Raw genomic sequence first — 57671 nt, forward strand, 5'->3', positions numbered from 1 at the left:
GCATGCCCAGCACCCCCAAGGCCATGGACGGGCTGGGCAGCCCCACCGGCACCGGCACCAGATTGCGCCCGTCGGAAATGCTGTGGCTCTGCCAACCGGTGGCGCCCACCACCAGGTCACCTTCCTGGAATTTCGGGTTGCGCGAGCGCTCGACCTGGCTGACAGCGCCGCCGGTCATGACTTCATTGATCTCGACGGGCGCAGCATAGGACGGTGCATCGCTCATGCGTCCACGCATGTAGGGGTCCAGCGACAGGTACAAGGTCTTCAGCAGTACCTGGCCGTCCGCCAGGTCCGGCAACGCCACGCGCTCCAGGCGAAAGTTTTCCGGCACAGGCGCTCCGTTCGGCCGGGAAACCAGAACCACGCGCTGGTTGAGGGTCAATGCTTGCGACATCAGAGGCGCTCCTTATCAAGGATTGAATGGGTCATACAGGTTGCAGACCGCGACATGCCGGGGGCGTTCGAAGTTTCTACCTGTTCATGCCAGGCATCGCCGGCGCCGGGCAGGTGCGCTGAAGCAAAAAAAAGCCAGGCTCGAAGCCTGGCTTTTTTGTACTACATCCGATGCGCTCGCGCGAATCAGAACGGCAGCTTCATGCCTGGAGGCAATTGCATGCCTGCAGTCATGCCGGACATTTTGTCCTGGCTGTTGGCTTCGATCTTGCGCACAGCGTCGTTGACCGCCGCAGCGAACAGGTCTTCCAGTACTTCGCGGTCATCCTCGCTGACACCTTCAAGCAGGGTTGGGTCGATGCTGACACGCTTGACGTCGTGACGACCGGTCATGACCACGGTGACCATATCGCCACCCGCCTTGCCGGTGACTTCGGCGTTGGCCAGCTCTTCCTGCATCTTGGCCATTTTTTCCTGCATCTGCTGCGCCTGCTTCATCAGGCCGGCCATGCCACCTTTCATCATGGGAATCACCTCAAAGTACTTGGATAAACATCGCGCCCGGCCAACAGGACCCGGCGCCCTTCAGTTATTAGCCCTGAGTGACCAGGGCTTCGACAGGTTCAATAGTATCGTGCCGAACCACCGCGCCGAACTGTTGCACCATCTGCTGGATGAACGGATCGCCGTGGATCGACTCCTCGGCCTCGCGCTGGCGATTGACCCGCCGCCGCGATGCGGCCTGGGCCGGGGTTTCCTGCTCGGGCTTGATCAGCTCGATGCTGATACTCAAGGTGCGCTGGAAATGCTGATTCAGTGCATCGTTGAGCCGGCGTTGCTGGGTCGCGTTGAACAGCGCGCTGTGCGCCGGGTCCAGGTGCAGCAACCAGTTGTCGCCGTCCACCGCCATCAGGGTGCAGTTGGCGGCAATGCTGCCGGTCATGCCGGAAATCGGCAGTTTCGGGAACAGCTCCAGCCACTCCAATGCCAGGCCGGTGGCCGGCATCGCCGCAGGCTCCGGTTCCGGCTCGGGGGCCGGTTCAGCGGCGTGCTCACTGGCCAGTTCGTCCAGGTAGCTGTAGGCCGAATCCATGTCCGGCTCAATATAGTCCTCGTCCAACGGCGGCTCGTCGTCCAGGTCGATACCTGGTGTCGCGGCGTCCACCTCGGCCACCGTCGGCTCCGGCACCGGCGCGCTGACCCACTCCGGCGCGTCCGGCACCACGCTGTCAGGCGTGGGGGTCGGCATCGGCGTCAGCTCTGGCTGCTCGGCGGCGGTTTCCAGCACCGGTTCGACAGCGGGCTGTTGCTCGATGCTCGGTTCAACCGGGTCATTCCACGGCAAGTCGACCACCGCTTCGGCAACCGGCGGTTCGGGCGTCGGCTCGGGGACGACTTCAAGCGCTGGGGCCACAACGGCCGCCACTACCGGCTCAGGCACGGCTGGTGGGGCAGCCTGTGGGACAACGGGGGCGACAGGCTCGACAGCAGCGACCGGCGCCACCACTGCCGCTACGGGTGCAGCAGGTACGGTGCGCGCCACGGATTGAGCGGAATCAACTGTGGCTTGGCTGATCCCCACTGGCTTTAGCGCCTGCCTCGGCGCGTCCGCAGTGTCTGCCGGACGGAAGGCCAGCATCCGCAGCAGCACCATCTCGAAGCCGCCTCGCGGGTCCGGAGCCAGCGGCAGGTCGCGCCGGCCGATCAGACCCATCTGGTAATAGAACTGCACATCCTCGGCCGGCAGGGCCTGGGCCAGGGCCAGCACCCGGTCGCGGTCGCCATGGCCGTTGTCGACACCCTCGGGCAATGCCTGGGCAATGGCGACGCGGTGCAGCACGTTGAGAATTTCCGAGAGCACGCCATTCCAGTCCGGGCCTTGCTCGGCCAGGTGGCGCACCGCCTCAAGCAATGCCTTGGCATCGCCTTCGATCAGTGAATGCAGGACATCGAATACCTGACCGTGGTCCAGGGTACCGAGCATCGCCCGCACGTCGGCAGCCATGACCTTGCCTTCACCAAAGGCGATGGCCTGGTCGGTCAGGCTCATGGCATCGCGCATCGAGCCATCGGCGGCACGCCCCAGCAGCCACAGGGCGTCGTCTTCGAACGGCACGTTCTCGACGCCCAGCACGTGGGTCAAATGCTCGACCACACGCTCCGGCGTCATGTTCTTCAGGGAGAACTGCAGGCAGCGCGACAGAATGGTTGCAGGAAGTTTCTGCGGATCGGTGGTGGCCAGGATGAATTTGACGTAGGGCGGCGGCTCTTCCAGGGTTTTCAACAGGGCGTTGAACGAGTGACTGGAAAGCATGTGCACTTCGTCGATCAGGTAGACCTTGAAGCGCCCGCGGCTCGGCGCGTACTGCACGTTATCCAGCAGTTCGCGGGTATCTTCGACCTTGGTCCGGCTCGCGGCGTCGATCTCGATCAGGTCGACGAAGCGCCCTTCGTCGATCTCGCGGCAGACCGAGCAGGTGCCACAGGGCGTGGAAGTGATACCTGTTTCACAGTTCAGGCATTTGGCAATGATCCGCGCGATGGTGGTCTTGCCCACCCCGCGGGTGCCGGTAAACAGATAGGCGTGGTGCAGCCGCTGGCTGTCCAAGGCATTGATCAGAGCCTTGAGCACATGGGTCTGGCCGACCATTTCGCGGAACGAGCGCGGACGCCATTTACGTGCAAGAACCTGATAACTCATCGAAAACCGTCGCAACTGGGAAGCGGAAGCCGGTAATGCTAGCGGAGCAAGGGCGAAATTGCATCCGGTGTGCTCGTCTAATCTGGCTAAGCTGCATTTTGCGGGGCTGCAAGCGGCCTAATCACGGACGGAGATCGTATGCGCTTAACCTGGGGCGCCCTGCTACTGATCAGTGCCAGTACCTCGGCCAGCGAGCCGGCGCTGCGTTTTGCGATCGCCGATAGCTGGGCCATGCCCCTGGTGCAGATTGAGGCGGGCAAACCGACCCAGGGCATCCTCCACGACATGATGGCCAGCCTCGCCACCCAGGTCGGTCGCCCCGCCGAATTTCATGTCCTGGCGCGGGCGCGGGTACAGGCCGCCATGGAACGCGGTGAAATCGACGTGCGCTGCTATGTCGCGCAGTCCTGGCTGCCCAATCAGTCGGGCGACTACATCTGGAGCATTCCGCTGTTCGTGCAGCGCGACCTGCTGGTCAGTACCGGGCAAGACCCACAGGCGATCACGGCCGCGAACCTGCCGCCACAAAACATCGGCACGGTGCTTAGCTACACCTACCCGTCCCTGCAGCCGCTGTTCGAACGCGGCCAACTGGTACGCGACGATGCGCGCAACCAGGAACAGGTGCTGGAGAAACTCGGCGCCGGCCGCTACCACTATGCGGTCAGCAATCAATGGACCCTGAACTGGTTCAACCAGCGGCTGATGCCCGACAAACAATTGCACAGCGTGGCGGTCCTGCAGGAACAGGCCATCGGCTGCTACGTGCGCAATGACCCGCAGGTGCCGGTGCAAACCATATTGCGCACCCTGCTGCGGATGAAAATGTCCGGCGAAATCGACGACATCATCCAGCTCTACACCGGCATCCGCGAGTCAGCGGAGGCCGTGCCGGTCGCCGATCAGCCCTGAGCCTCACAACGCGACTTCCCGGGCCTGCCATTCCAGAGGGGCGCTGAAACTCGCCACCCAACGCAGAATCTCCTGCGCCGGCATCGGCTGGGCAATGAAGTAGCCCTGGGCCACGTCACAGCCCAGGGCCATCAACACTTCCCCGTGCTCGCGGGTTTCCAGGCCCTCGGCCACCACCTTGCGCCCGAACGCACGGGCCAGGCCGATCAGCGCCTGGGCCAGGGCCAGATCGTTCTGGTCTTGCAGGATATCGGCGACAAATACCCGGTCGATCTTGATGGTCTGGGTGCACAGGCGCTTGAGGTAACTCAGGGAGGCATGACCGGTGCCGAAATCCCCCAGGGAAAACTGCACGCCCAGGGCCTGACAGGCCTGCAGGCAATCGCTGACGTGCTCGATATTCTCGATCGCCACCGATTCGACAATTTCCAGGTCCAGAAACTGCGGCGCCACCTGCGGATAACGCGCCAGCATCGCTTTGAGGCGCTCGACGAAATCAGCGCGCTGGAAGTGCCGCGCGGCAATATTGACGCTGATCGGCCAACCCTGACCGCTCACTTGCCATTGCTGCAACTGGGTCATGACCTGATTCATGACCCACTCGCCGATATCCACGATCAGGTCGGTTTCTTCCACCAGCGGCAGAAACTCATTGGGACCCACCAGCCCGCGTTGCGGGTGCTGCCAGCGCAGCAAGGCTTCAAAACCGACCACCGAGCCGGTGCGCATATTCACCTTGGGCTGGAAATACAGGCACAACTCCCCGGCGTTCAGGGCATGGCGCACCAGCTCGACCGTCTGGTGCGTAGCCTTGACCTCGCGGTCGCGGGACACATCGAACAGATGGAAGCGATTGCGCCCGCCCTGCTTGGCCACATACATCGCCTGGTCGGCATGGCGCAGCAAGGTATCGGCGTCGTCGTTGTCCGCCGGAAACAGGGTCACACCAATACTGGCGAAGACATTGATTTCCTTGCCCTGAATCGAATAGGGCGTGGAAATCGCACTCAACACCCGATGCAGGGCCGCCCGCAACTCCTGAACGTCGCGCACATAGCGCAGAATCAGCACGAACTCGTCACCGGCCAGCCGTGCCACCACATCCTCGCCACGCACAATGCTGCGCAAGCGGCTGGCCACTTCGACCAGCAGCAGGTCACCGCAGGCATGCCCATAACCATCATTGACCGCCTTGAAGCCGTCGAGATCGAGCATGCACACCGCCAGGGGGATGTCTTCCTGGCGGGAAAACGCCAGTGCCTGGTTCAACAGATCGGAAAGAAACGCCCGATTGGGCAAGCCCGTGAGCACGTCATGCCCCACCCGCCATTGCAATGAATGCAAGAGTTGGCGGTTTTCGCTGACATCGAAGCGGATCGACACATAGCGCATCACGCGCCCGGTAGAATCGTCGAGCAGCGGCACCATGGTGCTGTCGACCCAGTACAGAGTGCCGTCTTTGGCCCGGTTGCAGATTTCACCCTTCCATACCTGGCCCAGGGCAATGGTGCGCCACAGAGAGGTGAAGAATTCGGGCGGGTGCAGGCCGGAGCTGAGGATCTTGTGATCGGCGCCCACCAACTCTTCGCGGCTGTAACCCGAGACTTTACAGAACAGGTCGTTGACGTAAGTGATACGCCCGTCCAGATCGGTCTCGGAAAAAATGGCGGCTGCGTCTACGGCCCTGCGGTATTTCTCATCCATGAGTCAGGCTCACTGTCGCTAGCGGTTGAACCGCTCGACCAGGGCCTGGGGCCCGGAAGAGATTCGTTTTGGATCCGGACCACCGGGGCACCGGACATCGAGCCGCTGCTGCCCCGGAAAGATCCGTTCAACACAGGTAACCGGCAATTTGAGACGCACGTTAGAACTCCATGGAGAGCATTCCAAACCCATGCCGGGGTGGCCGGCTGCGGGCTGTTCGCAATGTACTTAGGGGCGGCAAGGCTCCACCGACACTGATGCCGGGGTTGCAGCCGTACAGCGGTTTGCGCGACGGTCGAGCTTCGGGTCGACGAAGATCAACTAGGATCAAACAGGGCACCGGGCACGGTGGCGAAGGAGTGTTGGCGCAGGTTAACGAGACGTCCAGCGCGCGCCATATCCTCGGGTCCGGGCGGACAGGGCAAATGCAATGAGTTCCTGTTTCGCAAACTCCGCCTTCTGAAACCAGATCACCAAATACCTGTCCGAAGCGTCGATTCTACGAAATACATCACATTTTGCAAAGCAAGGTGATGAATCATGGTGTTGTCTAATGCGAAGATTTATCGTTAAGTTCTTGATTCTAAATGGGAATTGAGCGATGCAAATTTCAAGTTTGGGTCCAGCCATAAGACGTTATCGCAAGGTAGCGGGGCTTACTCAGGCTGAACTAGGTGAAAAAACCGGTTTTGACCCTAAAACCATCAGCCGCTTCGAAACCGGCACCTACACCCCCAGCGTTGAAGCTCTGTTTCTGTTTGCCGATGTTCTGGGAGTGAAGCTGAAAGCCTTTTTTGCCGATATGGGCGAGGAAGACGAACAGCGAGCTTATTTGTTCGGTGTCATTCACAACGCCCCCCCGAAGGATCTGGGAAAGCTGATAGCAGCGGTTGACCAGGCCTTGTCCAAGCCTTAGAGCCCAGTCATGCACGAACAAGGCAGGCTATCGCCCGCGATAATCTGCCTGGTTTTTTTAACCACGACTCCTGACAGGAACTGACAGCTGCGCCACTTAAGCTGGTGGCCTCTGTTCAGCCACCCAGCACGGAAATCGGAGTCGCATGATGACCCACACCTACCTTCTGCTTTACGTCGACAGCCCGGCCACCAGCGCCCACTTCTACAGCCGCCTGCTGGACAAGCCGCCCGTGGAGCTGTCGCCGACCTTCGCCCTGTTCATCCTGGATTCGGGTCTCAAGCTCGGGCTGTGGTCCAGGCACACCGTAGAGCCTTCGCCCCAGGCACTCCCGGGGGCGGCCGAATTGGGCCTTGCGGTGGACAGCCTGGCCGAGGTCGACCGCCTGCATCAGCGCTGGAGCGAACTGGGCCAGCCCATCCTCCTCGCCCCCATCGCCCTGGATTTTGGCTACACCTTTGTCGCCGTCGATCCGGACGGGCACCGGCTCAGGGTCTTTGCGCTGACCCTCGACTGATCTGCCCCGCTGCTGGCGCGCCCCTGCCCTTGCGCCAACGCCCCTCCAACTGCATCGCCAGTACACTGCCCAACACTACGCAGGCCCCCAGCAGCACTTCGGGTCGCAACGGTTCGTGCAACACCAGCGACGCCAGCAGCATCGCCAGCGGTGGAATCAGGTACATCGCAATCGCCGCCCGACTGACTTCGGTGCGCGCCAGCACATAGGCCCACGCCAGGTAAGCCAATGCACTGGGAAACAGCCCCAGCACCAGTACCGCGAGGTTCACCCGCCAGGTTGCCTGCACCACGGCCTGGGCCAGGCCCGGTGCATACACAGTCAGCAACAGAGTGCCGGACCAGACCATGTAGCACACCGTGGTCAGCACCCCGTAATGCCCCGAGTAACGACGCTGCAAAACGAAATACACCCCCCAGGAAAACGCCGCCAGCAAAATCAGCAGTCCCCTGGGCTCAATCCCGGCCAACCCACGATCGGCGCCCATCACCAGCAGCGCCCCGAACAGCCCGAGCCCCACGCAAAACCAGCGCCAGCCGCTGACTGGCTCCTTCAACCAGAAAAACGCGATCAGCGTGCTGAAGATCGGCGCCGACTGCGCCAACACACTCGCCACACCGGCACTGACCCCTTGCTGGCCGTAATTGAGGCTGACGTGATGCAAGGCAATCGCGAAGAATCCCAACACCAGCAGCCACGGCAGATCGCGCCAGCGTGGCAGGGAGATCTTCATCACCAGGGCCACCCCGGCCATGAACACCGACGCGATGACAAAGCGCAGCAGCGCCAGGTGCCCCGGCCCATAGCCCTCGAGCCCGATGTGGATACCCACCGGGGAATAGGCCCAGCACAGAATGACGAAGGCGCCGGCCAGGACCGTTTTCAATATGGGGGAAATGTTCAAGGGATGAAGTCCGGGTAGCCGAGGAAAGAACCTCAGTCTCGCGCCCTGCACACCTCACCACAATTGATGGATACTGAGCCCAGACCTCACTGGAAGTGAACGATGGAACTGGCCCAACTAAACATGGTAAGAGCGGTAGCGCGCACCGGCAGCATCGCCCGTGCCGCCCTGCAATTGCATTGCGTGCCCTCCAACATCACCACCCGGATCAAGCAGCTGGAGAGCGAACTGGGCACCGCACTGTTCATCCGTGCCGGCCGCGGCTTGAAAATCAGCCCGGCCGGGGAAATATTCCTCGGCTACAGCGAACGCATCCTGGCGCTGGTGGACGAAGCCAAGCGCGCCGTCGACCACAACGCCAGCCCCCGTGGCAGCCTGCGCATCGGCGCAATCGAATCCTGCGCCGGAGGCCGCCTGCCGCCGCTGCTCGCCGAATACCATCGCCGTTATCCCCACGTCACTCTGGAGCTGGTGACCGGCACCTGGTCCCAGCTGTTTGACGAGCTGCAGCACCATCGGCTCGATGGCGCCCTGGTCGCCACCGACGCACTGCCCGCCAAATTGCAGCGCACCACGCTCTACAGCGAGCCATTGGTGCTGATCACCCATGCCTGCGCCGCACCGATCCTCAGTGCCCGCGATCTGCACGGCCAGACCCTGTTCATGTGGCCCAGCGGCTGCCCCTATCGCCGCGCCCTGGAAGACTGGCTGGGCGCCAACGGGGTCCAGGCGTCGATCACCGGCTACGCCAGCTGGGGCACCATCATCGGCTGCGTCAGTGCGGGTGCAGGCATGGCCCTGGTGCCCGAGGGCGTACTGGAGCGATACGCCCAGTCCGCAAGCTTGCAGATCTATCGCTTTGCCGAATTGCAGCCGGTGGAGAATCGCTTTGTCTGGCACCAGGAAGTCCAGCGCCACACGGCACGTGACGCCTTTGCGCACCTGCTGCAGGAGCAGCTTCAAGGCTGATTCAAAACCGCCGCAACGCCCTGCCGTACTGGCGCAAAACGGAAAAATCCGATTGAGCTGCCCCCAACGCTGCCGGTATCCTGCGCGTCTTTTTGTCACAAGATGTAAGGGAATACGATGAAATACCTGCGCCTCCTCCTGGCCGCACTGACCCTCTATGCCGTGCCATTCAGCGCCAACGCCGCCGCCCCTGCCGACAGCAGCGACGCCGACCAGGTGACCCCGGAGCAATTCCTGGCATCACTCTCGCCGCAGCACGGCAGCATCAAACTGCCTGGTGACATTGCCCGCCTCGACCTGAGTAAAGAGTTCTACTACCTCAACCCCACCGACACCGAAAAGCTCCTCACCGAAGGCTGGGGCAACCCGCCCGGCTTCAGCAACCTGGGCATGATCGTCCCGAGCAACGTCAGCCCCCTGGCAGCCGAAGGCTGGGGCGTGATCATCAGCTACAACGACGACGGGCATATCTCCGACGAAGACGCGGCAAAAATCGACTACAACGACCTGCTCAAGCAAATGCAGGCCGAAGACGAAGAAGACAACAAACAACGCAAGGAACAGGGCTACGGCGCTCTCTACCTGCTGGGTTGGGCCGAACAGCCGCGCTATGACGCGCAATCGCACAAGATGTACTGGGCCCGCGAACTCAAGGCCGAAGAAGCCAAGGACAGCACCCTGAACTACAGCATCCGCGTGCTGGGCCGCGAGGGCGTGCTGGAGCTCAACGCGGTGGCGGCCATGGCCGACTTGCCGACCATCAAGCGCGAGATGCCGAAGGTGCTGGCCTCCACCAACTTCACTGAAGGCAACCGCTACGCCGACTACAACCCGGGCACCGACAAACTGGCCTCCTACGGCCTGGCAGCCCTGGTCGCCGGCGGTATCGCGAGCAAGGCCGGGCTGTTCGCCAAACTCGGCGTACTGCTCCTGGCGGGCAAGAAATTCATTGTGCTTGGTCTGGTCGGCCTTGGCGTGCTGATCCGCAAACTGTTCAAGAAGAAATCCTGAGCCAAAAATCGCCCCCGTACTGCGGGGGCGATGCCTGCCCAATCCCTAGGCCCTAGCGGATAAACGCCTTACTGCTTCGGCGTCAACTTCGCGTATTGGTCCTGGCTGATCCAGCCGCTGAACGATCGGTCCTGATCGTTGATGAACTCAACCTGCGCCCACCCCTTGTTGAAGCCCAACACCCCGACCACATCGTCCTTGACGAGATAGGCGCGATGCCCGGCCTTGGCGTCAGGGGCCTTTTGCAGGTACGCCTTGTCGGCGGTCACGGTGACCAGGCCGACCCACTGCTTGCTGGCGGTCTGGGTCAACTCCAGGCCGGTGGCGATCTCCGGCGTCATCACACTGATGCAACCCGGGTGCTGCTGGCCTTTGCCGATGGTCAGGCTCACGCCCGTGGCGGTGGCTTCAAGGCTGCCGGGGTAGCTGACATCAAGCCAGGTGACCAGCGCTGCCTTGCGCCCCGCCTCAACCTTACCTTGCAGGTAAAAGGTGCAACTGCGGCTCACGCCCTCCCCCATCTGTTCGGAGTAGTAACCCTCGACCTGATGTTCCGGGGTTACCGCCAGCATCAAGGCTTCGTATTTGCCCGATTGCAGGGTTGATGTCGCCGCCAGCGCAGCATCCCCCAGGTACAGGTTGAAGACCGAAGCGGTCAGGACCAGCCAGGTAGAACGTCGAATCGCCACGTTATTTTTTCCCTTTGAGTGCCGTGTCGGCATTTTCAATGCGCCTGCTATAAGCCATGGCGACAACGTCCTTGTACTTCATGCCCGTCATCAGCACCGCATTGCGAATGCAGATTCCCCTGCGCCCAAGGCAGGCGAAATTAAACCGCAAGCACGATAAGCCTGAAGCATGGTATTCAAAAAAGGGGGAGTGATTCGAGAAAAGACTCGTTGAAGAACATCAACGAGTAAGCGTTATGGAGGCAACCCCACCAGCCACACCCCGGCACACAATGTTCCCGCTGTGGCTGCTGCCTTCCGGCTCTGACCAGGTTCACGGGTAATCGTTGCGGGGGGACCGATGGGGTCACCATAACGACGCTCACCTGACGGCGAGCCGCGCCATTGTACCTATCTGAGTCGAAGTTACAACCGCTGCATGCAGATTAAAAAATATGATGGGCTTCAAGTACTTGTCGCAGGAGCAGGCACGCTGCGGGCGGGCGTTGTGGCAAGGTGTTGCGCCGAATCCCGGGGACGGGTTGCTGATACGGCATGGGGCTGGTCGGGGAGCCTGGAAGGCTGGGCCGCCCCACCCGGTCTTCAGCAGCGGTGTTAGTCCAGGGCCAGGACGTCGTCGGCCTTGCCGCCTTCCTGCTGGATGACCAGGTGAATGAAGTGCAGCTTGGCAATCACCGCCGGCGGCAGGACGAAGGGGTAGAAGTCCGGCTGGCCCATGCTGCGCGACAACTCATTGAGCATGCCGGCCAACTCGATCCAGGCGTTGACGAACGAGAGGAAGGCCGGCCCGCCCGGGTGTTCGGGGTCATACAAGGTGCTCAAGGGAAACGGCTGGTAATCGAAATCCATCTCCCGCGCACTCATGCCAAAACCGAGGGCGGTGTCGACCGCGTCCATCATGTGCAGGTAATGGGCCCAGGTTTCCGCCCAATCCTCCCAAGGGTGCATGGTGGCGTAGGCACTGACGCAGTTCTGCTGCCAGTCCAGCGGCGCACCTTGTTGATAGTGACGCTCCAGCGCCTCGGCATAACTGGCCCGCTCGTCGCCAAACAGGCCGCGAAACGGCTCCAGCCAATGGCTGTTGGCGATCAGGCGGTCCCAGTAGTAATGCCCCACCTCGTGGCGAAAATGCCCGAGCAAGGTCCGGTACGGCTCGCGCATCTGCACCCGAACCTTCTCCCGGTGCGCATCGTCGGCCTCTTTGATGTCCAGGGTGATCAGGCCGTTGGCATGGCCGGTGGTGGGGGCCTTGCCTTCAAGGTCGACACCGACGAAATCGAACGCCAGGCCGCAGTCCTCATCCTGGGTTTTCGGGATGACCTGCAGACCCAGGCTGACCAACTGCGCGACCAGACGCCGCTTGGCGATCTCCACCTTGCGCCACCGCTCGGGGTTCTCGGCTACCGACAGGTCAGGAATGGTCCGATTGAGGCTGCAGGCAATGCACAGGGTGCCCGCGCCATAGGCCGGCAGCAGCCAGTTGCAGGCCGCCGGGGTATCAAGGTTGGCGCAACGACGAAACAACCCCGCCGGCGGGTCGGCATCGAGCGTCCAGGTATCGACCTCAAAACCTGGCTGCAAGGACGTCAGGCGGCTCTGCTCCGGCTGGTAACCCAGGGCGGCGGAACAGGCCAGGCACTGGCTGTTGCGAAAGAACAGCGATTGCCCGCAGCGGCACTGCCAGACTTTGCTGTTGCGACTCTGCCCGGCCATGAATGGCGCGGCGATGCGAGAACTGAGCTGCTCGAAAAAACGGTACATGACGATCCCTCCCTGAGGCTTGCCAAGACTAGATCATGGGCAAGCTTCAGGGGTTCCAAGATTCGTTCGATTAATCGGCAGGTGGTCGCGATTGCCCGCCGCCGATCAGACCGTGATGCCGTGCCCGGAAAGAAAGCTGACGAACGCTTCTTCGTCCAACACTTTCAGCCCCAGTTCATTGGCCTTGGCCAGTTTCGAACCGGCGCCGGGGCCCGCCACCACACAGTAGGTTTTCGCCGACACGGATCCGGCCACCTTGGCGCCCAGGCTTTCCAGCTTGTCCTTGGCCACGTCGCGGCTCATCAACTCCAGGGAGCCGGTGAGCACCCAGGTCTGGCCCGCCAGCGGCAAGCCTTCGACGACCCTTTTCTCGCTCTGCCAATGCATGCCGAACGCCTTTAACTGCGCCTCGATGGCCAGTGCCCGCTGAGCGTTGCTCTCGATATCGAAGAAGTCGCGCACCGCTTTGGCCTGCTTCTCCGGCAGGGCCTGGCGCATATCGAGCCAGTCAGCCGCCACCACCGCCTGCAAGGTGCCGAACTTGTCGGCCAGTTTCTGCGCCGCGCCCGGCCCCACCGAAGGGATATGCAGCTTGTCGAGCATGCCTTCCAGGGTGGTGCTGGCGGCAAAGTCGGCGCCCAGCTCGCCCTGATCCTGCAGCACCAGCCCGCACTGTTGCGGGTCCAGCAAGGCGCCGATCACCTCCTGGTTGTGACTGTCTTCAAAGAAGCTGTGAATCTCGTGAGCCACTTCCAGGCCAACGTCCGGCAGGTAGGTCAAGACTTCGGGCAAGGCCTGCTGGACCCGCTCCAAAGACGCCAGGGACCGCGCCAGGACCTTGGCCGTCTCCTCGCCCACGTCCGGGATCCCCAAGGCATAGATAAAACGCGCCAGGGTTGGGGTCTTGCTGTCTTCGATGGCCTTGAGCAGCTTGTTGCTGGACACCTCGGCAAAGCCTTCAAGGTCGATGATCTGGTCGTACTTGAGCTTGTACAGGTCAGCCGGCGAGCCAATGAGCTTCTCGTCCACCAGTTGCTCGATGGTCTTGTCCCCCAGGCCCTCGATGTCCATGGCCCGTCGCGAAACAAAGTGAATGATCGCCTGCTTCAACTGGGCACCACAGGCCAGGCGCCCGACACAGCGATACACCGCGCCTTCGCTGACGGTCTCGCGCCCCTTGCTGCGCTTGACCAACTGGGTGCGCTCGACATGGGAGCCGCACACCGGACAGTTCTCGGGAATCTGCACCGGCCGGGCGTTTTCCGGCCGACGCTCGGTGACCACTTGCACCACCTGCGGGATCACATCGCCTGCCCGACGAATGATCACGGTATCGCCGATCATCAGCCCCAGGCGTGCCACTTCGTCCATGTTGTGCAAGGTGGCGTTGGACACGGTGACTCCGGCGACCTTGACCGGCTTCAAACGCGCCACCGGCGTGACTGCCCCGGTACGGCCGACCTGGAATTCCACGTCGAGCAGTTCAGTGAGCTCTTCCATGGCCGGGAATTTATGGGCAATCGCCCAGCGCGGCTCGCGGGCTCGGAAACCCAACTCGCGCTGCGCGGCAATGCTGTTGACCTTGAACACCACGCCATCGATCTCATAGGGCAACGCGTTGCGGCGCTCACCGATATCGCGGTAGTAGTCCAGGCACTCGTCGATGCCCTTGGCCAGTTTCAGCTCGCGGCTGATCGGCATGCCCCACTGCTTCAGTTGCTGCAGGTTGCCGATATGGCTGTCGGCAATGTCGGCCGTGACCTGGCCGATACCGTAGCAGCAGAACTCCAGCGGGCGGCTGGCGGTGATTTTCGAGTCCAGCTGACGCAAGCTGCCTGCCGCCGCGTTACGCGGGTTGGCGAAGGTCTTGCCGCCGATTTCCAACTGCGTGGCATTCAGGCGCTCGAAGCCGGCCTTGGACATAAAGACCTCACCGCGCACCTCCAGGGTCGGCGGCCAGCCACTGCCCTGCAACTTGAGCGGGATATTGCGCACCGTACGCACATTGACGCTGATATCTTCGCCGGTGGTGCCATCGCCGCGTGTCGCGCCGCGCACCAGCACGCCATCCTGATACAGCAGGCTGACCGCCAGGCCATCGAGTTTGGGCTCACAGCTGTACTCAACCGCCGCCCCGGCGCCGAACAGATCGCCTACCGGCAGATCCAGGCCTTCGGTGACCCGACGATCGAACTCGCGCATGTCGACTTCTTCGAAGGCGTTGCCGAGGCTGAGCATGGGGATTTCATGGCGCACCTGGGTGAACGCCGAGAGCGCCGCGCTGCCGACACGCTGGGTCGGCGAATCGCTGGTCACCAGTTCAGGATGCTCGGCTTCCAGGGCCTTGAGCTCGTGGAACAACCGATCGTACTCGGCGTCCGGGATGCTCGGCTCGTCGAGTACGTGGTAGCGATAATTGTGCTGATCCAGCTCAGCGCGCAGCTCAAGAATGCGGGTTTCGGCGGCGGTCATGATGTTCTCTCACAAAGCAAAAGAGCAGCCTAGGCTGCTCGATCTGAAGATGGTTCCAGAAGCATCGCCGGGCAACCGGTGCCTGCGCGATCCTGATCGATCGGCGGCAACCGGCAGGCCGGCGAGCAAGCGCTTAGCGCTTTTGAGTCAGGGCGCGACGTTCGAATTCGACGATGCGTTGACGGTAGTGTTCGATCGTCTGGGCGGTCAGCACGCTGCGCTGGTCGTCCTTGAGTTCGCCATTGAGTTCCTGGGACAGCTTGCGCGCCGCCGCCACCATCACGTCGAAGGCTTGCTTCGGGTGACGCGGGCCTGGCAAACCGAGGAAGAAACTCACGGCCGGCGTACTGAAGTGGTCGATATCGTCGAGATCGAATACACCCGGCTTGACCGCGTTGGCCATGGAGAACAGTACTTCGCCGTTACCGGCCATGCTTTCGTGGCGGTGGAAAATATCCATCTCGCCAAAGCGCAGGCCACTTTCCAGAATGTTCTGCAACAGGGCCGGCCCCTTGAAGCCCACGGAGTCGCGGCAGATCACGCTGATCACCAGTACTTCTTCGGCCTGCGGCTGGTCCTTGTCGACGTGGCTGGAAACTTTGTTTTCGTCCGGGAAATCATCGTCACGGCTGCTGAAGCTCGGACCGCTGTCCAGGTCCAGGTTGAGGTCACCCTGATGGGGCTCGTTGCCACGCTTGCCGCGCTTGGAACCCGACTCGCGGGGCTCACGGGCAGGCATGCTCACCGACGGCAAGTCATGCTCGTCGAGTTGCGGTTCCTTATGGGTATCCAGCACCCGTGGCGGGCCCAACAGTTCGGCACTGGTGTCCTCGTCCGGCAGGTTGGACAGGCTTCGATCCAGACGGAACTTCAACTTTCCCTTGCCGCCGCGCATACGGCGCCAGCCATCGAAAAGAATACCGGCAATGACAATAATGCCGATGACGATCAGCCACTCGCGCAGACCGATTTCCATGTAATCCCGTGCCTCTATAAAAAATGCTGAAAAATAAGGGGCAAACCGCTTTAAAACGTGGCGCCAACTCTATGTTCTGAATGGCGTTTTGCCCACGCATACGAAAAATTGACATTAAACTAGCACGACCAAAGATAACTTTACACCGTCTGTCGCAATGGCTAGCGCCATTATGTTGATTGGCCAGCAGTATGAGTGGCTAAAACGCTGTTACTTGCCGCCCCAACTGCCCGGGTCAATCACGACTCAGGCGTCCACCATCGCCATCGCCTCCTCGACATCCACTGCTACCAGGCGCGAACAACCGGGCTCGTGCATCGTTACCCCCATTAATTGATCGGCCATTTCCATGGCGATCTTATTGTGGGTGATATAGATGAACTGCACCGTCTGCGACATCTCCTTGACCAAGCGTGCATAGCGTCCAACGTTAGCGTCATCCAGCGGCGCGTCAACTTCGTCGAGCATGCAGAACGGCGCCGGATTCAACTTGAAGATGGCAAATACGAGGGCCAATGCGGTCAACGCCTTTTCACCACCGGAGAGCAAATGAATGGTGCTGTTCTTCTTGCCCGGCGGACGCGCCATGATCGTTACCCCTGTATCGAGTAGATCTTCGCCCGTCAGTTCCAAATATGCGCTGCCACCGCCGAAAACTTTTGGAAAGAGTGCCTGTAAACCCGAGTTAATCTGATCAAAGGTATCTTTGAAGCGGTTACGGGTTTCTTTGTCGATCTTGCGAATCACGTTTTCCAGAGTGTCGAGCGCTTCCACCAGATCGGCGTTCTGGGCATCCAGATAACGTTTACGCTCGGACTGTTGCTGGTATTCATCAATGGCCGCGAGGTTGATGGCGCCCAGGCGCTGGATCCGCGCGGCAATGCGTTCAAGTTCTTCTTCGGCGTCTTTCTCGTTGGCCTCACCGGTGAGGGTGGCCAACACGCCTTGCAGGTCGTAGCCATCTTCCAGCAACTGATCCTGCAGTGTCTTGCGGCGCACGGTCAGGGCTTGCCATTCCATGCGCTGCTGTTCGAGCTGCCCGCGGATCAACTGGGATTGCTGTTCGGCCTGGGTGCGGCGCTTCTCGGCGTCACGCAGCTCGCGATCGGCGTCTTCCAGAGCGATCTGCGCGGTCTTGAGCTCGACGTCCACCGTCATGCGCTTTTCCAGCAACTCTTCGAGTTTCAGGCGCAGCTCTTCCAGTGGCGCTTCGCCCTCTTCCAGGTTGAGGCTCAGTTGCTCGCGCTTTTCGGTGAGGCGCTCGGATTGCAGCTCCAGGCGCTCCAACGCCTGGCGCGTGGAGTCGTGCTGGGCCTTGAGCGAGCCCAGGCGCACTGCCAGTTGATGGGCGTGATCCTTATGTTGACGGGCCTCCTGGCGCACCCGATCGAGGCGCTCGCGCAAGCTGTCACGCTGGGCCAGCAGCAGTTCACGCTGCTCGGTATCCAGGGCCATGCTGTCGAGGGCTTCCTGCAATTGCAGGCGGGCCTCGCCCACTTGTTCGTGCTCCAGGGCGCGCTGCTCGCCCAGCTCGCTCACTTCCTCGTCGAGGCGGGTGCGGCGCAGGGCCAACTGTTCGACCTTGGCCTTGCCGGCGGAGAGCTTGGCTTTCAACTCGCCCTGCTGGCGGGCTTCGTCCTGCAGCAAACGGCGCAGGTGCTCGCGGCCGTTTTCCTGCTGGCGTTGCTGGGCCCGCAAGTTCAATAACTGGCTTTCCAGGGCCTCGACCGCGGCTTCACGCTCATCGCGCTCAAGGCCCAACTGCTGGATTTCCTGGTTGCGCGCGAGCATCCCGCTTTCCGCTTCGCTGGCCCGGCGCACCCTTAAAAAGTGCCGCCCAACCCAGAAGCCATCGCGACTGATCAGGCTTTCTCCGGCTGCCAGCTGGCCACGCAAGGCCAGGGCCTGCTCCAGGCTTTCCACCGGCTTGACCTGCCCCAACCAGGGCGACAGATCGACCTGTGCCTCCACCTTGTCCAGCAGACTGCCGGCAATCCGCACACCATCGCCCGCCAGTTGCAGCAGGCGCAGATCGCCCTGATGAAAGCCCGCCAGATCGAAGCCGGCAAAGTCATCCACCAGCACCGCTTGCAGGTCAGCGCCCAGCACGGTTTCCACCGCCAGCTCCCAACCCGGGTCGACCTTCAGGCCCTCGGCCAGGCGCGGGCGCTCGGCCAGGTTTTGCTCGCGCAGCCATTGTGCGGTGCCGGTGCCCGGATCCAGGGCGGCCTGTTGCAGCGCCTCCAGGGAAGCCAGACGACCGTTGAGACGCTGCAATTCACCCTGGGCCTGCTGCTGGGCCTGGGTCGCTTGCTGCAACTCCTGGCGTAACTGCTCCAGGCGCTCGACCTGGGACTCTTCGCTGGCCTGCAGGTCTTCCAGGGTCGCCTCGCTGGCGGCGAGTTCTTCATTCAATTCGCGGATCGCAGCGTCTTCCGGGTCGGCGGCGAGCAATGCCCGCTCCTCGACCAGACGCCGCTGCCGTTCGGCCAGGCGCTCCATGCTGCCTTCGAGCTGCTGGATACGCGATTGCTGAACTTCGGCCTGGCGCTGCGGCTCGGCAGAGCTCAGGTTGAAGTTGTCCCACAGTTCTTGCCAGCCGTGCATGGTGGTTTCGGCGTCTTCCAGGGCTGCGGCGGCTTCTTCGGCGGCGGCGCTGGTGACTTCCTGCTCGGGCTCGAGCATGTCCAGCTCTTCGCCCAACGTCGCGAGCAAGGTGCGGTCATGGCCCAGGTGCGATTCGGTTTCCAGGCGCGCACGCTCGGCCTCGCGCAAATCATCCTGCAACTGGCGCAGCCGCTGCTGACCATGCTGGATGCTCTGCTCGACCCGGGCGATATCGCCGCCGACCGAATAGAAGCGCCCCTGCACCAGATTGAAGCGCTCGGACAGATCATGGTGCCCGTCGCGCAGGCGTTCGATGGCCGCATCGGCATTGCGCTGTTCCGCCACCAGGGCTTCGAAGCTGATTTCCTGGTTGCCGATGATCGACTCGCGCTGGGCCACCTGCTCATGCAAGGCCTGCCAGCGCAACGCCGAAAGCTGGGCCTTGAGCTGACGCTCCTCACCCTTGTATTCCTGGTACTTTTCCGCCGCCTGGGCCTGGCGATGCAAGCGTTCGAGCTGGCGTTCGAGCTCTTCGCGCAGGTCGGTCAGGCGCGCCAGGTTCTCGTGGGTGCGGCGGATGCGATTCTCGGTCTCGCGCCGGCGCTCCTTGTACTTGGAGATGCCGGCCGCTTCTTCGATAAAATTGCGCAGGTCCTCGGGCTTGGCTTCGATCAGCTTGGAGATCATGCCCTGCTCGATGATCGAGTAGCTGCGCGGCCCCAGGCCGGTGCCGAGGAAAATATCGGTGATGTCACGGCGCCGGCATTTGGTGCCGTTGAGGAAATAGCTGTTCTGGCTGTCGCGGGTCACTTTGCGACGAATGGAGATTTCCGCATAGGCCGCGTACTCGCCGACCAGGGTGCCGTCGGAGTTGTCGAACACCAGCTCGATACTCGCCTGGCTCACCGGTTTACGGCTGGTGGAGCCGTTGAAGATGACGTCGGTCATCGACTCGCCGCGCAAATTCTTGGCCGAGCTTTCGCCCATCACCCAGCGTACGGCGTCGATGATGTTCGACTTGCCGCAGCCATTGGGCCCGACTACCGCTGCCATGTTACTGGGGAAGTTGACGGTCGTCGGGTCGACGAAGGACTTGAACCCGGCCAGCTTGATGCACTTGAGCCGCACGTTTAGGCGACCGTCAACGCAGAAATCACCAGGTCGCAACTGCGCTGGGCGTAGGCCGTCAGCACCAGGCGGATTTGCGGCAGGTCACGGGCCATCACTGCCGCCAGCAGCTGCTCGAACAACGCCAGGAACTCGCTCATTTCCGCCTTGCGCTGCTCCAGCGCCAGGAAGTAGGCACGGCTCATGGCCGGCTGCAGGTTCTCGACGGTTTCCTGCAGGTACGGGTTGTTGGCAAAGGGATAGGCCGCGCGCATCACATTGAAGCTTTCTTCAACGAAGGTGCGGATGTCCTGGCGCTCGTAGGCGGCGATCAGGCGCTGCTGGATCTGCAGGAACGGCGCCATGTCAACCTGGACCGTCCAGCCGCTGGCCACCGAGTTGCCGAGCAGGATGTACAACTCGCTCATCAGGGTGCACAGGCTCTGCACCTTGTGCGCGGTGAGTTCGGTGACATGGGCCCCACGTCGCGGCAGGATCGCGATCAGGTGACGACGTTCGAGGATCAGCAAGGCTTCGCGGACCGAACCGCGACTGACATTGAGTGCCAGCGTGACCTTCTGCTCCTGAATGCGCTCCCCAGGCTTGAGATCGCCGCGAATGATACGTTCGGCGAGGTGGTGAGCAATTTGCTCGGCGAGGCTGTCCGGCGCCTTGAACGTCATGGTTTTCCTTCAAAAATCTTCGATCAGTACAGGCGGCGCAGTGTAGCGCAATTGACACGTCATGGCGGAGTGCCCAAACAGCACAATTGGCATGAAATAAGCACATTTACTCATTCAAGCCACCCCGATCGGGGCGATTGCCTGATGCCGCGAGCCACTGCGAAGGATTGATGGCAAGCGCACGCACAGCGCGCCTTTGAGCAGCGCTGACCGCTCTGCAAGGCGGCCTCGGGGATCTTGGCCATACTTGAATTGTTGATCGCTTAAAATTCCTGACCCATAGGTCAGAAATTCATTGACCGAAAAGTCAGATCTGACTAAATTCGGCCCACAGCGATTAACAACAATAATGAGTCTGCGAGGCCTTCCGTGATCCAGTTTTTACTTAACCAGGAGCTGTGCAGTGAGCACGTCCTGGACCCGAACCTGACCGTGCTCAATTACCTGCGCGAACACTTGGGTAAACCCGGCACCAAAGAAGGCTGCGCCAGTGGCGACTGCGGCGCCTGCACCGTGGTGGTCGGCGAATTGCAGACGGACGCCACAGGCGTCGAGCGAATCCGCTATCGCAGCCTCAACTCGTGCCTGACCTTTGTCTCGTCGCTGCATGGCAAACAATTGATCAGCGTTGAAGACCTCAAGCATCAAGGCCAGTTGCACAGCGTGCAGAAGGCCATGGTCGAGTGCCATGGCTCGCAGTGTGGCTTCTGTACCCCGGGCTTTGTCATGTCGCTGTTTGCCCTGCAAAAGAACAGCGACCAGCCAGACGCCCACAAGGCCCACGAAGCCCTGGCCGGCAACCTGTGCCGCTGCACCGGTTATCGGCCGATCCTGGCCGCTGCCGCGCAAGCCTGCTGCGGCGAGCAGCCGGACCAGTTCGACGCTCGCGAAAGCGAGACCATCGCCCGCCTCAAGGCCATTGCCCCCAGTGACACCGGCGAACTCAACAGTGGCGACAAACGCTGCCTGGTACCGCTGACCGTCGCCGACCTGGCCGACCTCTACGATGCCTACCCCCAGGCCCGGTTGCTGGCCGGAGGCACCGACCTGGCGCTGGAGGTCACCCAGTTCCACCGCACCTTGCCGGTGATGATCTACGTCGGCAACGTCGCAGAAATGAAGCGCATCGAACGTTTCGACGAGCGCCTGGAAATCGGCGCCGCCACCGCCCTCACCGACTGCTACGAGGCGCTGAACGCCGAGTACCCGGACTTCGGCGAACTGCTGCAGCGCTTCGCGTCCCTGCAAATCCGCAACCAGGGCACCCTGGGCGGCAACATCGGCAACGCCTCGCCCATTGGTGACTCGCCGCCGCTGCTGATCGCCCTCGGTGCGCAGATCGTGCTGTGCAAAGGCAACACCCGCCGCACCCTGGCCCTGGAAGACTATTTCATCGATTACCGGGTGACCGCGCGCCAGGAAAGCGAGTTCATCGAGAAGATCATCGTGCCCCGCGCCAGCGCCGAGCAGCTGTTTCGCGCATACAAGGTCTCCAAGCGCCTGGATGACGATATTTCCGCGGTCTGCGCGGCCTTCAACCTGCGCCTGGAAAACGGCACGGTGGTCGACGCCCGCGTGGCCTTCGGCGGCATGGCCGCCATCCCCAAACGCGCCAAGAACTGCGAAGCCGTGCTGCGCGGCGCCCCCTGGAACAATCACACCGTGGAGCGCGCCTGCGCGGCGCTGGCCGAAGACTTCACCCCACTCTCGGACTTTCGCGCCAGCAAGGAATACCGCCTGCTCAGCGCCCAGAACCTGCTGCGCAAATACTTTATCGAGCTGCAAACACCGCACATCGAGACTCGGGTGACCGCTTATGTCTAATCATCACAAGGTCGAGAAGACCCAAGCCGAACTCGCCGCCCTGTTCCAGCAGGACCTCACCACCGGCGTCGGGCGTAGCGTCAAGCACGACAGCGCCGACAAGCACGTGTCCGGCGAAGCGCAGTACATCGACGACCGGCTGGAGTTTCCCAACCAACTGCATGTGTACGCCCGGCTCTCGGACCACGCCCACGCGAAAATCCTCAGCATCGACACCACTCCCTGCTATGCCTTTGCCGGTGTACGTATTGTCATCACCCATCAGGACATTCCCGGGCTCAAGGACATCGGCCCGTTGCTCCCGGGCGATCCGCTGCTGGCCATCGATGATGTGCAGTTCGTCGGCCAGCCGGTGCTGGCCGTCGCCGCCAGGGACCTGGACACCGCACGCCAGGCCGCTATGGCCGCGATCATCGAATACCAGGACCTGGAACCGGTGCTGGACGTGGTCGAGGCCCTGCGCAAGCGCCACTTCGTGCTCGACAGCCACACCCACCAGCGCGGCGACTCGGCCAACGCGCTGGCAACCGCCGAACACCGGATCCAGGGTTCGCTGCACATCGGCGGCCAGGAGCATTTCTACCTCGAGACCCAGATTTCCTCGGTGATGCCCACCGAAGACGGCGGGATGATCGTCTACTGCTCCACGCAAAACCCCACCGAAGTGCAGAAGCTGGTGGCCGAAGTGCTGGACGTGTCGATGAACAAGATCGTGGTCGACATGCGGCGCATGGGCGGCGGTTTCGGCGGCAAGGAAACCCAGGCCGCCAGCCCGGCCTGCCTGTGCGCGGTGATTGCGCACCTCACCGGCCAGCCGACCAAGATGCGCCTGCCGCGGGTCGAGGACATGCTGATGACCGGCAAGCGCCACCCGTTCTACATCGAGTACGACGTCGGCTTCGACAGCAACGGCCGGCTGCACGGGATCCAGCTGGAACTGGCTGGCAACTGCGGCTGTTCGCCGGACCTCTCGGCGTCGATTGTCGACCGCGCCATGTTCCATGCCGACAACTCGTACTACCTGGGCGATGCCACCATCAACGGCCATCGCTGCAAGACCAACACCGCGTCCAACACCGCCTACCGGGGCTTCGGCGGCCCGCAAGGCATGGTCGCCATCGAAGAAGTCATGGATGCCATCGCTCGCCACCTGGCGCTGGACCCGCTGGCGGTGCGCAAGGCGAACTACTACGGCAAGACCGAGCGCAACGTCACCCACTACTACCAGACCGTCGAGCACAACATGCTCGAGGAAATGACCGCAGACCTGGAAGCCAGCAGCCAGTATGCCGAGCGCCGTGAAGCGATCCGCCGCTACAACGCCAACAGCCCGATCCTGAAAAAAGGCCTGGCGCTGACCCCGGTCAAATTCGGCATTTCCTTTACCGCCAGCTTCCTCAACCAGGCCGGCGCGCTGATCCACATCTACACCGACGGCAGCATTCACCTGAACCACGGCGGCACCGAAATGGGCCAAGGCCTGAACACCAAGGTCGCGCAGGTGGTGTCGGAAGTGTTCCAGGTGGAAATGGACCGGGTGCAGATCACCGCCACCAACACTGACAAGGTGCCCAACACCTCGCCGACCGCCGCCTCCAGCGGTGCCGACCTGAACGGCAAGGCGGCGCAGAACGCGGCCGAGATCATCAAGCAGCGCCTGGTGGAGTTTGCCGCGCGGCAGTACAAGGTCAGCGAAGAAGACGTGGAGTTCCACAATGGCCACGTGCGGGTGCGCGACCACATCCTGACCTTTGAAGCCCTGATCCAGCAGGCGTATTTCAATCAGGTCTCGTTGTCGAGCACGGGCTTCTACAAGACCCCGAAAATCTATTACGACCGCAGCCAGGCCCGCGGCCGGCCGTTCTATTACTTTGCCTTCGGCGCGGCCTGCGCCGAGGTGATCGTCGACACCCTGACCGGCGAATACAAAATGCTGCGCACTGACATCCTGCATGACGTCGGCGCCTCCCTGAACCCGGCCATCGATATCGGCCAGGTCGAGGGCGGGTTTATCCAGGGCATGGGCTGGCTGACCATGGAAGAGCTGGTGTGGAACGCCAAGGGCAAGCTGATGACCAATGGCCCTGCCAGCTACAAGATCCCGGCCGTGGCCGACATGCCCCTGGACCTGCGGGTCAAGCTGGTGGAAAACCGCAAGAACCCGGAAGACACGGTGTTCCATTCCAAGGCCGTGGGCGAGCCACCGTTCATGCTGGGCATCGCCGCCTGGTGTGCGATCAAGGATGCCGTGGCCAGCCTCGGCGACTACCGCCATCAGCCGAAGATTGACGCCCCGGCGACGCCGGAGCGGGTGTTGTGGGGCTGCGAGCAGATGCGCCAACTGAACGCTGCAAAAGCGCTGGTACCCGAAACCGAGCTGGCTTCGCTCTGAGGTGATTATGAACAACTGGATCAGCGCCCTCGCCGACCTGCAGAACCAGGGAGAACCCTGCGTGCTGGTGACCATCATCGAAGAGCTCGGCTCCACGCCGCGCAATGCCGGCTCGAAGATGGTCATCAGCGCGGCGCACAGCTTCGACACCATCGGCGGCGGCCACCTGGAATACAAAGCCATGCAGATCGCCCGGGACATGCTCCTGCGCGGCCAGCAGAACACTCACCTGGAGCGCTTCAGCCTCGGCGCCAGCCTTGGCCAGTGCTGTGGTGGGGTTACCGTGCTGCTGTTCGAACCCATGGGCCAGGTGCAGGCGCAGATCGCGGTGTTCGGCGCCGGCCACGTCGGCCGCGCCCTGGTGCCGCTGCTGGCGAGCCTGCCATGCCGGGTGCGCTGGATCGACTCAAGGGAGCAGGAGTTCCCGCAACAGATCCCCCACGGCGTGCGCAAAATCGTCAGCGAAGAGCCCGTCGACGAAATTTCCGAGTTACCGGTGGGCAGCTATTGCATCGTCATGACTCATAATCACCAGCTCGACCTGGAACTGACCGCCGCGATCCTCAAGCGCAACGACTTTGCCTACTTCGGCCTGATCGGTTCGAAGACCAAACGCGTCAAGTTCGAACACCGCCTGCGCGACCGCGGTTTCGACAGCGGCGTGCTGCAACGCATGCGCTGCCCGATGGGCCTGGGTGAGGTCAAAGGCAAGTTGCCGGTGGAGATTGCCATCTCCATCGCCGGCGAAATCATCGCCACCTATAACGCCAATTTCGGCCAGCACAGCGCCAGCGCCGAACCCATTGCCAAACTGCTGCCGGCTTCGCGCCGCAGCCAGGCTTCAAACTGAAAAACCACTGATTGAGAATCTCCATGCCTCTGACACGTAAAGCCTACCGGGCCGCCATCCTGCACAGCATTGCCGACCCCGCCGTGGTCGGTATCGAAGCCTCGTACGAGTACTTCGAAGACGGTCTGCTGGTGGTCGAAAACGGCCAGATCAGCGCCCTGGGCCACGCCAGCGAACTGCTCGCCAGCCTGCCTGCCGATATCGAAATCAACCACTATCAGGATGCCCTGATCACCCCGGGTTTTATCGACACCCATATCCACCTGCCGCAAACCGGCATGGTCGGTGCGTACGGCGAGCAACTGCTGGACTGGCTCAACACCTACACCTTCCCCTGCGAAAGCCAGTTCGCCGACCAGGCCCATGCCGATGAAGTGGCCGATATTTTCATCAAGGAACTGCTGCGCAACGGCACCACCACGGCCCTGGTGTTCGGCAGCGTGCACCCGCAGTCGGTGAATGCTTTCTTTGAGGCGGCGCACAAGCTCGACCTGCGGATGATCGGCGGCAAGGTGATGATGGACCGCAACGCCCCGGACTACCTGACCGACACCGCCGAATCCGGTTACCGGGAAAGCAAAACGCTGATCGAACGCTGGCACGGCAAGGGCCGCCTGCACTATGCGGTGACCCCACGCTTCGCCCCCACCAGCACCCCGGAACAACTGACCCTGGCCGGCCAGTTGCTGACCGAGTATCCCGACCTCTACATGCAGACCCACATCAGTGAAAACCTGCAGGAGATCGAGTGGGTCAAGGAGCTGTTTCCGGAGCGCAAGGGCTACCTGGACGTGTACGACCATTACCAGTTGCTCGGCGAGCGCTCGGTGTTCGCCCACGGCGTGCACCTGTGCGACGACGAATGCGCACGCCTGGCTGAAACCGGCTCGGCCGTGGCCTTTTGCCCGACCTCGAACTTCTTCCTCGGCAGCGGCCTGTTCAACCTGCCGATGGCTGAAAAACACAACCTCAACGTCGGCCTGGGCACCGACGTCGGTGGCGGCACCAGCTTCTCGCTTCTGCAAACCCTCAACGAAGCCTACAAGGTCATGCAACTGCAAGGCGCGCGCCTGAGCCCCTTCAAGTCGCTGTACCTGGCCACCCTCGGCGGCGCCCGGGCGTTGCGCCTGGAAGACCGGATCGGCACCTTGCAACCGGGCACCGATGCCGACTTCCTGGTGCTCGACTACCACGCCACACCGCTGCTCAGCTATCGCCTGAAGCAGGCCAGGAGCATCGCCGAAACCCTGTTCGTGCTGATGACCCTGGGCGATGACCGCACCGTGTCCCAGACCTACGCCGCCGGCCAGTTGGTCCACCAGCGCTAGGGGCAAACGCAAAATCCCCCGTCCGGGATCAACCGGGCGGGGGATTTTTCATGCCTGCTCAGATGCACAGGGCGACCTGTGCGGGCAGTGGATCAGAAGGTCACTTCCAGGTTCAGGGTCGGGGTCGAGGTGCGGGTCCCGCGTCCGCCGTCGACACCAAACTTGTTGTGCCAATACTCGTAGCCCACGCCCAGGTAGAGGTTGGGCTTGACGTTTTTACCCGGCAACACCGCCACCATCAGCGCCGTGCGCACCAGGGTTTCCGGCGCGGTGTCGCGGTAGTTGTAATCGTGACCCTTCTCCCCGGTGTAATTGATGAAACCCTGGAACTTGGCGCCATGGCTGCCCAGCTCGAACGGGCGCATCCAGGCCAGGTTCAGCAGGTAGGTGTCATCAAAGGTGTGATCCGGATCCTTGGCCCCGGGGATCCCGGAATGGTTGTTTTCCTTGTAGTACAACAGGCTCAGGTCAAGCACACCGACGGTGTTGAACTTCAGGGTCGGGCCGAACACCAGGGCGCGTTTTTTCGCCGAACCCAGGTTGTTGTTGCGGCTGGCGTCAAAACCCAGGGTCAGCGCGTAATCCTTGATCGCGCCAGTGCCCAATGGCGTATCGAAGACCCGTGAAGCGTAGAGCTGGTGCCGATAGACGCCGTAGACTTCGCTGCTGCCTTCGCGAGTGCCCTTGCGTGGGTCGTCATTGTCGGAAAGCAGCACGTCCAGGTGCAGGTAGTTGCTGCCGTACTGGTAGCCGCTGGCGTGGGTGAAGCTGTAGATGCGCTTGCTGATGTAGTGCGGGTTGTTGGGGTTGGTGAACTCTTTGCCGTAACGAAACCCGACGCTGTTGTTCATCCATTCCACAGCCACCGCTTCCCCGGCGCCAATGATGCTCATCAGCAGGGTTGCGCCTTGAAGTGCCTTTCTCATTTTTATTATGTCCTGTGCCTGATACAGGCCCGGCCGGCTGCCGGGCAGTGCATATCGAGCCCTGAACCACTAGGAAATAGAGGCGCGGCACCTTGGCCCCTGCCGCTACCGCCTGATTGGGACTCGACGCAAAAACTGTATACAAACAGTGACAAAATTGCACAAACAATTGATCACAACATTTCAAATAGTTTGCTGGCCGCGTTGAGATCCGTGGCTGACCGTAATTAAAACAAGGCGTTGAACGCAGCCGTCGCTGCGGCAAAAACGTGCACAGCGCTTTTCACCCGGCCAAAAAAATCCCCCGTCCCGGTGAACCCGGGCGGGGGATGTTCATTTCAGGTCAATCAGAGCTTGGCAGCAGCTCGACCCGGCTTTTTGGTTTGCAGCAGGTGCGAGAACACTGCGTGCAGGTCGTCCGAAGCGCTTTCTTCGTCGAGGTTGAGTTTGCTGTCGATGTGATCCATGTGATGCATCATCAGGTTCACCGCCAACTCGCCGTCACGGGCTTCGATGGCATCGATCAACTGGGTGTGCTCATCGTAGGAACAGTGGGAGCGGTTGCCACTTTCATACTGGGCGATGATCAGCGAAGTCTGGGACACCAGGCTACGTTGGAAGCTGATGAGCGGTGCATTTTTGGCCGCTTCCGCCAACTTCAAATGGAACTCGCCGGAAAGACGAATACCGGCGCCGCGATCACCGCGCGAGAAGCTGTCACGCTCGTCGTTGACCATCTGCCGCAACTCGGCCAACTGCTCGGCCGTGGCATGCTCCACCGCCAACTCGGTAATCGCTCGCTCCACCAGGCGCCGTGCAAGAAACACCTGCCGCGCTTCCTCGACACTGGGGCTCGCCACCACCGCGCCACGGTTGGGGCGCAGCAGTACCACGCCTTCATGGGCCAGGCGCGATAAGGCGCGACGAATGATGGTCCGACTGACTCCGAAAATTTCCCCCAGCGCTTCTTCGCTCAACTTGGTACCGGGCGCCAGGCGCTGTTCGAGGATGGCCTCGAAGATATGTGCGTAGACAATATCGTCCTGGGTTCCGCTGCGACCGGCCTTGCCGGCTCGCGGTTGTTTCTTGAGGGGTTGCAACTGTTCGTTCATGGGCACTCGGGTCGGAAGGACTGCGGCGATTTGACGGTGACTGTAATACGGCACAGTGGGTCGCTGGCAAGTATCGCGCTAAAACAATGGCACATTGTACACAACCCATGGGGATCATTCGCAATAAGAGTTAAAAGCCGACCGCCAGGGCCTGACTGTACGGCTGTTTACGGTCGCGGCTGTATTGCAATGTCCGGTTACTTTTAAGTTTAGGCTTGAACTCCGGGTACCGGAACAGTGTTGTTGGTACTTCCGACACCCTGGCTGCAACGGCCCGTTGTCTGCTTCTGCTCTTATCAAGAACAAGGAATTGCACCCCCATGTCCGACGCCTCCACCGCGCCCTTGCGCCCGCTGGCCGACACTTCGCCTTCGGCCATCGTCGCCGGCTTCATCGCCATGATGACCGGCTATACCAGCTCCCTGGTGCTGATGTTCCAGGCCGGCCAGGCCGCCGGCCTGAGCAGCGGGCAGATTTCCTCGTGGATCTGGGCCATCTCCATCGGCATGGCGGTGTGCAGCATTGGCCTGTCGTTGCGCTATCGCACGCCCGTCACCATCGCCTGGTCGACCCCGGGTGCGGCGTTGCTGATCACCAGCTTGTCCGGGGTGACCTACGGCGAGGCCATCGGCGCCTACATCACCTGCGCGGTACTGGTGACCATTTGCGGACTGACCGGCAGCTTCGAGCGCCTGGTCAAGCGCATTCCGGCGTCCCTGGCGGCGGCGTTGCTGGCGGGGATCCTGTTCAAGATCGGCAGCGAAATCTTCGTCGCCGCCCAGCACCGGACCGGCCTGGTGCTGGGGATGTTCTTCACCTATCTGGTGGTCAAGCGCCTGTCGCCACGCTATGCCGTGCTCGCGGCGCTGCTGCTCGGCACTCTGCTCTCGGGCCTGATGGGCTTGCTGGACTTCAGCGGCTTCCACCTGGAAGTGGCGACCCCGGTCTGGACCACACCGCACTTCTCCCTGGCGGCGACCATCAGCATCGGCATCCCGCTGTTCGTGGTGGCCATGACCTCGCAGAACATGCCGGGCATCGCCGTCCTGCGCGCCGACGGCTACAACGTACCGGCCTCGCCGCTGATTACCGCCACCGGCATCGCCTCATTGCTGCTGGCACCGTTCGGCTCCCACGGCATCAACCTGGCCGCCATCAGCGCGGCCATCTGCACCGGCCCCCACGCCCACGAAGACCGCAACAAACGCTACACCGCAGCGGTCTGGTGCGGGATCTTCTACGGCATCGCCGGGGTCTTCGGCGCCACCCTCGCGGCCTTGTTCGCCGCGCTGCCCAAGGAACTGGTGCTGTCGATTGCCGCCCTGGCGCTGTTCGGCTCGATCATCAACGGCCTGAGCATCGCCATGAGTGAAGTCAAGGAGCGCGAAGCGGCGCTGATCACCTTTATGGTCACCGCTTCGGGGCTGACGCTGTTCTCCATCGGTTCGGCTTTCTGGGGGATTGTCGCCGGGGTCCTGACCCTGGCGATCCTCAACTGGCGCAAGGCCTGAGGCACTGGCGCACGCGGCGGTCCAACCCAATCCGGGCCGCCATGACCTTGATCAACGCCCACGGCACATCCCGGGATACAGGCCCGAGGCATTGACAGGATCAGTGGGGAAATCGAGACGCCGCCCAGGGGCAGCAACGAGTCAGCGGCCCGGGCGGGCCGCCGACTCATGACATCAGGCTACCGGATTGATTGGCTTTTCCGGGTACCAGACGTCCAACAGCGGGCTGACTTCAACGCTGGTCAGCTCGGTGCGGGCCTTGAGCCAGGCTTCAACCTTGGCGCGTTGCTCTTCGCTGACCGAACCGCGTTTGCTCAGGCAAACCAGGCCGAAGTCATCACCACCAACGTAGCCGAGGCCGTTGGCTTCCATCGCTTCTTTCAGGAAGGCTTCGAGGAAAGCGTCGATAGCCTCTTCACCCAGATCTTCTTTGAAATCCAGGTTCAGTTCGAAACCCAGCTCTTGAAATTCATCGACGCACAGTTTTTTGCGCAGACGCTGGGAACGGTTAGTAGCCATGGAACAATCCTCTTAAGTAATAACGGGCGGCACTTTAGCAGTTTAAGCAAGTGATTGCCTGACTCTATAGACGTGCGAGCAGGCCATTGGGAAAAAAATAGCGGATTAGCCGCCCGCCGCACGGCACAAGGCGCTATACCTTGGGGCATAATGCCGACACTTTCATGACCACCGAGGGAAGTTATCTTCATGCCCTCTTCTTTTTCCCCCTCGCCTGCAGGGTTTTATTTCAGATGATCAAATCTTTGCGTCCATTGCTTCTCGCCAGTTTTATCTTGCCCCTGGCCTTCACCGTCTCCGCAGCTCCCGTCAACACCACTCTGTCTCCCAAGGTTCAACAAGCCCTCAAAGCCAGCAAGCTGCAGGACAACGCCCTGTCGCTGGTGATGATCCCGCTCAACGGCCCCGGCACCCCGACTGTTTTCAACGCCGACGTCTCGGTCAACCCGGCCTCGACCATGAAGCTGGTCACCACCTACGCTGCGCTGGAAATGCTCGGCCCCAACCATCAGTGGAAGACCGAGTTCTACACCGATGGCACCCTCAGCGGCGGCATCCTCAACGGCAACCTGTACCTCAAGGGCGGTGGCGACCCGAAGCTGAACATGGAGAAACTCTGGCTGCTGATGCGTGACCTGCGAGCCAACGGCGTGCAGCAAGTCACCGGCGACCTGGTGCTGGACCGCAACTTCTTCGTGCAACCGCAACTGCCGGAATTCAATGACGACGGCAATGACGAAAACAAGCCGTTCCTGGTCAAGCCCGACTCGCTGATGGTCAACCTCAAGGCCCTGCGTTTTGTCGCACGCAACGACTCGGGCAGGGTGCTGGTGTCGGTTGAGCCGCCGATCGCCAAGATCCGCATCGACAACCAGGTCAAGGCCGCGCCCGGCAAGCAATGCACCGGCGATGTGCGCTACAACCCGGTCGCCCAGGCGGACGGCAGCGTCACAGTCACCGTCAACGGCCAGTTGGGCGATGGCTGCAGCTCCCAGACCTACTTGTCGCTGCTCGACCATGCCACCTACACCGCCGGCGCCGTACGGGCGATCTGGCAGGAACTGGGTGGCAGCATCCAGGGCAAAGACCGCCTGGCTGCGGTGCCCAAAGACGCCAAGGTCCTGGCCCGGGCCTTCTCCCCGGACCTGGCGGAGATCATCCGCGACATCAATAAATACAGTAACAACACCATGGCCCAGCAGCTGTTCCTGAGCCTGGGCGCGCAATACCGCAACGACGCCGATGGCGACGATGCCAAGGCCGCACAGCGCGTGGTGCGCCAGTGGCTGGCGAAGAAAGGCATCACCGCGCCGCACCTGGTGATGGAAAACGGCTCCGGCCTGTCCCGCGCCGAGCGGGTCAGCGCACGGGAAATGGCCGGCCTGCTGCAAGCCGCCTGGAGAAGCCCGTACGCCGCCGAGTTCATCAGTTCGATGCCGATTGCCGGCATGGACGGCACCATGCGCAAGCGCCTGAAACGCACCGCCATGTCCGGCGAAGCACACATCAAGACCGGCACCCTGAACACCGTGCGCGCCATCGCCGGCTACAGCCGTGACAGCAACGGCAATACCTGGGCGGTGGTGGCGATTCTCAACGATCCGAAACCTTTCGGCGCCTCGTCGGTGCTGGACCAGGTGCTGCTGGACCTGTATCGCCAGCCAAAACTGGCCACTGCCGCTTCGGACCTGTAAGCCGCTGCACCTGATGGGCCGAGGCCAGCACTCAGCCCATCAGGTTCAGGGTATCTCGCGCTCGACCCTGTCGCGCCCGGCCTGCTTGGCCGCGTAGACCCCCGCGTCGGCACGCAGCAACAACGCATCGGCGCCCTCGCCCTCACGCCAGCTGGCAATGCCGAAACTGGCGGTAACCACACCCACGCTGTCGATCGGCGAGCTGCGCAGGCTCTGCCATAACTCCTGAGCCAGGGCATATGCCTTGCCCCCATCGGTGCCGGGGCACAGCACCATGAACTCTTCGCCACCCAGGCGGCAGAACACGTCACTGCGCCGCAGGCGATAGCGAATGCGCTCGCAGACGCACTTGAGTACCCGGTCACCGGCCCCGTGCCCAAATTGATCGTTGATGCGTTTGAAGTGGTCGATATCCAGCATGATCACCGCCAGATCGCCTGCCCCCCGGGTGACCCGTTCCATTTCGGCCTGCAGGCGCTCGTGAAAGTACCGGCGATTGTGGATACCGGTCAGCGAGTCGGTGACCGACAGTGCCCGCAGTTCCTCCTCCACGCGTTTGAGATCGGAAATGTCCGAGATGTAGCCGTGCCATACCACGCCGCCGCCGGGCAGGTTCTCCGGGGTCGCCGCACCGCGCACCCAGCGCAAGCCGCGCCGGGGCAGGAGCACGCGGTATTCCTCCTGCCAGGGGCTGAGGTCCGTGGCCGAGGCCCGGATCGACGCCCGCACCCGCGCCAGATCCTCGGGGTGGATCCGATCGAACACCACAGCTGCATCCTGCTGCAGCAAATGGGGCTCGATCTCGTAGATCTCACGGATACCGTCACTGGCGTAGCTGAAGCTGGCGTGCCCCGCGACTTCCATCTTGAACTGGTAGATCCCGCCCGGGACGTGGGCCGTGAGCTTTTTCAGCAACTGATCGCGGGCGGCCAGTGCCTCGTGGACCCGCTTGCGTTCAGTGATATCAATGCAGATCGCCAGGTGACCGACCCACAGGCCATGCTCATCGAGCACCGGGGTGGCGAGCATGTTCACCGCCAGCTGGCTACCGTCACGCCGCACCAGCGTCCACTCGCGGGCGGCGTGGATACCCTCCTCCTCGGCACCGGCCAGCATCGCCTGAGCCAGCGAGATGTGCTTGCCGTAATGCCGGCTGAACTGGCGCGCGCGGTCTGCAAGCTCCGTGGGCAGGTGCAGGCTTTCCAGGGTCAGCTTGCCCAGCACCTCGGCGCTGTTGTAACCGAGCATCTGTTCGGCGCCGGCATTGAAGGTGCTGATGGTGCCATGCAGGTCGGTAGCAATGATCGCCACCTGGGTCGCCGCATCCAGCACGCTGCGCAATTGGCCGTGGGTGCCACGCAACTCACGCTCCCGGGTGCGCAGCTCCTCGGTGCGCTGCTCGACCAGGTGCAACGCACGCTGGCGCTGGCTGACCAGCACATAGAGCAAGGCACTGAGCAGGACACTGAGCAACCCGCCAAGGACCATCAGGCTGCCCGCCGATGAATGATTGGCCAGGAGAAACGCCGCACTGGGCCGGATATCCACCTGGTAATAGTGATCAGCCAGGCGCAGCAGCCGGGTTGCCAGCAGCGAGCTGTCGGCAGGGGCATTGCTCGACTCGTACAGGACCTCATGCCGGCCCTCGGTGGACAGGTCGAGTATCCGCACGGCCAGGTTGTCACTGGCAGGCTGCGGCAAGCCGTCGGCCACCAATTGCCGCATGCTGATGATCGCCAGGACGTAGCCGTAAGGCTCGGTGGTTGGCCTGCCACTGGTGGAAAGCCGGTTGACCGGCGCTACCAGCAATATGCCGTTGGCGTAGGCCGGATCGACGCTGACCAGGTGCAAGGGTTGGGACACCGCCATCCCGCCCTGGCTCCGGGCACGCTCCAGGGTGGCGCGACGCAGAGGCTGGGCCAGCAAGTCATAGCCCAAGGGCGAGCCAAGCCAGCTTTGGGTCTGGCTGTAGAGCACCGGCACATATTCATCGCGCTCGGCCGCAGGCTCCAGCTCGCCGGCGGCGTTCAACTGGCGAATGGAAAAATCGCTGATACCCTGCTCGCGCACACTGCGCTCCAGCAACGGACGCTCGGCACGACTGACCCTGGGAGCCCAGGCATAGGCTTGAGTGCGGAGCAACAACGGCGCGGCGTAGCCATCGAAGTCCTGACGGGTGACCGCGTCGGAATTGGAGAAGAAGCGCCGCAGTCCTTCGAGCCGCTGCTCCTGATCCTGAAAGCGCTCTTCAATCCGGCTGAAGCGCTCCCCAGCCAGCAAGTGGAAGCGCTGGCGCAACTGTTGCTGGTACAGGTTGAGCGTCGACCAGGCCAATAATCCGGTCAATACACTTCCCGCCAGCAACGCCACGCCCGCGACCAGCCAGGCCGAAACGTCTTCGCTGATGAAACCGAGAATTCTGGGGCGTACCACGCGTAACCGCATAAGCAGACTCACAACGCCGGAGGGGGCTTGGGGACCAAGCTGGCTGCGAGTCACTTATAGCTATTGGCCATTAATTTGACCAGCGCAAAAATAGCCAAGAGCCTTGAATATCAAGGCTCCGTGCATTCAAGTGCCGATCAGCGCGCGGTGATTTTCCAGGCGCGGTGGATCTTGCCGTTGCGAGCGAAGTCCGGATCGATGGTCTTGGCGCTGATTTCCTCGACCGCATAGCGCGATTCAAGGTGTTCATCGAGCTGGAACTTGCGGAAGTTGTTGGAGAAATACAGCACGCCACCCGGTGCCAGGCGGGCCATGGCCAGGTCGAGCAACTGCACGTGATCGCGCTGTACGTCGAACACCCCTTCCATGCGCTTGGAGTTGGAGAAGGTCGGCGGATCAATGAAGATCAGGTCGAACTCATCGCGGCAGGCATCCAGCCAGGTCATCACGTCGCCCTGCTCGAGGCGGTTCTTGTCGGAGAAACCGTTGAGCGAGAAGTTGCGACGCGCCCAGTCCAGGTAAGTCTTGGACAGGTCGACGCTGGTAGTGCTGCGCGCCCCACCCTTGGCCGCATGCACACTGGCCGTCGCGGTGTAGCAATACAAGTTGAGGAAGCGCTTGCCGGCGGCCTCTTTCTGAATCCGCATGCGCATCGGCCGGTGATCGAGGAACAACCCGGTGTCGAGGTAATCGGTCAGGTTGACCAGCAGCTTGACTCCACCCTCGGTGACTTCGGTGAACTTGCCCTGGGTGCTCTGGCGCTCGTACTGCTTGGTGCCGCTCTGGCGCTCGCGACGCTTGATCACTACCCGGCTCTTGTCGACGTTCAACGCCTGGGGGATGGCGGCCAAAGCGTCGAACAGACGGGCCTGGGCCTTCTCCGGGTCGATGGATTTCGGCGCGGCGTATTCCTGAACGTGGACCCAGTCGTGATACAGGTCGATGGCCAGGGAGTACTCCGGCATGTCCGCATCGTAGACCCGGTAGCACTCGACGCCCTCACGCTTGGCCCATTTTCCCAGCAGTTTGAGGTTCTTTTGCAGGCGATTGGCGAACATCTGCCCGCCTTCGCTCAAGCGCGCCTGCTCGACCACTGGAGCCGGCGCCGGTACGGGCTTGATCGGGTTGCCATTCTTGTTGTACTGGCGTTCTTGCGGCTCAAGCGGGGCCTTGTCGGCCTCGGCCTGCTCACGTTCGGCCAGGCGCTGCTCCGGGGTACGGCGCTCACCCGTGACGAACTGGTCCGGCAGGACCTTGATCAGCAGCAGCTTGCACGGCAAGGCGCCGTTCCAGAACGAGTACTGTTTGTGGCTGCGAATGCCCATGCGCTTGCCCAGGTCCGGGGCACCGGTAAACACCGCCGCCTCCCAGTTCAGGCAGGCCTGGCGCAGACGCTCGCCGAGGTTCTGGTAGAGGTACAACAGGCTGGCTTCGTCACCCAGGCGCTCGCCGTAGGGAGGGTTGCAGATCACCAGGCCTTTCTGATTCTGGTCCGGGCGCGGCTCGAAGGTGGCCACCTCGCCCTGGTAGATTTTGATCCACTCGCTCAAGCCGGCGCGCTCGACGTTATTGCGCCCGGGCTGGATCAGTCGTGGGTCGGCCTCGTAACCGCGGATCCACAACGGCGGCTTGGCCAGGCCGGCCTGGGCCCGAGCCTGGGCTTCGTCATGCAGCTTGCGCCACAGCGCCGGGACGTGGCCCAGCCAGGCGGTGAAGCCCCACAGCTCGCGCTTCAGGTTGGGGGCGATGTCGGCAGCGATCATCGCCGCTTCCACCAGGAAGGTACCCACGCCGCACATCGGGTCAGCCAGCGCCCCGCCATCGGCGGCAATGCGTGGCCAGCCGGCACGGATCAGGATCGCGGCGGCCAGGTTTTCCTTCAGCGGCGCAGCGCCTTGCTGCAGGCGATAACCGCGCTGGTGCAGGCTGTGGCCGGACAGGTCGAGGGAAAGGATGGCTTCGCCACGGTCCAGGCGCAGGTGAATGCGCAGGTCCGGGTTCAGCTTGTCGATCGAAGGGCGCTCGCCGGTCGGGGTACGCAGCTTGTCGACGATGGCGTCCTTGACCTTCAGGGCGCCGAAGTGGGTGTTGTCGATGCCCGAACCGTGGCCACTGAACTCCACCGCCAGGGTGCCGTCAGCGAGCATGTGGTCTTGCCAGTCGATATCCAGCACACCGTGGTAGAGGTCTTCGGCGTCCTTCATCGGGAAGCGCTTGAGCACCAGCAACACCCGGTTGGCCAGGCGCGACCAGAGACACAGCCGATAAGCGGTCTCCATGTCGGCCATGCCGCGCACGGCAGAGGTGTGCTCGCGCGCTTCCTCAAGGCCAAGCCCGACGGCTTCCTCGATCAGCAGGCCTTCGAGGCCTTTAGGGCAAGTGAGGAAGAGTTCGTAACGATCCGACATGGGAGTTCCAGGGCCTTTGGCATAAGTGAACGGACAACGCATTGTCCGCCCGGTTTTCAATCAAGCGCTTTTCTTGAAGAGCGCTCGCGTGGCACGAAAGTGTGCCGTCCCACCCCTGCCGACCAGCTCACCACAAGGGTAGAAAAAGCTTAGATGGCAGAGGCAGATAAAAAGTCGAGCAACAAAATGTCATAAGTCGACCCTTCGTCGAATAATACCCGACTGCAACAGGTCGACATTCTTACTAAAGCATTAACACCGTCATCTAACCAAAGGCTCATCACAGCAGGCTTTGCCCAATAAAAACGGTTCGCATCCAGCCGTTCTTATGGCCTTACCCGCATTATCGTTACGTCCTTATGACAAAACGATCATTCCCACCGTGTGACCTATTGGTTAGAACTCAACACAGGTTGACGCCGCAATGACGTCAACAATCAAGCTCGCCACGCCGGCAGCGAGCACCAACGGCAGAAGCATTCTGCCCGACCTCAGGTAGAGGTCGATAGGACATAAGTACAGTCAACAAGTGAGGGAAACACCCTATGAGAAGACTTAAGCGTGATCCGTTGGAAAAAGCATTTGTACGCGGATATCACTATGGCGTTAACGGCAAATCCCGTGAGCTTTGCCCATTTACTCTACCGTCGGTACGTCAAGCCTGGATTAACGGCTGGCGCGAAGGACGCGGCGACAATTGGGACGGTATGACAGGCACTGCGGGCATCCACAGACTCAACGAACTTCACGCTGTCGGCTAAATAAGGGCACCATTCCGACACTAAAACTTGAATAGCTTGTGACTTAACCACGCACGTCCCATCCGGACGGCGGGCTTCGGCCCAGGGGCTCCTTGAAGGAGCCCTTTTTATTGGCCGCGATTCATGACGAAAGACTGCTCCCCGCCACCAGGCCAAACAGGCCTGGGCGCGCCGCTCTTAAGCCTGAGGGTTACGACTGCCGCGCAGCCAATGCCGCAATGGCATCCACCGACTGGCGAATCAACGCCGGTCCCTTGTAGATGAACCCCGAATACAACTGCACCAGACTGGCACCGGCCGCGATTTTTTCAGCCGCGTGCTGGCCTTCGGTAATACCACCAACCGCAATGATCGGCAGGCGCCCGGCCAATTCGGCCGCCAGCACCTTGACCGTGTGCGTGCTCTTGTCGCGCACCGGGGCACCGGACAGGCCGCCCGCCTCTTCACCGTGCTCCAGCCCTTCGACGCCTGCGCGGCTCAGGGTGGTGTTGGTGGCAATCACCGCGTCCATGCCGGTTTCGATCAAGGCCTGGGCCACGTCCACGGTTTCTTCATCGGTCATGTCCGGAGCGATCTTGATCGCCAATGGCACATGCTTGCCGTGACGCAGCGCCAACTCCTTCTGCCGCTCGCTCAAGGCGCCGAGCAATTGCTTGAGCGACTCGCCGAACTGCAGGCTGCGCAGGCCCGGGGTGTTGGGCGAACTGACGTTGACCGTGACGTAACTGGCGTGGGCATACACCTTGTCCAGGCAGATCAGGTAGTCATCCACCGCGCGCTCGACCGGGGTGTCGAAGTTCTTGCCGATGTTGATCCCCAACACACCCTGATACTTGGCTGCAGCCACCCGCGCCAACAAGTGATCGACGCCCAGGTTGTTGAAGCCCATGCGGTTGATGATCGCTTCAGCTTGGGGCAGACGGAAGATCCGTGGCTTGGGGTTGCCGGGCTGTGCACGCGGGGTGATGGTGCCGATCTCGACAAAACCAAACCCCAGCTGGGCAAAACCATCGATGGCCGCACCGTTCTTGTCCAGACCGGCAGCCAGGCCAACCGGGTTCGGAAAGTCCAGCCCCATGACCCGCACCGGCATCTGCGCCGGCGCCTTGCACAACAGCCCATTGAGGCCCAAACGCCCACCCGCGCCGATCAGGTCCAGGGACAGATCATGGGAGGTTTCCGGGGAGAGTTTGAACAACAGCTGGCGGGCCAGGGTATACATGGGCGGGCTTGACTCGGTGGCGGCGAATAAGGCGGCGATTATAGCCGGGCCCGGGGCCTGCACGCGAGGCGCACAGTGAAATCAGCGGTGAATGGCATATGCCTTGCACCAAGGTGTACATCAGTACTTCTGCCAACGGCGGCAGGGTGCCCCTATCGATACGGACAAAGGCGTCGTCACCCGCCCTGGCTCTGCCAGGCGCTCGGGTACGGCGCTTTTTCATTGCAAGGTGGTCAGGCTCATGAATGAACTCGCAATCGGCCCGCTGGCCTGGGTCAACGGCAGCGACGCCCCGGAGAAGAGCGCCATCGACCTGGGGTTCATGGCACTGACCGACTGCGCCTCGGTGGTGGTTGCTGCAACCCAGGGCTTCGCCCAGCCCTATGGCTTGACCCTGAACCTCAAGCGCCAGGCATCGTGGGCCAGCCTGCGGGACAAACTGGTCAGCGGCGAACTGGATGCCGCCCACAGCCTGTACGGCCTGATTTATGCCGTGCACCTGGGCATCGGCGGCGTTAATGCCAGCGACATGGCGGTGTTGATGGGGCTGAACCAGAACGGCCAGAGCATCAACCTGTCGCGAGAGCTGCAAGGGCTGCAGGTGACCAGTCCTGAAGCGCTTTACCAGCACGTGCACCAACGTCGTGCAAAGCTGACCTTTGCCCAGACCTTTCCCACCGGCACCCACGCCATGTGGCTGTACTACTGGCTCGCCAGCCAGGGCATCCACCCGTTGCAGGATGTCGACAGTGTGGTGGTACCGCCGCCGCAAATGGTGGCGCACCTGCAAGCCGGGCGCATCGATGGCTTTTGCGTCGGCGAGCCCTGGAGCGCCAGCGCGGTGCGCCAGGACCAAGGCTTTACCCTGGCCACCACCCAGGCCATCTGGCCCGACCACCCGGAAAAAGTCCTGGGCTGCACCCGCGCCTTTGTCGAGCAGTACCCCAACACCGCCCGTGCGCTGGTGATGGCGGTCCTCGAGGCCAGCCGCTTTATCGAACAAAGCCGTGAAAACCGTGAAAGTACCGCGCAGTTGCTCAGCGCCGGCGCCTACCTCGACGCCCCGCTCGACTGCATCCAGCCGCGGCTGCTGGGAGACTATGCCGACGGCCTCGGCAACCAGTGGCAAGACCCCCATGCCCTGCGCTTTCACAATGCCGGCGCGGTCAACCTGCCGTACCTGTCCGATGGCATGTGGTTCATGACCCAGTTCCGCCGCTGGGGCCTGCTGCGCGAAGACCCGGACTACCTCGACGTCGCCCGCCAGGTGCAACAGCTTGGGTTGTACCGCGAGGCGGCCACGGCGGTGGGTGTTGCGTCCTGGGGCCAGGACATGCGCAGCAGCCAACTGATCGACGGCAAAATCTGGGATGGCACAGACCCGGGCGGCTATGCACGCAGCTTCAAATTGCACGCCATGAGCGACAGCTCACCCCTTCTCGCCAGCCGCTGACAGGAGCCTTGGAGCATGTTGCGAATCCTGTTGATCAATGACACCGCAAAAAAAGTCGGCCGGCTCAAGGCGGCACTGATCGAGGCCGGCTTCGAAGTGATCGACGAGTCCGGCTTGACCATCGACCTGCCGGCCAGGGTCGAAACGGTGCGTCCGGACGTGATCCTGATCGATACCGAGTCACCCAGCCGCGATGTACTGGAGCAAGTGGTGCTGGTCAGCCGCGATCAGCCGCGGCCGATCGTGATGTTCACCGACGAGCACGACCCGGGGGTGATGCGCCAGGCGATCAAGTCCGGTGTCAGCGCCTACATAGTCGAGGGCATCCAGACCCAACGCCTGCAACCGATCCTCGATGTGGCCATGGCTCGCTTTGAAAGTGACCAGGCGCTGCGTGCCCAGCTGCATGCGCGGGACCAACAGTTGGCCGAGCGCAAGCGCATCGAATTAGCCAAGGGCTTGCTGATGAAAATGAAGCACTGCCAGGAGGAAGAGGCCTACACCCTGATGCGCCGCCAAGCCATGAGCCGTCAGCAGAAACTGATCCAGGTAGCCGAGCAGATTATCGCCATGAGTGAACTGCTTGGCTGAGCCCCCGCCCCACGCCTCAGCCGGATTGGCTCAGCTCTTGCTTTGGAAACTCCGCAGGTAACCAACGGCGGTTGCCCCACCTACGACAACGACGTCGCACACCCTTCGCTCAGGCAGACAGGGTTGCGGCGTTTTTTCGTTTTGGCCCCACAGCCCGGGGCCGGTGGTGCGGCCGTGACGGTGCACCACCTGAAGGCTCATGACTCCTTTCGAGACTCTTTTCAGCTGAGGTGCGCGATGAATTCAAGCTTCTGGAAATCCGGCCACACCCCGACTCTGTTCGCGGCCTTTCTCTATTTCGACCTGAGCTTCATGGTCTGGTACCTGCTCGGCCCCCTGGCAGTGCAGATAGCCGCTGACCTGCACTTGACCACCCAGCAGCGCGGCCTGATGGTCGCCACACCGATCCTGGCCGGAGCCCTGCTGCGCTTTGCCATGGGCCTGCTGGCTGATCGCCTGTCGCCAAAAACCGCCGGGCTGATCGGCCAGGTGATCGTGATCTGTGCCCTGTTCGGCGCCTGGAAACTGGGTATCCACAGTTATGAACAGGCCCTGCTGCTGGGGGTGTTTCTGGGCATGGCCGGGGCTTCATTCGCCGTGGCGTTGCCCCTGGCTTCGCAGTGGTACCCGCCGCAGCATCAGGGCAAGGCCATGGGGATTGCCGGTGCCGGCAACTCGGGGACGGTATTTGCGGCCCTGCTCGCGCCAGTGCTGGCGGCGGCTTTTGGCTGGAGCAATGTGTTCGGCTTCGCCTTGATCCCGCTGATTCTGACCCTGGTGATTTTCGCCTGGCTGGCCAAGAACGCGCCGGAACGGCCCAAGGCCAAGTCCATGGCGGACTATTTCAAAGCCCTGGGCGACCGTGACAGCTGGTGGTTCATGTTTTTCTACAGCGTGACCTTTGGCGGCTTTATCGGCCTGGCCAGCGCTCTGCCCGGCTACTTCAACGACCAGTACGGCCTGAGCCCGGTCACCGCCGGCTACTACACCGCAGCCTGTGTCTTTGGCGGCAGCCTGATGCGCCCCTTGGGCGGCGCCCTGGCGGATCGCTTCGGCGGCATCCGGACCTTGCTCGGCATGTACGGCGTAGCGGTGCTGTGCATTGCCGCAGTCGGCTTCAACCTGCCCAGTTCCTACGCGGCGCTGGCGCTGTTTGTCTGCACCATGCTCGGCCTGGGTGCCGGCAACGGTGCGGTGTTCCAACTGGTACCACAACGCTTTCGTCGCGAGATCGGCGTGATGACCGGGCTGATCGGCATGGCCGGCGGCATCGGCGGCTTTGCCCTGGCGGCGGGCATGGGAGCGATCAAGCAAAGCACCGGCAGCTATCAACTGGCACTGTGGCTGTTTGCCGGCCTGGGCATCCTGGCCTGGTTCGGTCTGCATGGGGTGAAACGTCGCTGGCGCACCACCTGGGGCTCCGCCGCCGTCACCGCGGCGCGGGTCTGAGCCGCCCATGAGCCTGCAACTGAGTCATGCCCAGGCCAGCGCCATCGGTCCTCGGCCTGAAAACCAGGACGCGCTGCGCCTGGTAACACCGGCACCGGCGCTGGCGGCCAGCAAAGGGCTGCTATTCGCCATCGCCGACGGCGTCAGCCAATGCGCCGATGGAGGCCTGGCGGCGCGTTCGACCTTGCAGGCGTTGGCACTGGACTACTACGCCACCCCGCAAACCTGGCCCGTGGCCCAGGCTCTGGAGCGTCTGTTGCTGGCGCAGAATCGCTGGCTGCAAGCCAACGGGGGTGGCCAGCCGTTGCTGACCACCGTCAGCGCGCTGGTGCTGCGTGGCCGGCGATTCACCCTGGCCCACGTTGGCGACTGCCGGGTCTATCGCTGGCACGCCGGGTATCTGCAGCGCATCAGCGAGGACCACGTCTGGGAGCAACCCGGCATGCAGCACGTGCTCAAGCGCGCGCTGGGCCTGGATCAGCACCTGGTGGTGGACTTCCTCGACGATGAGCTGCGCCAGGGTGAATGTTTGCTCATGCTCAGCGACGGGGTTTGGGCGACTCTAGGCGACACGGCCATTGCCGCGATCCTGCATGATCAGCCCGACCTCGACAGCGCCGTGCAGACCCTGGTCGCTGCCGCGCATCTGGCGGGCAGCCAGGACAATGCCAGCGCACTGCTGATACGGGTCGACACCCTGGGCGAACACTCGATCGGCGATGCCCTGATCCACCTGCAGCAATGGCCCCTGCCGCCGCCACTCAAGCCCGGCCAGGCGTTCGAGGGCTGGCAGGTCGAGGCCGTGCTCGGGCAAAGCCAGCAGTCATTGCGCTATCGGGTACGCGATGCCCAGTTGCAGCCCTGGCTGTTGAAAACCCTGCCGACTCAACTGGACAACGATCACCGGGCCGGACAAGCCCTGTTGGCTGAGGAATGGCTGCTGCGTCGGGTAGCCGGGCGCTACTTTCCCGAGGTCCACGCCAGCACCTCACGCCAGCACCTGTATTACGTAATGCGCGAATACCCGGGCAGCACCCTGGCCGAACTGTTCGCCAAAAACGGCCCGCTGCCCCTGGCGCAATGGCAGACGCTGGCCCAGCGCCTGCTGCGCGTGGTGGGCTTGCTGCACCGGCGACAGATCCTGCATCGCGACATCAAGCCCGAGAACCTGTTGCTCAGCGATGACGGCGAGTTGCGCCTGCTGGACTTCGGCCTGGCCTACTGCCCCGGCCTGTGCGAGGACCCGGCCAACTTGCTGCCGGGCACCCCCAGCTACATCGCCCCGGAGGCCTTCAGCGGTGCTGCGCCGAATGCGCAGCAGGACCTGTATGCCGTGGGCGTGACCTTGTACGTGCTGCTGACCGGGCACTACCCCCATGGCGAGATCGAAGCCTTCCAGCGCCCGCGCTTCGGCCTCCCGACCAGCGCCAGCCGCTATCGCCCGGATCTGCCGGACTGGTTGGCACACAACCTGGAGCGCGGGGTAAATGCCGACCCCGGCCAACGCTTCGAGACCGCCGAGGAATGGCTACTGGCCCTGGAACACGGTGAGCGCGGCAGCCTGAGCGTACGCCCGCGCCCCCTGCTCGAACGCGAGCCGCTGAAAGTCTGGCGCAGCGTGGCCCTGGCCGCCCTGCTGCTCAATCTGGTGCTGCTATTTCTGCTCCTGCACTGAAACCCCAAATCCTCCCGTAGCCGCTGCCGCGCTGAAAGAGGGCGCCGCGCCTTGATTCGGTGCATGAACAGGCGCCAGCGCGCGGAGCAACCCCGGCAAAACCCTGCCGGTGGCGACTTGGCACAAGCACTGCATTAGTTCTACGCAACAGACATACAGCCCGACCTTCAACGACGAAGGGCAGGCTTCCCGAGAGAACGGGACCGGACAAAGGCGTCCTCGCTAGGCAACTAGCGGGACGCCTTTTTTGTTGTGCGATTTTTGTCGAGCCAGGCCCCACCCACCGCCTGAGCTCCCGGAGAACCTGATGAAAAAACTCAAACTGGTGATGATCGGCAACGGCATGGCCGGGGTCCGGACCCTGGAAGAACTGCTCAAGCTGAGCAACGAGCTGTACGACATCACGGTCTTCGGCGCCGAGCCCCACACCAACTACAACCGCATCCTGCTCTCGCCGGTCCTGGCCGGTGAGCAGACGTTCGACGAGATCGTGCTCAACGACCTGGACTGGTACCTGGATAACCAGATCAAGTTGCTGCTCAACCGCAAGGTGGTGCAGATCGACCGGGCCAGGCGCTGCGTGATGGCCGAGGATGGCACCGAGGCCGAGTACGATCGCCTGCTGATCGCGACCGGCTCGACGCCGTTTATCCTGCCCATCCCCGGCAACACCCTGCAGGGGGTCATCGGTTACCGCGACATCGCCGATACTCAAACAATGATCGACACCGCCAAGACCCACAAACACGCGGTGGTGATCGGTGGCGGCCTGCTCGGCCTGGAGGCAGCCAACGGCCTGATGCTGCGTGGCATGCACGTCACCGTGGTGCACATCGGCGAATGGCTGCTGGAGCGGCAACTGGACCAGACCAGTGGCCAACTGCTGCAAACCGCCCTCGAAGCCCGAGGCCTGCACTTTCGCCTGAGCGAGCAAACCCAGGCCCTGCATGATGCCGGCAATGGCCGGGTGGGCTCGGTGCAGTTCAAGAACGGCGACATCATCCCCGCCGACCTGGTGGTGATGGCCGCCGGTATCCGCCCCAACACCGAGCTGGCGGAAAAAGCCGGGATCCCGTGCAATCGCGGGATCCTGGTCAACGACACCCTGCAGACCTACGACCCGCGTATCTACGCCATCGGCGAATGCGCCAGCCATCGCGGCATCGCCTACGGCCTGGTGGCGCCGCTGTTCGAACAGGCCAAGGTCTGCGCCAACCATCTGGCACAACTGGGCTTCGCGCGCTACCAGGGCTCGGTGACCTCAACCAAATTGAAAGTCACCGGCATCGACCTGTTTTCCACCGGCGACTTCATGGGCGCAGAAGGGACCGAAACCATCACCCTCTCCGACCCCATCGGCGGCGTGTACAAAAAGCTGGTGATCAAGGATGACGTGCTGGTCGGGGCCTGCCTGTATGGAGACACCGCAGACGGCGGCTGGTACTTCCGGCAGATCCGCGAGAACCATGGGATTGGCGAGATCCGCGACCACCTGATGTTCGGCGAAAACGCGCTGGGCGATGTCGGCCATCAAGGTCAGGACAAAGCCATGGGCATGGCCGACAACGCCGAAGTCTGCGGCTGCAATGGAGTGTGCAAGGGCACCATCGTCAAGGCGATCCAGGAGCACGGGCTGTTCAGCGTCGACGAGGTCAAGAAACACACCAAGGCCGCCAGCTCCTGCGGTTCCTGCGCCGGCCTGGTGGAGCAGATCCTGATCAACACCGTCGGCGGCGCAGCGGACGTCAAGCCGAAAAGCGAAAAAGCCATCTGCGGCTGCAGCGACCTCAACCACGGGCAGATCCGCCAGGCCATCCGCGAACAGCACCTGCTGACCATCGCCGACACCATGAGCTACCTCAACTGGCGTACGCCCAATGGCTGCGCCACCTGCCGCCCGGCACTGAACTACTACCTGATTTCCACCTGGCCGGGTGAGGCCAGGGACGATCCACAGTCGCGCCTGATCAACGAACGGGCCCACGCCAACATCCAGAAAGACGGCACCTATTCGGTGGTGCCGAGAATGTGGGGGGGCGTGACCAACCCGTCTGAGCTGCGGCGTATTGCCGATGTCGCGGACAAGTACCAGGTGCCCATGGTGAAAGTCACCGGCGGCCAGCGCATTGACCTCCTGGGGATCAAGAAGCAGGACCTCCCTGGCGTGTGGAAAGACCTCGACATGCCCTCGGGCCACGCCTATGGCAAGTCCATCCGCACCGTGAAAACCTGCGTCGGCAGCGAGTTTTGCCGCTTCGGCACGCAAAACTCGACGCAACTGGGGATCGAGCTGGAACACGACCTGTTCAATATGTGGTCCCCGCACAAGGTCAAGCTCGCAGTCTCCGGCTGCCCGCGCAACTGCTCGGAGGCCGGGATCAAGGACGTGGGGATTATCGGCGTCGACTCCGGCTGGGAGCTGTACATCGGCGGCAACGGCGGGATCAAGACCGAGGTAGCGCAGTTCTTGATCAAGCTCAAGACCGCCGAGGAAGTCCGCGAGTACAACGGTGCGTTCCTGCAGCTGTACCGCGAAGAAGCCTTCTACCTGGAGCGCACCGTGCACTACCTGCAACGGGTCGGCATGGACCACATCAAACGCGCGGTCGTGGAAGACCCGCAGCGGCGCAAGGCACTCAACGAACGCCTGCAATTCTCCCTGTCGTTCGAGCAGGACCCGTGGAAAGAGCGCCTGCAGCAGCCGTTGCTGAAGAAAGAATTCGACCTGATCCCCCTGAACACCCTGGAGGTGCCGGCATGAACTGGCAGGATATCTGCGCTCTGGAAGACATCAACGCCCTCGGCGCGCGCATCGTCGACGGGCCCAAGGGCGCCATCGCCATTTTTCGCACCAGCGACGACCAGGTCTTTGCCCTCGATGACCGCTGCCCGCACAAGGGCGGCCCGTTGTCCCAGGGGCTGATCTACGGCAAGAAAGTCGCCTGCCCGTTGCATAACTGGCAGATCGACCTCGAATCCGGCCAAGCCCAGGCCCCCGATTCAGGCTGTGCACACCAGCATGCTGCCCGGGTGGAAAATGGCCGGGTCCTGCTGGCGCTGCGGGATGCAGGCTGATGAGCCGCCAGACGACCGCTTCGACCTGTTGTTACTGCGGGGTCGGCTGCGGCGTGCTGATCGAGCATGACGGCCACCAGATCCTGGGCGTCAGCGGCGACCCGGCGCACCCGGCCAACTTCGGCAAACTGTGCAGCAAGGGTGCCAGCCTGCACCTGACCGGCGACCTCGCGGCACGTGCGCTGTACCCGCAATTGCGCCTGGGCAAACGCCTGCCCCGCAGCCGCACCGACTGGGACAGTGCGTTGCAGCATGCGGCCAACGTGTTTGCCGCCACCATCGCCGAACACGGCCCGGACAGCGTGGCCTTCTACCTGTCCGGGCAATTGCTGACCGAGGACTACTACGTCTTCAACAAGCTGGCCCGAGCGCTGGTCGGCACCAACAATATCGACAGCAACTCAAGGCTGTGCATGTCTTCGGCAGTGGTCGGCTACAAACGCAGCCTGGGCGCCGACGCCCCACCCTGCAGCTACGAAGACCTGGAACAGAGTGATTGCGTGATGATAGTCGGCAGTAACATGGCCTACGCCCATCCAGTACTGTTTCGCCGCCTGGAACAAGCCAAGCGCCTGCGACCACAGATGAAAGTCATCGTCATCGACCCGCGTCGTACCGATACCTGCGACCTCGCCGACCTGCACCTGGCCATCCTGCCGGGCACCGATGTCGCATTGTTCCACGGCATCCTGCACCTGCTGCTGTGGGAAGGCTGGGTGGACCGCGCCTTTATCGAGGCCCACACCGAAGGCCTGGCGCCGTTGAAAACCCTGGTGCGCGACTACACCCCGCACATGGTGGCCCAGCTCTGCGGGATCAATGTCGAGCAGCTACAGGCGTGCGCGCAGTGGATTGGAACTGCGCCGAGCTTCCTTTCCCTGTGGTGCATGGGGCTGAACCAGTCCACCTCGGGCAGCGCGAAAAACAGTGCCCTGATCAATCTGCACCTGGCCACCGGCCAGATCGGCCGACCCGGTGCCGGCCCCTTCTCTCTGACCGGTCAGCCGAACGCCATGGGCGGTCGCGAAACCGGCAGCCTGTCCAACCTGCTGCCCGGACACCGCGAAGCGGCCAACCCCGAGCATCGCGCGCAAGTCGCCCAATACTGGAGGGTCGAGCAGTTGCCCGAGCGCACCGGGCTTACCGCCATCGAGCTGTTCGAGCAGGTGAAAAGCGGCCGCATCAAGGCGCTGTGGATCGCCTGTACCAACCCGGCGCAATCGCTGCCCGACCAGCAATCAGTTCGTGCAGCCCTCGAGGCTTGCCCATTCGTGGTGTTGCAGGAAGCGTTTCGCACCACCGAAACCGCGCCGTTCGCCGACCTGCTGCTGCCCGCCGCCAGTTGGGGTGAAAAAGACGGCACGGTGACCAACTCCGAACGCCGCATCTCCCACGTCCGCCGGGCGATCAAGGCCCCGGGCGAAGCACGCCCGGATTGGGCCATCACCGTGGACTTCGCCCAGCGCCTGGAACAGCAACTGCGTCCCGGAAAGCCAAGCTTGTTCAGGTTCACCGAGCCGGCCCAGGTATTCGACGAATACAAACACCTGACCCAAGGCCGCGACCTGGATCTATGCGGAATCAGCCATGCCCTGCTCGACCGCCTCGGGCCGCAGCAATGGCCGTTTCCATCGGGCGTCGAACACGGCACCGCGCGCCTTTATGGCGATGGCGTGTTCCCGACAGCCAATGGCCGCGCCCAGTTTGTTTGCGACCCCTACCAGGCGGCAAAGGAACAACGTGATGCGCGGTTCCCGCTGACCCTGATTACCGGTCGCCTGCGCGACCAGTGGCACGGCATGAGCCGCACCGGCACCGCCGCGCAGCTGTTCGGCCATGTCAGCGAAGCCGTACTGAGCCTGCACCCGGACGAGCTGCGGCGACATCGCCTGCAAAATGGCGATCTGGTCAGCCTCAAAAGCCGCCGCGGCAGCGTGATCGTCGCCGTGGGCAGCGACGACGGCATACGCCCTGGCCAGGCTTTTTTACCAATGCACTGGGGCGATCGTTTTCTCAAGGGCGGCATCAACGCCGTCACCCAATCGGCGTTTGACCCATTGTCCAAGCAGCCGGAACTCAAGCACAGCGGTGTGCGCCTGGAGCCGGTGCACCTGCCATGGCATCTGTTCGCCCTGATCGAGGGCAATGTGCAGCAACATTTCGAGGCGTTGCGGCCACTGTGCGACAGCTTTTCCTACCTGAGCCTGAGCCTCACCGGCCGTGAACGGCCTGCCCTGTTGATTCGCGCGGCGCATGCCCAGGCACCGGACCCGTTGCTGCTCAAGGACATCGATCATTTACTGGGTCTGAGCCACGGCCCTGTCCTGGCTTACGACGATCCGCGACGCGCCATCGGCAAACGGGTGCGAATCGAACAGGGGCGAATCATCGCCATCCGCCTGGCCGGTGAAACTCTGGCCCAGCACTGGTTGCACAACCTGTGGTTGGAAGGCCGCGCCGATGAACAACTGCGCCGCTGGCTGTTGGCGCCCATGAGCACCCCACCTGGGGCCGCCGGCCTGTCCTCGCCCAACAACAAGACCTTGTGCAACTGCAAGAACGTCAGCCTCAACGCGGTTTGTGCCGGCATCGAACGTGGCCTGGACCTCGACGGCCTGAAACAGCAACTGGGCTGCGGCACCCAATGCGGGTCATGCATCCCGGAAATCAAACGTCTGCTGGCTGCCTCGGCGCAGCCGATCGCCATCACATTGTGAGGAAAAATACATGAGCGCAAAAGTCTGGCTGGTAGGTGCCGGCCCCGGCGACCCCGAATTGCTGACCCTCAAGGCCGTCCGCGCCCTGGGCGAAGCCGAGGTGGTACTGATCGACGACCTGGTCAACCACGCGCTACTGGAGCACTGCCCCCGAGCACGGGTGGTCCATGTCGGCAAGCGCGGTGGCTGTCGCTCCACACCTCAGGACTTCATTCACCGCCTGATGCTGCGCTACAGCCGCCAGGGCAAATGCGTGGTGCGCCTCAAGGGTGGCGACCCGTGCATTTTCGGACGCGGCGGCGAAGAGGCGCAGTGGCTCAGGGCACGCGGCGTGGAAGTGGAATTGGTCAATGGCATCACCGCCGGCCTTGCCGGGGCGACGCGCTGCGATATCCCTCTGACCCTGCGCGGCGTCGCCCGTGGCGTCACGCTGGTGACGGCCCATACCCAGGATGGCAGCAGCCTGAATTGGCAAGCCCTGGCGCAAAGTGGCACGACGCTGGTGATCTATATGGGGGTGGCGAAACTCGCGGACATTCGTGAGCAACTGCTCAAAGGGGGGCTTGCTGCAACGACACCGGTGGCAATGATTGAAAACGCCTCGCTGCCAGAACAGCGGGAATGCCGCTGCACCCTGGAGGCAATGCACGACGCGGCACTGCATTTCCAGCTGCAGAGCCCGGCAATCCTGGTGATAGGCAAGGTTGCAGCCGCTGCAAGCATCGAGGACGTGCCCGACAAGCTACTCGTCCAGCTTGCGTAGCGCCTGGCGAAGGGCTGGCGGCGCAAGGGACCAGAGCTCAAATCGCGGACAAAGAAAAACCCGGCCTAGGCCGGGTTTTTCTGAGCTACAAAGCTAATTACTTAGCTTGTGCTTCTACCGACGCTTCTACGCGACGGTTAACAGCGCGGCCAGCTTCAGTTGCGTTGTCAGCAACTGGGCGGGACTCACCGTAACCAACGGATTGAACGCGGTTCGACTCAACACCGTACTGGTTGGTCAGAACTTGCTTAACGGCGTTTGCACGACGCTCAGACAGTTTCTGGTTGTAAGCGTCAGGACCGACGGAGTCAGTGTGACCTTCAACAACGGTGGTGGTTTGTGGGTACTGCTTCATGAAGTCAGCGAGGTTTTTGATGTCGCCGTAGCTGTTGGTTTTAACCACAGCCTTGTCGAAGTCAAACTTCACGTCCAGCTCAACACGAACAACTTCAGCAACCGGAGCTTCTGGCTCTGGCTCAGCTACTGGAGCTGGTGCTGGAGCTGGTGCTGGAGCAACTTTGCCGCCGCTGCCACCGAAGTTCACGCCCAGACCAACGGTAGGAGCGTAGTCCCACTTGCCGTTGTCCAGTTTGTAGTCGGCTTCAACGCCGGCACGTGCAAACAGGTTGTCGGTGAAGTAGTACTTAACACCAGCGCCAGCAGTCAGGAAAGTCGACTGATCGCGACCGTTGTGGCCGTCGACCTCAACGTTGGTCATGCTCTTGTGAGCAACACCGCCGGAAACGTATGGACGCAGAGCGTCACCCACGGTACCAAAGTGGTACTGAGCGTTCAGGCCGAAGTTGTCGCCCTTGATTTTCTGGTTACCAGTGCCGTCGTTAGAACGGGTGTGGTTGGTCTTGTCGTAGGTAGCGTTCAACGACAGGTCGTCGGTCAGGAAGTAACCGATCGATGCGCCTGGGTTGAAGCCGTCTTCAACGTGATTAACGCTGTCGTTGTACTGTTTTTTGTAAAACAGTTCACCCTCGACCGCGCCTTGGCCTTGCGCCAGAACGCCGAACGAAGTCACGGCAACAATAGAACCAATGGCAATGCCCAAGGTGTTTTTCAGTTTCATCCGTTAAATCCCCATCTGGTGATTGTAAAGCAGTCCCACATACCGGGGGACAACTCGGCGGTAAGTCTATCAGAACTCACCTAGACGTAAGAGATATTTGCGCCGAACTAAGTTTCAGCAATGCCTGCAAATTTCTCACGCAATTTATCAAGAGCTCGTTTGTACCGCATTTTTGTAGCACTCAAACCCATATGCATGATATCCGCGATCTCCTGAAACTCCAGTTCTGCGACAAATCGTAGCACCAGAATTTCTCGGTCAATCGGATTCACATGCACCAACCAGCGGTCAAGTCCGGCCTTTTCCTCAGGTTTCGGCGCCTTCTCTTCAGACGCCTCCTCGAGGGGGTCAAGACTCAAAGCGTCCATCAATCGACGCTTTCTCCGCTCCTTTCGATACTGTGTGATGCACTCGTTGTACGTAATGCTATATAGCCATGTCTTGAACTTTGATTTGCCCTCGAAGTTCTTCAGGCCATACAGCACCTTCAGCATCACCTCCTGACAGACATCGTCCGCGTCGCGATCGTTCCCTAAATAACGTGCACAGACATTAAATAAGGTTCGCTGGTAGCGCCGCATCAACTCTTCATAGGCGCGCGTTACGTGAAACAGCTCCGCATGCGAACGCGCAACCAACTCCTCATCGGAGAGCTCGCGGGGATCGTAGCGCATGGATAACGATTGGGCTTTATTCAAAACGAGTCGGGCCGACAGTCAGGTCAATGTCCGCCGCATCCCGGACAGGGCATTTTGCGGCGGCATACATTAGCAGGGTTTGCCGGGTTAGCGGCTACTTACGTGCTGCTCCAACAGGATCCGATTGGAAAGAGAGACTAGCTCACCCTCCTCGGTCAGCAGTGTAGTTTTAACCGTGCCGATCTCTTCGATCTGACCTTCGACCTCGCCCACGCGTACTTGTTGCCCAACCTGATACAGCTCACGCACGTAGATTCCCGCAAGAATCTGCCCGGCAATTTCCCGGCTTCCCAATCCCATGGCCAAGGCAACTGCCAGACCAACGGTAATCAATACAATCACGATCACATGGTTGAGCAGGTCGGTTTTGACCTCCAACTGGCTGATCGCGACCGAAATACTGATGATAATTACCAGGCCCTGGGCAATCCGCCCCAGGCCGCTGGCGTAATCCAGCCCCACACCTTCCGCAGCACCGCGCACCAGGCCGTTGGCCAGTTGCGCCAGCAAAACCCCCACCAGCAGTACCAGCGCAGCACCAAAGACCTTGGGCAAATACAGCGCCAGCATGTCGAGCGTAGCTGAAACTCGCTCAAGGCCAAGGGATTCGGCAGCAGAAACCAGGAATATCAACAACACGAACCAATACACGATCTTGCCGATCAAGGTCGAGATCGGCACCTGCAACCCGGCGCGGGACAGCAGCTTGGTCAAGCCGGTGCCGCCCATCAGGCGATCCAGGCCCAGCTTGGCCAGTAATTTGGAGAGCAGCGTGTCCAGCAACTTGGCCACGACAAAACCCAGCAACAGCACCACCAGGGCGCCGAACAGGTTAGGAATGAAATTCGCTACCTTGGTCCACAACGCAGTCATCGCGGTGACGAGGCTCTGAGTCCAGAGATCAAGTTCCATATTCAATCAGCCTTATCAGCAGTGCGAGCAGTAGGTTTACGACGGGACACCGGCGCGACGTGGGCCGATCCGTTATTCAAGGCGATCATCAACGCTGGCAGCCAACGGCCCAGCAGGCTGAACAGATCACCGGCACCGACCTGGCGGTTGGCGGTTTTCAGTACGCGGCCCAGGCAAGCGTCGTCGTCACGGCTGGACGGCGTCGCTTTCAGCATGTCACGCAAAGACTGTTCAAACGGATCGTGCATACGCACCTCTCGTGATGTCTGTGAAAGACGCGATCAAATTTCTTCGGGTCACATGACTCATTCGTCAGACCCAGCGCAAACGTCGGAATAACCACCACTGGCCCAGCGCCACGCTGGCCAACAGCAGGCACGCCACGAGGAAGCCATAGGGGCTGGCGGAAAGCGGAATGCCGCCGACGTTGATGCCCAGCAAGCCGGTGAGAAAACTCATCGGCAGGAAAATCCCAGTGATGATCCCGAAGCGGTACATGGTGCGATTCATGCGCACGCTCAAGCGCCGGTCTTCGGCCTCCAGCACAAGCCCCACGCGCTCCCGGGTCAATTCCAGCTCTTCCAGGTAACGGGTCAGACTGTTGTTCAATTCGTTCCAGTAGTCGCCGTCGTCATTGGCAAACCAGGGCAATTTGATGCGGCTGAGCTGGCCGAAAATATCCCGCTGCGGCGCGAGAAAACGCTTGAGCCCGGCCGCTCGCCGACGGATCTGCAAAATGCTGCCATGCTCCGGCGTATACCGTTCGTCGGCATCCAGTTTTTCTTCTTCGCCATCGACCACTTCAGAGAGGTCGCTGACCAGATCCTGAACCTTGTGGGTCAGGTATTGCGCCATATAAAGGATGAGCTCCGAGGCGGTTTTCGGGCCCTTGCCATCGGCCAGTTGCACCAGCAACTCGTCAGTGGCGCGCAGCGGACGCAAACGCAGGGAAATCACCCGCTGGGCCGAGGCAAAGATGCGCACCGAGACCATGTCTTCCGGCTCGGCCCCGGGATTGAGGTTGATACCGCGCAAAAACAGCAGCAACTCGGAGTCCGGCAATGCCAGCAGGCGCGGCCGGGTGTTCTCCTCGAGCAGCAGGTCACAGCTGAACTCGCTCAGGCCGCTGGAGCGGCGCAGCCAGGTCTGAGTCTGTGGATGACTGCGATCCCAGTGCAGCCAAAGGCTTTCATGGGGCTGCAGTTGCAACTCGTCGAGCTCAGTCCGGGCAATCGAACGCGCACCGCCTTTACCATCCAGAATCAGGGCATGTACCAGGCCCCACTGCGCGTTTTCTTCCTCGAACATCCTCATCCCTTGCTAGGTCGACTGTTTATTCAGGCATTTTCAGCGGGCTGGGCGAAACGATCACACCATTATTGTCGGCGTAGACATATTCACCCGGGCGGAATGTCACGCCGGCAAAGGTCACGGCCACATTAAGATCGCCAATGCCGCGCTTGTCGGTCTTCATCGGATGGCTAGCCAGCGCCTGGACACCGAGGTCGGTCTGCGCAATGACGTCGACATCGCGAATGCAGCCGTAGATCACCAGGCCTTCCCAACCGTTTTTCGCCGCTTTCTCGGCCAGCATGTCGCCCAATAGGGCACGACGCAGCGAACCGCCGCCGTCGACCACCAGTACTTTGCCATCGCCCTTGAGATCGACCTGCTCTTTGACCAGCGAGTTGTCTTCGAAGCATTTGATGGTCACGATTTCGCCGCCGAATGAATCTCGGCCACCAAAATTGCTGAACATCGGTTCAACCACCTGCACCAGGTCCGGATAGGCGTCGCACAGGTCGGGAGTGAGGTAATGATTCATCGAGAAACTCCTGTAACAGAAAGACCACGATTGAAGATGCCGCAAACCCGGGCACTGTATTGATGAAACGAGCCCAGACCGCGCAGGTTTAATGCTGCGGTGGGAATCATGCGACATCAGGCTCGGCCATCAGTGGCCGACGCCCGAAGCAAACAACACGAACACAATTCCCACTACGTAACTGAATATGACCAAAACAGCTCAATGCGTCATATCTTAGCCGCAACCCGGGCCGAGCGAAATGCTCTTGTCAGCGCTCCGGCATCAAACCACGGCGGCCAGATCAGGTGCCGGCGTCAGCAGCGGCGTCTGCTGGTCGGTCAACCAGCGGGCAACCAACGGCCAGACTTCAACCTGCGCCGCTTTGCTCACCAGCATTTCGACATGCCCGAAATTACCGCTGAAACCCTGCTCGCGCCCCAGGCAGACAAATTGTTTGTGCTCGGAACCTAGCTGCTCATAAAGCTTGCGACAGGCCCACGTCGGGTCCTGATGATCGCCCGCGGCGCTGACGGCCAGCACCGGCATCTGGACCTCGGCCAGGCCGGCCCACCAATCCTTGTCCCTATCGCCGAAACGTCCGAACAGGCCGTACCAGCGCATGCTTTCCAACGCCAGGCCGATCGGCTCGTCTTCCGGACCACGCTTGAGCCGCGACCCCGAGAGCTGGGCAAAGCGCTTGAGAACAAAACGACCGCCCCACTCCACCGGTGGAATCTTCAATGGCCAGTACGTGCGGCTGACCTGGCTGCCAAAAAAGGCCGCCGAGGCCACCGCCGGCTCGCCCAGGTACTGTCCGCCCAAGGCCGCGGCCAGGGTGATCCCCCCCAGGGAATGGCCGATCCAGTGCGGGACCTGCCCACTCTGCTCGCGCACGAAGGCGCCAATGGCCGGTAGGTCGTAACGCGCATAGTCGGCGACACGATTCTTGCGATAGCCAGCGTTGCGTTGCGACAGGCCATGGCCACGCATCTCAGGGATCCACACATCAAAACCGGCACGGGCCAGGTATGCGCCCAGACCCAGGCCCTTGGGGGAAAACCAGAAGCGGCGGTTGGAAAAACTGCCGTGAAGCAAGATCACCGGAACACCACGAGCCTCAGGCTCATCAGCCAGGCCCAAACGGGTAACGGCGATCTCCACCGTGCTGTCCGGACTGTTACCCGGCTTCAGGCGGTACACGTCTTCACTCAGGTCGCCTCGACGTTCAGCACTGATCAAGGCGACGGGAAATAGGTTGCTGCTGCTTTGCATAATGCTCTTGCACAAAAAAGGGCGGCATCCAGATGGAGCCCGCCCTACTTGAATCTCAAAGGCCCGGCCGACACGTGGCCGGCCGGGCCTTCATTCACCGATCAGACCGCAGCCTGACCTTCAGCCAGGAAGAACCAGGTTTCCAGTACGGAGTCGGGGTTCAGCGAGACGCTCTCGATACCCTGCTCCATCAACCATTTGGCCAGGTCTGGGTGGTCCGAAGGACCCTGGCCGCAGATGCCAATGTACTTGCCGGCCTTGTTGCAGGCGGCAATGGCGTTGGCCAGCAGCTTTTTGACCGCCGGATTACGCTCATCGAACAGGTGCGCGATGATCCCGGAGTCACGGTCCAGGCCCAGGGTCAGCTGGGTCAGGTCGTTGGAGCCGATGGAGAAACCGTCGAAGAATTCGAGGAACTCTTCCGCCAGGATCGCGTTGGAAGGCAGCTCGCACATCATGATGATGCGCAGGCCGTTCTCGCCCCGCTTCAGGCCATTTTCAGCCAGCAGGTCGATCACTTGGCTGGCTTCGCCCAGGGTACGGACAAACGGCACCATGATCTCGACGTTGGTCAGGCCCATCTCGTTGCGCACGCGCTTGAGGGCACGGCACTCGAGCTCGAAGCAGTCACGGAAGGATTCACTGATGTAACGCGAGGCACCACGGAAGCCCAGCATCGGGTTTTCTTCTTCCGGCTCGTACAGCTTGCCGCCGATCAAGTTGGCGTATTCGTTGGACTTGAAGTCCGATAGGCGCACGATGACCTTTTTCGGCGTGAACGCAGCGGCCAGGGTGCTGATGCCTTCCACCAGCTTCTCGACGTAGAAGCCGACTGGGTCGTCATAGCCAGCGATGCGTTTGTCG

45 protein-coding genes and 1 other RNA gene (2 of these 46 only partly in view) are annotated in these 57671 nt (G+C 61.9%); 20 read left to right on the forward strand and 26 right to left on the reverse strand.

All coding sequences use genetic code 11. The features are described 5' to 3' along the window. The 3 genes from ACOZJV_RS10220 to dnaX all read right to left on the reverse strand — a co-directional run. Positions 1-397, reverse strand: partial view of an NADP-dependent oxidoreductase gene (locus ACOZJV_RS10220; RefSeq protein WP_078471176.1) — the beginning only. Its footprint begins 638 nt before the window's first position; 397 of the gene's 1035 nt are visible here — the first part of the coding sequence; it begins with the start codon at positions 395-397; its stop codon lies beyond the left edge, outside the window. A gap of 185 nt (positions 398-582) precedes the next feature. Next, a complete protein-coding gene (locus ACOZJV_RS10225) occupies positions 583-921 on the reverse strand; it encodes a YbaB/EbfC family nucleoid-associated protein (protein WP_020300389.1) in 339 nt (112 codons plus the stop codon). 67 nt (positions 922-988) lie between these two features. Then, positions 989-3097, reverse strand: a complete 2109-nt coding sequence (dnaX, locus tag ACOZJV_RS10230) for a DNA polymerase III subunit gamma/tau (protein WP_421547526.1) — start codon at positions 3095-3097, stop codon at positions 989-991. Between the two features lie 138 nt (positions 3098-3235). Here dnaX and ACOZJV_RS10235 point away from each other — a divergent pair, with 138 nt between their 5' ends. After that, positions 3236-4009, forward strand: coding sequence for a substrate-binding periplasmic protein (locus ACOZJV_RS10235; RefSeq protein WP_078471173.1), 774 nt, complete (start codon positions 3236-3238; stop codon positions 4007-4009). A 3-nt stretch (positions 4010-4012) separates the two neighbouring features. Here the strand turns inward: ACOZJV_RS10235 and ACOZJV_RS10240 are convergent, their stop codons facing one another. After that, the gene (locus ACOZJV_RS10240) at positions 4013-5713 is read right to left on the reverse strand and encodes a putative bifunctional diguanylate cyclase/phosphodiesterase (protein ID WP_421547527.1); all 1701 of its coding nucleotides are present in this window, start codon (positions 5711-5713) and stop codon (positions 4013-4015) included. Between the two features lie 601 nt (positions 5714-6314). Between ACOZJV_RS10240 and ACOZJV_RS10245 the strand changes: the two genes are divergently transcribed. Together ACOZJV_RS10245 and ACOZJV_RS10250 are read left to right on the forward strand one after the other, a co-directional pair. Next, positions 6315-6629 (forward strand): helix-turn-helix domain-containing protein, encoded by a 315-nt coding sequence (locus ACOZJV_RS10245; protein ID WP_020300385.1) that lies wholly within the window; start codon positions 6315-6317, stop codon positions 6627-6629. A gap of 145 nt (positions 6630-6774) precedes the next feature. After that, positions 6775-7146 carry a VOC family protein gene (locus ACOZJV_RS10250; protein WP_078471171.1) on the forward strand — a complete coding sequence of 124 codons (372 nt, stop codon included), beginning with the start codon at positions 6775-6777 and terminating at the stop codon, positions 7144-7146. On the opposite strand, the gene ACOZJV_RS10255 is transcribed toward ACOZJV_RS10250, so the two are convergent. Further along, the gene (locus tag ACOZJV_RS10255) at positions 7118-8050 is read right to left on the reverse strand and encodes a DMT family transporter (protein ID WP_421547528.1); all 933 of its coding nucleotides are present in this window, start codon (positions 8048-8050) and stop codon (positions 7118-7120) included. The two genes, ACOZJV_RS10250 and ACOZJV_RS10255, sit on opposite strands and share 29 nt — an antisense overlap. Before the next feature lie 102 nt (positions 8051-8152). Between ACOZJV_RS10255 and ACOZJV_RS10260 the strand changes: the two genes are divergently transcribed. Both ACOZJV_RS10260 and ACOZJV_RS10265 read left to right on the forward strand, forming a co-directional pair. Next, entirely contained in the window at positions 8153-9019 is an 867-nt protein-coding gene (locus ACOZJV_RS10260; protein WP_078471170.1) for a LysR family transcriptional regulator, read from the forward strand. 117 nt (positions 9020-9136) lie between these two features. Next, a complete protein-coding gene (locus tag ACOZJV_RS10265; protein ID WP_421547529.1) occupies positions 9137-10030 on the forward strand; it encodes a DUF2167 domain-containing protein in 894 nt (297 codons plus the stop codon). A 68-nt stretch (positions 10031-10098) separates the two neighbouring features. On the opposite strand, the gene ACOZJV_RS10270 is transcribed toward ACOZJV_RS10265, so the two are convergent. From ACOZJV_RS10270 to ACOZJV_RS10300, 7 genes are all read right to left on the reverse strand, one after another. Then, positions 10099-10689, reverse strand: a complete 591-nt coding sequence (locus tag ACOZJV_RS10270; protein WP_421547606.1) for a hypothetical protein — start codon at positions 10687-10689, stop codon at positions 10099-10101. A 276-nt stretch (positions 10690-10965) separates the two neighbouring features. Continuing rightward, an RNA gene (gene ffs / locus ACOZJV_RS10275) (signal recognition particle sRNA small type) lies at positions 10966-11062 on the reverse strand. A 251-nt stretch (positions 11063-11313) separates the two neighbouring features. Continuing rightward, on the reverse strand, positions 11314-12480 hold the full coding sequence (locus tag ACOZJV_RS10280) for a zinc-binding metallopeptidase family protein (RefSeq protein WP_078471168.1): 1167 nt from the start codon (positions 12478-12480) through the stop codon (positions 11314-11316). A gap of 105 nt (positions 12481-12585) precedes the next feature. Further along, positions 12586-14952: an NAD-dependent DNA ligase LigA gene (gene ligA / locus ACOZJV_RS10285; protein WP_421547530.1), complete on the reverse strand. Its 2367-nt coding sequence runs from the start codon at positions 14950-14952 to the stop codon at positions 12586-12588. A 133-nt stretch (positions 14953-15085) separates the two neighbouring features. Next, a complete protein-coding gene (gene zipA, locus ACOZJV_RS10290; protein ID WP_020300378.1) occupies positions 15086-15928 on the reverse strand; it encodes a cell division protein ZipA in 843 nt (280 codons plus the stop codon). Between the two features lie 246 nt (positions 15929-16174). Further along, complete coding sequence (gene smc, locus ACOZJV_RS10295) at positions 16175-19663, reverse strand: chromosome segregation protein SMC (protein WP_421547531.1); 3489 nt, start codon at positions 19661-19663, stop codon at positions 16175-16177. 2 nt (positions 19664-19665) lie between these two features. Continuing rightward, positions 19666-20325 carry a GntR family transcriptional regulator gene (locus tag ACOZJV_RS10300; RefSeq protein ID WP_078471165.1) on the reverse strand — a complete coding sequence of 220 codons (660 nt, stop codon included), beginning with the start codon at positions 20323-20325 and terminating at the stop codon, positions 19666-19668. A 369-nt stretch (positions 20326-20694) separates the two neighbouring features. Between ACOZJV_RS10300 and xdhA the strand changes: the two genes are divergently transcribed. From xdhA to guaD, 4 genes are read left to right on the forward strand one after another with little or no spacing between them, the layout of a single operon-like run. Further along, positions 20695-22149: a xanthine dehydrogenase small subunit gene (gene xdhA, locus ACOZJV_RS10305; protein WP_421547532.1), complete on the forward strand. Its 1455-nt coding sequence runs from the start codon at positions 20695-20697 to the stop codon at positions 22147-22149. Next, positions 22142-24541 (forward strand): xanthine dehydrogenase molybdopterin binding subunit, encoded by a 2400-nt coding sequence (xdhB, locus tag ACOZJV_RS10310; protein ID WP_421547533.1) that lies wholly within the window; start codon positions 22142-22144, stop codon positions 24539-24541. Before xdhA ends, xdhB begins: the two co-directional genes overlap by 8 nt. Positions 24542-24548: 7 nt before the next feature. After that, the gene (xdhC, locus tag ACOZJV_RS10315; RefSeq protein WP_421547534.1) at positions 24549-25391 is read left to right on the forward strand and encodes a xanthine dehydrogenase accessory protein XdhC; all 843 of its coding nucleotides are present in this window, start codon (positions 24549-24551) and stop codon (positions 25389-25391) included. Between the two features lie 23 nt (positions 25392-25414). Beyond that, positions 25415-26719 carry a guanine deaminase gene (gene guaD / locus ACOZJV_RS10320; RefSeq protein WP_421547535.1) on the forward strand — a complete coding sequence of 435 codons (1305 nt, stop codon included), beginning with the start codon at positions 25415-25417 and terminating at the stop codon, positions 26717-26719. 92 nt (positions 26720-26811) lie between these two features. Here the strand turns inward: guaD and ACOZJV_RS10325 are convergent, their stop codons facing one another. Continuing rightward, positions 26812-27645, reverse strand: coding sequence for a nucleoside-binding protein (locus tag ACOZJV_RS10325; RefSeq protein ID WP_201130184.1), 834 nt, complete (start codon positions 27643-27645; stop codon positions 26812-26814). Positions 27646-27992: 347 nt separating this feature from the next. Continuing rightward, on the reverse strand, positions 27993-28757 hold the full coding sequence (locus ACOZJV_RS10330) for a GntR family transcriptional regulator (protein ID WP_020300370.1): 765 nt from the start codon (positions 28755-28757) through the stop codon (positions 27993-27995). A 320-nt stretch (positions 28758-29077) separates the two neighbouring features. Between ACOZJV_RS10330 and ACOZJV_RS10335 the strand changes: the two genes are divergently transcribed. Further along, complete coding sequence (locus ACOZJV_RS10335) at positions 29078-30268, forward strand: benzoate/H(+) symporter BenE family transporter (protein ID WP_078471159.1); 1191 nt, start codon at positions 29078-29080, stop codon at positions 30266-30268. A gap of 174 nt (positions 30269-30442) precedes the next feature. Here the strand turns inward: ACOZJV_RS10335 and ACOZJV_RS10340 are convergent, their stop codons facing one another. Continuing rightward, positions 30443-30787, reverse strand: a complete 345-nt coding sequence (locus ACOZJV_RS10340) for a YggL family protein (protein WP_020300368.1) — start codon at positions 30785-30787, stop codon at positions 30443-30445. Between the two features lie 233 nt (positions 30788-31020). Here ACOZJV_RS10340 and dacB point away from each other — a divergent pair, with 233 nt between their 5' ends. Further along, the gene (dacB, locus tag ACOZJV_RS10345; RefSeq protein ID WP_078471158.1) at positions 31021-32481 is read left to right on the forward strand and encodes a D-alanyl-D-alanine carboxypeptidase/D-alanyl-D-alanine endopeptidase; all 1461 of its coding nucleotides are present in this window, start codon (positions 31021-31023) and stop codon (positions 32479-32481) included. Between the two features lie 45 nt (positions 32482-32526). On the opposite strand, the gene ACOZJV_RS10350 is transcribed toward dacB, so the two are convergent. Together ACOZJV_RS10350 and rlmKL are read right to left on the reverse strand one after the other, a co-directional pair. Further along, positions 32527-34926, reverse strand: a complete 2400-nt coding sequence (locus ACOZJV_RS10350; protein WP_078471157.1) for a sensor domain-containing diguanylate cyclase — start codon at positions 34924-34926, stop codon at positions 32527-32529. A gap of 137 nt (positions 34927-35063) precedes the next feature. Beyond that, positions 35064-37334, reverse strand: coding sequence for a bifunctional 23S rRNA (guanine(2069)-N(7))-methyltransferase RlmK/23S rRNA (guanine(2445)-N(2))-methyltransferase RlmL (rlmKL, locus tag ACOZJV_RS10355; protein WP_421547536.1), 2271 nt, complete (start codon positions 37332-37334; stop codon positions 35064-35066). Positions 37335-37879: 545 nt separating this feature from the next. Between rlmKL and rmf the strand changes: the two genes are divergently transcribed. Further along, positions 37880-38095, forward strand: a complete 216-nt coding sequence (gene rmf, locus ACOZJV_RS10360; RefSeq protein ID WP_020300364.1) for a ribosome modulation factor — start codon at positions 37880-37882, stop codon at positions 38093-38095. A gap of 190 nt (positions 38096-38285) precedes the next feature. Here rmf and ACOZJV_RS10365 read toward each other — a convergent pair whose 3' ends face one another. Further along, positions 38286-39317 (reverse strand): quinone-dependent dihydroorotate dehydrogenase, encoded by a 1032-nt coding sequence (locus tag ACOZJV_RS10365; protein ID WP_078471155.1) that lies wholly within the window; start codon positions 39315-39317, stop codon positions 38286-38288. 241 nt (positions 39318-39558) lie between these two features. Between ACOZJV_RS10365 and ACOZJV_RS10370 the strand changes: the two genes are divergently transcribed. The 8 genes from ACOZJV_RS10370 (at position 39559) to cobA (ending at position 51040) form a co-directional block, all read left to right on the forward strand. Beyond that, positions 39559-40770, forward strand: a complete 1212-nt coding sequence (locus ACOZJV_RS10370) for a CmpA/NrtA family ABC transporter substrate-binding protein (protein ID WP_078471154.1) — start codon at positions 39559-39561, stop codon at positions 40768-40770. Between the two features lie 15 nt (positions 40771-40785). Next, positions 40786-41361 (forward strand): ANTAR domain-containing response regulator, encoded by a 576-nt coding sequence (locus ACOZJV_RS10375; protein WP_020300361.1) that lies wholly within the window; start codon positions 40786-40788, stop codon positions 41359-41361. A gap of 237 nt (positions 41362-41598) precedes the next feature. After that, positions 41599-42810, forward strand: a complete 1212-nt coding sequence (locus tag ACOZJV_RS10380) for a nitrate/nitrite transporter (protein ID WP_421547537.1) — start codon at positions 41599-41601, stop codon at positions 42808-42810. A 7-nt stretch (positions 42811-42817) separates the two neighbouring features. Continuing rightward, on the forward strand, positions 42818-44485 hold the full coding sequence (locus ACOZJV_RS10385) for a protein kinase domain-containing protein (RefSeq protein ID WP_421547538.1): 1668 nt from the start codon (positions 42818-42820) through the stop codon (positions 44483-44485). 307 nt (positions 44486-44792) lie between these two features. After that, positions 44793-47246, forward strand: coding sequence for a nitrite reductase large subunit NirB (gene nirB / locus ACOZJV_RS10390; protein WP_421547539.1), 2454 nt, complete (start codon positions 44793-44795; stop codon positions 47244-47246). Next, a complete protein-coding gene (gene nirD / locus ACOZJV_RS10395) occupies positions 47243-47560 on the forward strand; it encodes a nitrite reductase small subunit NirD (RefSeq protein WP_421547540.1) in 318 nt (105 codons plus the stop codon). The genes nirB and nirD overlap by 4 nt, the downstream gene beginning before the upstream one ends. Next, the gene (locus ACOZJV_RS10400; RefSeq protein WP_421547541.1) at positions 47560-50277 is read left to right on the forward strand and encodes a molybdopterin-dependent oxidoreductase; all 2718 of its coding nucleotides are present in this window, start codon (positions 47560-47562) and stop codon (positions 50275-50277) included. Before nirD ends, ACOZJV_RS10400 begins: the two co-directional genes overlap by 1 nt. 10 nt (positions 50278-50287) lie before the next feature. After that, positions 50288-51040 carry a uroporphyrinogen-III C-methyltransferase gene (gene cobA / locus ACOZJV_RS10405; RefSeq protein ID WP_421547542.1) on the forward strand — a complete coding sequence of 251 codons (753 nt, stop codon included), beginning with the start codon at positions 50288-50290 and terminating at the stop codon, positions 51038-51040. A 97-nt stretch (positions 51041-51137) separates the two neighbouring features. Here the strand turns inward: cobA and ACOZJV_RS10410 are convergent, their stop codons facing one another. From ACOZJV_RS10410 to ppsA, 8 genes are all read right to left on the reverse strand, one after another. Continuing rightward, positions 51138-52118, reverse strand: a complete 981-nt coding sequence (locus ACOZJV_RS10410) for an OmpA family protein (protein ID WP_078471147.1) — start codon at positions 52116-52118, stop codon at positions 51138-51140. A 107-nt stretch (positions 52119-52225) separates the two neighbouring features. Then, the gene (sigX, locus tag ACOZJV_RS10415; RefSeq protein WP_102047916.1) at positions 52226-52816 is read right to left on the reverse strand and encodes an RNA polymerase sigma factor SigX; all 591 of its coding nucleotides are present in this window, start codon (positions 52814-52816) and stop codon (positions 52226-52228) included. Between the two features lie 87 nt (positions 52817-52903). Next, positions 52904-53728, reverse strand: coding sequence for a mechanosensitive ion channel family protein (locus ACOZJV_RS10420; RefSeq protein WP_016964357.1), 825 nt, complete (start codon positions 53726-53728; stop codon positions 52904-52906). Positions 53729-53730: 2 nt separating this feature from the next. Next, positions 53731-53976 (reverse strand): hypothetical protein, encoded by a 246-nt coding sequence (locus tag ACOZJV_RS10425; protein ID WP_020300352.1) that lies wholly within the window; start codon positions 53974-53976, stop codon positions 53731-53733. 64 nt (positions 53977-54040) lie between these two features. Next, positions 54041-55036, reverse strand: coding sequence for a zinc transporter ZntB (locus ACOZJV_RS10430; protein WP_020300351.1), 996 nt, complete (start codon positions 55034-55036; stop codon positions 54041-54043). Positions 55037-55061: 25 nt separating this feature from the next. Then, a complete protein-coding gene (rraA, locus tag ACOZJV_RS10435; protein ID WP_020300350.1) occupies positions 55062-55553 on the reverse strand; it encodes a ribonuclease E activity regulator RraA in 492 nt (163 codons plus the stop codon). Between the two features lie 264 nt (positions 55554-55817). Continuing rightward, positions 55818-56807 (reverse strand): alpha/beta fold hydrolase, encoded by a 990-nt coding sequence (locus tag ACOZJV_RS10440; RefSeq protein ID WP_078471145.1) that lies wholly within the window; start codon positions 56805-56807, stop codon positions 55818-55820. A 101-nt stretch (positions 56808-56908) separates the two neighbouring features. Beyond that, a protein-coding gene (ppsA, locus tag ACOZJV_RS10445) for a phosphoenolpyruvate synthase (RefSeq protein ID WP_020300348.1) crosses the window boundary here: on the reverse strand, positions 56909-57671 show its 3' portion. It continues 1613 nt past the right edge of the window; 763 of the gene's 2376 nt are visible here — the last part of the coding sequence; the start codon falls outside the window, past its right edge; the stop codon is at positions 56909-56911.

Origin of the sequence: Pseudomonas sp. QD4, from assembly GCF_049199125.1 — a bacterium.
GTDB lineage: Bacteria > Pseudomonadota > Gammaproteobacteria > Pseudomonadales > Pseudomonadaceae > Aquipseudomonas.

Bases quoted from the DNA above. Each gene is read 5' to 3' on its own strand.
- ligA (WP_421547530.1), bottom strand. From the start codon at position 14,952: ATGACCGCCGCCGAAACCCGCATTCTTGAGCTGCGCGCTGAGCTGGAT.
- nirB (WP_421547539.1), top strand. From the start codon at position 44,793: ATGAAAAAACTCAAACTGGTGATGATCGGCAACGGCATGGCCGGGGTC.
- ACOZJV_RS10440 (WP_078471145.1), bottom strand. From the start codon at position 56,807: ATGCAAAGCAGCAGCAACCTATTTCCCGTCGCCTTGATCAGTGCTGAA.
- ACOZJV_RS10380 (WP_421547537.1), top strand. From the start codon at position 41,599: ATGAATTCAAGCTTCTGGAAATCCGGCCACACCCCGACTCTGTTCGCG.
- ACOZJV_RS10425 (WP_020300352.1), bottom strand. From the start codon at position 53,976: ATGCACGATCCGTTTGAACAGTCTTTGCGTGACATGCTGAAAGCGACG.
- rlmKL (WP_421547536.1), bottom strand. From the start codon at position 37,334: ATGTCGGATCGTTACGAACTCTTCCTCACTTGCCCTAAAGGCCTCGAA.
- ACOZJV_RS10410 (WP_078471147.1), bottom strand. From the start codon at position 52,118: ATGAAACTGAAAAACACCTTGGGCATTGCCATTGGTTCTATTGTTGCC.
- ACOZJV_RS10245 (WP_020300385.1), top strand. From the start codon at position 6,315: ATGCAAATTTCAAGTTTGGGTCCAGCCATAAGACGTTATCGCAAGGTA.
- zipA (WP_020300378.1), bottom strand. From the start codon at position 15,928: ATGGAAATCGGTCTGCGCGAGTGGCTGATCGTCATCGGCATTATTGTC.
- rmf (WP_020300364.1), top strand. From the start codon at position 37,880: ATGAGAAGACTTAAGCGTGATCCGTTGGAAAAAGCATTTGTACGCGGA.
- ACOZJV_RS10265 (WP_421547529.1), top strand. From the start codon at position 9,137: ATGAAATACCTGCGCCTCCTCCTGGCCGCACTGACCCTCTATGCCGTG.
- dacB (WP_078471158.1), top strand. From the start codon at position 31,021: ATGATCAAATCTTTGCGTCCATTGCTTCTCGCCAGTTTTATCTTGCCC.
- ACOZJV_RS10260 (WP_078471170.1), top strand. From the start codon at position 8,153: ATGGAACTGGCCCAACTAAACATGGTAAGAGCGGTAGCGCGCACCGGC.
- dnaX (WP_421547526.1), bottom strand. From the start codon at position 3,097: ATGAGTTATCAGGTTCTTGCACGTAAATGGCGTCCGCGCTCGTTCCGC.
- xdhC (WP_421547534.1), top strand. From the start codon at position 24,549: ATGAACAACTGGATCAGCGCCCTCGCCGACCTGCAGAACCAGGGAGAA.
- ACOZJV_RS10340 (WP_020300368.1), bottom strand. From the start codon at position 30,787: ATGGCTACTAACCGTTCCCAGCGTCTGCGCAAAAAACTGTGCGTCGAT.
- ACOZJV_RS10385 (WP_421547538.1), top strand. From the start codon at position 42,818: ATGAGCCTGCAACTGAGTCATGCCCAGGCCAGCGCCATCGGTCCTCGG.
- ACOZJV_RS10300 (WP_078471165.1), bottom strand. From the start codon at position 20,325: ATGACGTTCAAGGCGCCGGACAGCCTCGCCGAGCAAATTGCTCACCAC.
- ACOZJV_RS10420 (WP_016964357.1), bottom strand. From the start codon at position 53,728: ATGGAACTTGATCTCTGGACTCAGAGCCTCGTCACCGCGATGACTGCG.
- ACOZJV_RS10430 (WP_020300351.1), bottom strand. From the start codon at position 55,036: ATGTTCGAGGAAGAAAACGCGCAGTGGGGCCTGGTACATGCCCTGATT.
- cobA (WP_421547542.1), top strand. From the start codon at position 50,288: ATGAGCGCAAAAGTCTGGCTGGTAGGTGCCGGCCCCGGCGACCCCGAA.
- nirD (WP_421547540.1), top strand. From the start codon at position 47,243: ATGAACTGGCAGGATATCTGCGCTCTGGAAGACATCAACGCCCTCGGC.
- ACOZJV_RS10350 (WP_078471157.1), bottom strand. From the start codon at position 34,926: ATGCGGTTACGCGTGGTACGCCCCAGAATTCTCGGTTTCATCAGCGAA.
- guaD (WP_421547535.1), top strand. From the start codon at position 25,415: ATGCCTCTGACACGTAAAGCCTACCGGGCCGCCATCCTGCACAGCATT.
- ACOZJV_RS10225 (WP_020300389.1), bottom strand. From the start codon at position 921: ATGATGAAAGGTGGCATGGCCGGCCTGATGAAGCAGGCGCAGCAGATG.
- ACOZJV_RS10250 (WP_078471171.1), top strand. From the start codon at position 6,775: ATGATGACCCACACCTACCTTCTGCTTTACGTCGACAGCCCGGCCACC.
- ACOZJV_RS10240 (WP_421547527.1), bottom strand. From the start codon at position 5,713: ATGGATGAGAAATACCGCAGGGCCGTAGACGCAGCCGCCATTTTTTCC.
- ACOZJV_RS10375 (WP_020300361.1), top strand. From the start codon at position 40,786: ATGTTGCGAATCCTGTTGATCAATGACACCGCAAAAAAAGTCGGCCGG.
- ACOZJV_RS10365 (WP_078471155.1), bottom strand. From the start codon at position 39,317: ATGTATACCCTGGCCCGCCAGCTGTTGTTCAAACTCTCCCCGGAAACC.
- ACOZJV_RS10330 (WP_020300370.1), bottom strand. From the start codon at position 28,757: ATGAACGAACAGTTGCAACCCCTCAAGAAACAACCGCGAGCCGGCAAG.
- ACOZJV_RS10280 (WP_078471168.1), bottom strand. From the start codon at position 12,480: ATGTACCGTTTTTTCGAGCAGCTCAGTTCTCGCATCGCCGCGCCATTC.
- rraA (WP_020300350.1), bottom strand. From the start codon at position 55,553: ATGAATCATTACCTCACTCCCGACCTGTGCGACGCCTATCCGGACCTG.
- ACOZJV_RS10400 (WP_421547541.1), top strand. From the start codon at position 47,560: ATGAGCCGCCAGACGACCGCTTCGACCTGTTGTTACTGCGGGGTCGGC.
- ACOZJV_RS10235 (WP_078471173.1), top strand. From the start codon at position 3,236: ATGCGCTTAACCTGGGGCGCCCTGCTACTGATCAGTGCCAGTACCTCG.
- ACOZJV_RS10335 (WP_078471159.1), top strand. From the start codon at position 29,078: ATGTCCGACGCCTCCACCGCGCCCTTGCGCCCGCTGGCCGACACTTCG.
- xdhB (WP_421547533.1), top strand. From the start codon at position 22,142: ATGTCTAATCATCACAAGGTCGAGAAGACCCAAGCCGAACTCGCCGCC.
- ACOZJV_RS10370 (WP_078471154.1), top strand. From the start codon at position 39,559: ATGAATGAACTCGCAATCGGCCCGCTGGCCTGGGTCAACGGCAGCGAC.
- ACOZJV_RS10325 (WP_201130184.1), bottom strand. From the start codon at position 27,645: ATGAGAAAGGCACTTCAAGGCGCAACCCTGCTGATGAGCATCATTGGC.